Consider the following 57311-nt stretch of genomic DNA (forward strand, 5'->3'; position numbering starts at 1 on the left):
CGGAGACCGTCCTCAAGGAATGGACCGCGATGACCAATCTCCTCAACGCGGCGCAAGTGGCCATGAATGTCGGCTGCGCGGCGATCGGGCGCACGGGCGGCGAGATCGCGGCCTCCCTCGGTGCCTTTCCGTTGCCGCGTACGGGTTACGACCACCCGGCGGTCTGACGCCGGGAGAGAAGGAGCGGTGGCGGAATGCCGGAGCACCACGTCGGATTCGAGGAATTCGTTACTCCCGGCCGCGACCGGGCCCGGGCCCGCGTCGTCCACGAGGCGCTTCGGCACCTCGCCGACGGCAGCGGCGGTGAGGTCCTGCGGGAGATGGCCCAGGAGGTCCTCTCCGGCCGGATGCGCCTCCACGAGGCGGTTCGAGTGGGCGCGTACTCCGACGCGCTCACCGAGAGCGTGGAGACCGCCCAGGAGGCCTGGGAGCGCCTCTCACCGGAGCAGCGGGAGGAGCGGACGGCCGAGGCCCGCCGCTTCCTGGCGTCCCGTGCCGAGCCGCCGGCCGCACAGGGCTAGGAATTCCTTCCGGGGTGGTTTGAGGGCTTGACGGGCTCATACGGTGGGACGTCCCGGCCCGGCTGGTAGTGCGGCCCCTGCCGGATGTGCCGGATGATCACGACCAGGTCGACCACGGTCACGAGCATCACCACGCCGCACGCGATCGCCCACCCCGGTCGCCCCGCCAGCGCGAAGAGCGCCGTCCCGGCGGCCGTCCACACCAGCCCGAAGGACGCCAGCCCGCACCGCAGCCGCAGCGGGCTGCGCGCCGTCATGGGTTCGTTGCCCGTACGCATGGCGCACCATCTCCCGCTTCCAGCATCCCTCGGGAGCGGGGCTCAGAACAGCGGCTCCGGAAGGACCCCTTCCAGCGACAGCAGGACCCGCTTGGCCTCCAGGCCGGGGCCGAAGCCGCCCAGGCCGCCGTCGCTCCCGATGACGCGGTGGCAGGGCACCACGATGGGCAGCGGGTTGCTTCCCATGGCCGTGCCGACCGCGCGGGCCGCGCCGGGGTCGCCCAGGCGGGTGGCGAGGTCCTGATAGGCGACGACGGTGCCGTAGGGGACGTGGGCGAGGAGCTCGCGCAGGGTGCGGCGGTTGAAGCCGGAGGTGAGGGACCAGTCCAGGGGCACGGAGAAGACGCGGAGGCGGCCCGCGAAGTAGGCGCGGAGCTGGTCCGTGGCCTCGGCGAGGACGTCGTGGCAGGCGGAGGGCGCGGCCATGGGGGCGGCGCCCAGGTGCCGTTCCAGGTGGGACAGGGTCCGTCCGGTCGTGCCGGCGTCGGCGTGGAAGACGACGCTCAGCAGGCCGTCCGGGGTCGCGGCGAGGCCCAGGGGACCGACGGGCGAGTCGGTCGTCGACCACGCCCAGGCCCGGGGGCCGGGCGGCAGGGGGCGCTCGGAGTCCGTCACGCCCTCCAGCGTAGAGCGTGGCCGGGCGCCCCCGGCCGGGGCCCCGGGCCTCAGACGGCGTCGTCGAGGGGCTCGTCCTCGTCGGCGGGGTCGCCGGCCGGGTCCGGGCCGGGCCGGTCGTCGTTCAGGAGGGACGGGTCGTCCGCGTCGTCGTCCAGGGCGGCGGCGATGACGTGGGGGGCGTTGGTGATGATGCCGTCCACGCCCATCCGGGCGAGGCCCACCGCCTTGTCCTCGTCGTCGACGGTCCACGCGCAGACCTCGAGCCGCCGCCCGTGCGGGCCGTCGAGGGCGTGGGCGGCGGCGACCCAGTCGGCGGTGATCCGCGTGTGGTCCGGGTTGATCTGGTCGGCGAACTCGGCGTACGAGCGGAGGCCGGCGGCCTTCGGGGCGCCCAGGAAGCCCTTCTTGATGTCGGGGCGGAGCTTGTGCAGCGTCTTCAGGGACGGCGCGCTGAAGCTCTGGACGACCAGCCCCTCGTCGATGTGCTGCCGGTCCAGCCAGCCGGAGCGGCGCAGCTCGGCCACTACCTGCCGCTCGATCCCCGGGTAGAGCTCCGGGGCCTTCACCTCCAGCAGCAGCTTCTGGTGGTTGTGGTCGACCCGGCGCAGATAGCGGTCGAGCGTGGGGACCCGTTCGCCGGTGAAACGGCTGTCGTACCAGCTGCCGGCGTCCAGGTTCTCGATCTCGTCGAGCGTGAAGTCCGCGACCTTCCAGGGGGCGCGGCCGGGGTAGCGCCGCTTGGCGTCCGTGGTGCGCTCCAGGGTGGTGTCGTGCATGACGATCAGGGCGCCGTCCTTGGTGCGCTGGACGTCGTTCTCCACCCAGACGGTGCCCAGCCGGGCCGCTCTGTCGATCGAGGCCAGGGTGTTCTCCGGCGCCTCGACGGGCACCCCGCGGTGACCGATGACGACAGGTGTCGCCTCGGTAGCGGCGTGCGCGGGCGCCGCCGCGACTTCATGGGCGGGCACGGAGGCGAGCGTCGAGAGGGACAGACCGGCGAGCACACCGGTCACGGCGGGGGCGATGCGGATGCGCATGGGGGCTCCTCGCGGCGTCCGGGGCCGGGACGCCCGTCGCGCCGCCGGCCCTCGCGTACGGAACGTCGTACCTGGTGCACGGAAAGTGGTACAGCAAACGTGTACGCGATCGCGACCGCCGGGGCAGCCGGAGCCGGAGACCCTTTGCCGACATTTCGCCCGGCGTTCGCCTCGTGACCGGCGGAAGAACGGGGCGGAGGGCGGGAGACGAGGCCGTTGTCAGTGGTGGGCCGTACGGTGGTCTCATGCGGCCCGTATCCAAGATCGAACGCAAGGTGGCGCCCTTCGAGGTCGTCAGCCCCTTCCAGCCCAGCGGCGACCAGCCGACGGCCATCGCGGAGCTGGAGCGGCGCATTCGCGCGGGTGAGAAGGACGTCGTCCTCCTCGGCGCGACCGGCACCGGCAAGTCGGCCACCACCGCGTGGATGATCGAGAAGCTGCAGCGGCCCACCCTCGTCATGGCGCCCAACAAGACCCTCGCGGCCCAGCTCGCCAACGAGTTCCGCGAGCTGTTGCCCAACAACGCCGTCGAATACTTCGTGTCGTACTACGACTACTACCAGCCCGAGGCCTACGTCCCGCAGTCGGACACCTACATCGAGAAGGACTCCTCGATCAACGAGGAGGTGGAGCGGCTGCGCCACTCCGCCACCAACTCGCTGCTCACCCGGCGTGACGTAATCGTCGTGGCATCGGTCTCCTGCATCTACGGCCTGGGCACGCCGCAGGAGTACGTGGACCGCATGGTGCCGCTGAAGGTCGGCGAGGAGATCGACCGCGACACGCTGCTGCGCCGTTTTGTCGAGATCCAGTACACGCGCAACGACCTGGCCTTCACCCGGGGCACCTTCCGGGTGCGCGGCGACACCATCGAGATCTTCCCGGTCTACGAGGAACTGGCCGTCCGCATCGAGATGTTCGGCGACGAGATCGAGGCGCTCTCCACGCTCCACCCGCTCACCGGCGAGGTCATCTCCGACGACCAGGAGCTGTACGTCTTCCCCGCCAGCCACTACATCGCCGGCGCGGAGCGGATGGAGAAGGCCATCGCGGGCATCGAGCGCGAGCTGGAGGAGCGCCTCGCCAAGCTGGAGAAGCAGGGCAAGCTGCTGGAGGCCCAGCGGCTGCGCATGCGCACCACCTACGACATCGAGATGATGCGCCAGGTCGGCTCCTGCTCGGGCATCGAGAACTACTCGCTGCACATGGACGACCGCGAGCCCGGCTCCCCGCCCAACACCCTCATCGACTACTTCCCCGAGGACTTCCTCCTCGTCATCGACGAGTCGCACGTCACCGTCCCGCAGATCGGCGCGATGTACGAGGGCGACGCCTCCCGCAAGCGCACGCTCGTCGAGCACGGCTTCCGCCTGCCGTCCGCCATGGACAACCGCCCGCTGAAGTGGGAGGAGTTCACCGAGCGCATCGGCCAGACCGTCTACCTCTCCGCGACGCCCGGCCCCTACGAGCTCTCGCGCGGCGACGGCTTCGTCGAGCAGATCATCCGTCCCACCGGTCTCGTCGACCCCGAGGTCGTCATCAAGCCGACCGAGGGCCAGATCGACGACCTGGTCCACGAGATCCGCACCCGCACCGAGCGCGACGAGCGCGTCCTCGTGACCACCCTCACCAAGAAGATGGCCGAGGACCTCACCGACTACTTCCTGGAACTCGGCATCCAGGTGCGCTACCTCCACAGCGACGTCGACACGCTGCGCCGGGTCGAGCTGCTGCGCGAGCTGCGCGCCGGCGAGTTCGACGTCCTGGTCGGCATCAACCTGCTGCGCGAGGGCCTCGACCTGCCCGAGGTGTCGCTGGTGGCCATCCTCGACGCCGACAAGGAGGGCTTCCTGCGCTCCGGGACGTCCCTGATCCAGACCATCGGCCGCGCGGCGCGCAATGTCTCCGGACAGGTCCATATGTACGCGGACAAGATCACCCCCGCGATGGCGAAGGCCATCGACGAGACCAACCGCCGCCGCGAGAAGCAGATCGCCTACAACAAGGAGCGGGGCATCGACCCCCAGCCGCTCCGCAAGAAGATCGGCGACATCGTCGCCTCCCTCGCCCGCGAGGAGCTCGACACCGAGGAACTGCTGGGCACGGGCTACCGCAAGCCCGGCAAGGACCAGGCGAAGGCCCCCGTCCCGACGGCCCCGGCCGGCAAGGGGAAGGCCACCAAGGCCAAGGGCAAGGCCAAGGCCGCGGAAGCGGTGCTCACGGACCGTCCCGCCGCGGAACTGGCCCAGCTCATCGAGGACATGACCGACCGTATGCGCGCCGCCGCGGCGGAGCTCCAGTTCGAGGTCGCCGCACGGCTGCGTGACGAGGTGGGCGAGCTGAAGAAGGAACTGCGGCAGATGCGTGAGGCGGGGCAGGCCTGACGAGCGGCGCGGCAGCATATCCCAGCCTGTCCGACCTGGTACGGAGCATGTTGCAAGACCGCCACAAACCCTTCCCGGACGCGTACGCGACCGTCGCGTGTGCATAGGGTCGTAGGTGAAGACGGCCGCACGGAACACGTGCGGCCACGGGGGCACAGCCAACGAGAGAGGGACTGCGCGTGACGGTCAACTTGTCCAAGGGCCAGGGCATCAGCCTTCAGAAGGCCGACGGGGGCACCCTGACCGCGGTACGGATGGGGCTGGGCTGGCAGGCGGCCCCCCGCCGCGGGCTGTTCGGGACGCGGACGAAGGAGATCGACCTCGACGCCTCGGCGGTGCTCTTCGCCGACAAGCAGCCGGTCGACGTGGCCTTCTTCCAGCAGCTCGTCAGCAAGGACGGCTCGGTGCGCCACACCGGCGACAACCTGGTCGGCGGCGCGGGCCAGGGCGGTGACGACGAGTCGATCCTCGTCGACCTCCAGCGCGTCCCGGTGCACGTCAACCAGATCGTCTTCACGGTGAACTCGTTCACCGGCCAGACCTTCGCCGAGGTCCGCAACGCTTTCTGCCGCCTGGTCGACGAGACCACCGGCCAGGAGCTGGCCCGCTACACCCTGGACGGCGGCGGCCCGTACACCGCGCAGATCATGGCCAAGGTGCACCGCGTGGGCAACGGCTGGCAGATGACGGCCATCGGCACCCCGGCCAACGGCCGGACGTTCCAGGACCTGCTGGCGGAGATCCAGGCGATCGTGTAACCGCCCTTCGCGGACGAGGCGGCACGACACGACGAGCACGACATAGGGGGAAACGGCGATGACGGCCGAGCTGGTGCGGGGGCAGAACCACCCACTGCCCGGTAATCGACTGGAGATCCGGGTATCGGCGGGCCACCCGGTGGTGGCGGGCGCGACGCTCGGTGACGCGGACGGCAGGGTGACCGACGCCCAGTGGGTCGCGCACCCCGCCTCGCCGAGACTTCCCGGGCTGGAGGTGTCCGGGCAAGCTGCCGCGGAGCACCGGCTGGCGGTCGATCTGGACGCCGTCCCGGAGGCCGCACACCGGCTCACCGTGGTGCTCGCCCTCCCGTCCGCGGCGTCGGTCCCGGCGCGCTTCGGCGCCATCGCGGCTCCTTTCCTCGCCGTGACGGACACGGACGGCACCGAGATCGCCAGCTATACGGTCACCGGACTGGACGCCGAGTCGGCGGTCGTCGCCCTTGAGCTCTACCGCCGGCAGGGCGCCTGGAAGGTGCGCGCGGTCGGCCAGGGGTACACGGGAGGCCTGGCCGCGATGCTCCACGACCAGGGCCTGCCCGGGGCGGCCGAGCTGGCCGCCGGCATCGACGAGGCGGTCGCCCGGGGCATGGCCCGCGCGGTCGCGGCACCGCCTGTCCGCGTCGCCGAGCCTGCCCGCGTCGAGTCCGCTGAGGTCGAGTCGGCTCGCATCGAGTCCGCTCGCGTCGAGTCTGCCCATGTCGAACCTGCGCCCGGCGACGGCGCGCCCGCGGCGGCCGACGTGCCGGAGCGGGACGACGCGGCCGCGACCGGAGCCGGTGCCGCGCCCGGCCGGGCCGAGGGCGGGGCCACCGCCGTACCGGCCCTGGCCGTGCCCGAGTCCGCCGCCACGCAGGACCGGGCCGCGGTACGGGCCCAGGCGGACCCGGCCTCCGCCGGCCCCATCAGCTACCGGCACCCACGCCGTCAGAGCGGCCCGCAGGCCCCGACGGCGGGCCCGGAGCCGTCCGCGGCGCCGCGCGATCCGGCACCGGCACAGGCACCGGCGTCCCCGGCCACGGCCACGGGCCGGGACCCTGACCGGGCCCCGGCCGACGGGCCCGGAACGCCCGGGCCCGTCGCGGGCGACGCCACCGGCTGGTCCATGGACGAGCGGCTCTACAACCAGGTCTGGGGCATGTTCGAGGACCTGACCCGAACGGTCGCCGCCTACCGCAGCGCGGTCGACTTCGCGGAGTCCCGTCTGGAGCGGGAGCTGGACCGGGTCCTCTCCGACCCCGCCACCCGTGTCGGCCCGGCGGCGGACACGGCCCGCGAGGAGGCCCGCGCCCGCCACGCCGAGCTGGTCGACCAGGCGCGGTCCGTGCTCGACCGGGACCTCGCCCAGCTCGTCGCGGAGGCCGAGGTCGTCGAGCACGCCCTGCCGGCTGCCTACGCCCGCTGGGACAGCCCCGTCTGGCAGGGCTACCAGGTGCCACTGTCGGCCCCGATGGCGCTGCGGCTGGGCGATCTGCACCTGCCGGAGCGCCCCGGCCTGCGCATCCCCATGCTGGTGCGGTTGCCGCTGGAGCGCGGCCTGTGGATCGACGCCGGCCGGGCCGGCGGCCAGGACGCGGGCCTGCCGGACTCGGCCGAGCTGCGCAGGCTGGCCATGGACTGCGCGGTCGCGCACGCCGTGCGGCTGCTGGCCGTCCACCCCGTGGGGGACTACACGCTCCACGTCATCGACCCGGCCGGAGCCGCGGGCCCGGCCCTGGCGCCGCTGCTGGAGAGCGGGGCGCTGAAGGAGCCGCCGCCCACCGGGGCGCGCGGGGTGTCGGACGTGCTGGCGCGCCTGACGCGCCGGGTCGACCTGGTGCAGATGGCGGTGCGCAACCGCGCCCTGGACTCGCTGCCTCCGGACCTCGACACGGGCGAGCAACTGCTGATCGTCAACGACTTCCCGCACGGTTTCGACGACCGCGCCGTCACCCAGCTGCGCTATCTGGCGGACGAGGGGCCGTCCGTGGGCGTCCATCTGCTGATGGTGGCCGACCGGGACGACGCGCGGGCCTACGGGCCCGTCCTGGACCCGCTGTGGCGCTCGCTGCTGAGGATCACGCCGGTGCCGGACGATCACCTCGCCGACCCGTGGGTCGGGCACGCCTGGACGTACGAGCCGTCGCGGGTGCCCGCGGGGAGCGATGTCGTCGGGCAGGTGCTGCGGCAGGTCGGCCAGGCGCGGCGCGCCTATGGCATCTAACGCATCCAACCCACCCTGACCTGCTGTTTTGGGTTTCTCTTTACTTTTTCTTGGTTCTGCCTGTACTGTTCTGAGGACTGCCGTACGCCCGTACGACGTGCCGGAGGAACAGTGGACGTCTCCTTGACCCTGTGGGTGCTGACCGTCCTCGGTCTGTGCGCCCTCGTCGCCGCCGACTTCTTCATCGGAGGCCGTAAGCCTCATGAGGTCTCCCTCAAGGAGGCCGGGGTCTGGACGGCGGTCTGGATGGCCCTGGCCGGGCTCTTCGGGCTGGGGCTCCTCGTCTTCGGGGGCGGACAGCCCGCCGGTGAGTTCTTCGCGGGCTTCATCACCGAGAAGTCGCTGAGCGTCGACAACCTCTTCGTCTTCGTCCTGATCATGGCGAAGTTCTCGGTGCCGTCGATCTACCAGCAGCGCGTGCTCATGGTCGGCGTGCTCATCGCCCTGGTGCTGCGGGCCGTCTTCATCGGCGCCGGCGCCGCGATCATCGCCAACTTCTCCTGGATCTTCTATCTCTTCGGCGCCTTCCTGATCTGGACGGCCTGGAAGCTGATCCAGGAGGCGCGGGCCGACGAGGAGGAGGAAGAGTTCGAGGAGAACCGCTTCCTGAAGCTGGTCGAGCGCCGCTTCCCCTCCACCGACCGCTACCACGGCACCAAGCTGTTCATCGTGGAGAACGGCAAGCGGCTGATGACCCCGATGCTGATCGTCATGCTGGCGATTGGTACGACGGACGTGCTCTTCGCCCTCGACTCCATACCGGCGATCTTCGGCCTCACCCAGGACCCGTACATCGTCTTCACCGCCAACGCCTTCGCGCTCATGGGTCTGCGGCAGCTGTACTTCCTGATAGGCGGGCTGCTGAGGAAGCTGGTCCACCTCTCCTACGGCCTGTCGGTCATCCTCGGCTTCATCGGCGTCAAGCTGGTGCTGCACGCCCTGCACGAGAGCGGTGTCGCGGTCCCCGAGATCAGCATCCCGGTCTCGCTCGGCGTCATCTGCGCCGTGCTGATCGTCACCACGATCACCAGCCTGCGCGCCTCGGCCGGGCAGGCGCGGGCCGAGGCGCTGGCGGCCCGCTCCCCGGAGGAGGAGCGGGAGCAGGAGCACGAGCAGGACGGTCGGAACGTCCGCGTCTGACGGACTCAGGCGGGGGCGGGGTCGGTGGCCGCCCGGGAGGCGATCGCGGCGGGGTGGGTCTCGGGCAGCAGCAGGAAGCAGCCCAGGCTCAGCAGGGCGATGCCGGTGAGATAGGCGGCGACACCCCAGGGCGGCCCGCCCGACCCGGCCGTCGCCGTCGCCACCAGCGGGGTGACGGCTCCGCCGAGCACTCCGGCGAGGTTGTAGCCGACGGAGGCGCCGGTGCAGCGCACCCTGGCCTCGTAGAGCTCGGGCACATACGCGCCGACCACCCCGAAGGCGGTGATGAAGGCCAGCATCGCGACGACGAAGCCCAGCAGTATCAGCAGGGGGCGCCCGGTGCGCAGCAGGCCCATGAGGGGGAACATCCACAGGGCCACGGCGGTGCAGCCGGTCAGGCACAGGGTGCGGCGGCCGAAGCGGTCGCCGAGGAGGGCGACGACGGGGGTGGCCGCGCCGGAGACGGCGACCGCCACCATGACGCAGCCGAGCATGAGCGTGCGGTCGATGCCGAGGTACTCGGTGCCGTAGGCCAGGGACCAGGTGGTGACCGTGTAGAAGACGGAATAGCCGATGGAGAGCCCGCCGGCGGTGAGCAGGACGAGCCGCCAGTGACCGCGGACGACCTCGGTGAAGGGAAGCGTCGCGCGGTTCTCGTTCTCGGCGAGCGCCTGGAAGGCCGGGGTCTCGGCCAGCTGGGTGCGCAGCAGCAGGCCGGCCGCGGCCAGGACGCCCGCCGCCCAGAACGGCACGCGCCAGCCCCAGGACAGGAACAGGTCGTCGGGGAGGGTCGCCGAAAGGGTCAGGGTGATTCCGTTGGCCAGCAGGAATCCCACGGACGGGCCGGTCTGGGGGAAGCTCGACCACAGCACCCGGCGATGGGCGGGGGCGTGTTCGGTGGTGAGCAGTACGGCGCCGCCCCATTCGCCGCCGACTCCCAGGCCCTGGAGGAAGCGCAGTACGAGCAGCAGCAGCGGGGCGGCGACGCCGATCCGGTGGTAGGTGGGGACGAAGCCGACGGCGACGGTGGCGATGCCCGTCAGCAGCAGCGAGAAGACGAGTACGGGCCGGCGGCCCAGCCGGTCGCCGATGTGCCCGAAGAGCACCGAGCCCAGCGGGCGGGCGATGAAGCCGATGCCGAAGGTGCCGAACGCGGCGAGGGTGCCGACGAGGGGGGAGACGGTGGGGAAGAACAGCGGGCCCAGGACGAGGGCGGCCGCGGTGCCGTAGGCGAAGAAGTCGTAGAACTCGATGGTGGTTCCGACCATGGACGCCGCCGCGAGGCGGAGCATGGCCGGAGGTCGGTCACGATTCATGTACTGCCCAACTTCCCCCTGGGGCGGGGGAAACGGGGCGTGCGGGGGCGTTGCCGGGGGCGCGCCGGAAGAGCGCCGTCCGCCCGGTGTGCGGACGGCGCGCTACCGTCGGTGGCGGGCCGGGCCGCCGGGCCTCACCAGCCGCGCTCGCGCCACTCCGCGAGGTGCGGGCGCTCGGCGCCGAGGGTGGTGTCGTTGCCGTGGCCCGGGTAGACCCAGGTCTCGTCCGCGAGTTCGCCGAAGATCTTGGTCTCGACGTCGTGGATGAGGCTGGCGAAGGCCTTGGGGTCGTCGTGGGTGTTGCCCACGCCGCCCGGGAAGAGGCAGTCGCCGGTGAACACATGGGCGTGGCCGTGCGGGTCGTCGTAGACCAGCGCGATGCTGCCCGGGGTGTGGCCGACCAGGTGGCGGGCCGTCAGCTCCACCCGTCCGACGCGGATGACGTCGCCGTCGTCGACGAGCACGTCCGTCGGCACCGGGATGCCCTCGGCGTCCTCGCGGCCGGCGTAGGTGCGGGCGCCGGTGGCGTCCACGACCTCGCGCAGCGCGCCCCAGTGGTCGCCGTGCTGATGGGTGGTCACCACCGAGGCGATGCCACCGTCGCCGATCAGGGTGAGCAGGGTGTGCGGCTCGGCCGCGGCGTCGATCAGCAACTGCTCGTCCGTCGCGCGGCAGCGCAGCAGATAAGCGTTGTTGTTCATCGGGCCGACCGCGACCTTGGAGATCATCAGATCGGCCAACTCGTGTACGTCAGCAGGTCCGCCGACCTCTACCGCTCCGCTGTACATCATGGTCGACAGCCTATAGGGGAGGCAGAACGGGCAGCGGAGCGCCACCTGTTTCGAGTTCCGCGCCGTCCCTGCGACCCGCCAGCCAGCCCAGCAGCGCCGGGGCCGTGCCGGTCACGGCGAGGGGCTCGCCCTCCGCGCGGCCGGAGGTCCAGGTGTCGCCGTCGGTCGAGGCCAGCCGGAGGGCCGGGATGTCGGGGTGGCCGGAGAAGCGCTTCGCCAGGAAGTCGATCTCGCGGGCGGTGAAGCCGGCGGGCAGGTCCTCCAGGTCGTAGCCGATGCCGAGGTCGACGTGGTGGAGCTCGACCTCGATCAGCCGGCGGAAGGGGACGTTGGCGGCGGTGTCGGTCACGCCGTTGCGGAGGGTGACGGTGCGGTTCCAGTCGGCGGGGGCGGTCGTCGCGTCCAGGAAGTGGGCGGCCGCCGTGCGCAGGTCGTCGAGCTGGGTGGGCAGCGGGCGGGGCGCGCCGGTCTCGATATCGGCGTCGCGGGCCTCTGCGCTCGCGTACATGGGACGGCCCTCCAGCACGTTCACCAGGGCGTCCGCGTTGCGCGCGAGGTGGGCCAGGACGTGGCCCCGGGTCCAGCCGGGCAGCCGTGACGCCTGGGCCGCGGCCGCGTTGTCCAGGGTGCCGGCGGCGGTGAGCAGCCGGTCGGTCGCCTCACGTACAGCGTTCAAGTCGTGCACATGATCAGTCATGGCGCCGACGATAGCCCCGCCACTCCTTCGGGTGAAGGAGGTTGATCCGGCCCGTAAATCGAATGTGCGTGCTATAGGCTCGTGGGTGGCATCGCTGACGACTTTCGTTCGGCCCCTTGGTTGTCAGACCGTCCCCGTACTCTGGATCGGGGGCGAGGCCCAGCCTCCTTCAGCTCTCCAGAGCCGACTCTCAAGAAAGGTGCCGACTGGCGTGGCAGACCGTCTCATCGTCCGTGGCGCTCGCGAGCACAACCTCAAGAACGTCTCGCTCGACCTCCCGCGCGACTCCCTGATCGTCTTCACCGGACTCTCGGGGTCGGGTAAGTCCTCCCTCGCGTTCGACACGATCTTCGCCGAGGGCCAGCGCCGCTACGTGGAGTCGCTCTCCTCCTACGCCCGGCAGTTCCTCGGGCAGATGGACAAGCCCGATGTGGATTTCATCGAGGGCCTGTCCCCGGCGGTCTCCATCGATCAGAAGTCGACCTCGCGCAACCCGCGCTCGACGGTCGGCACCATCACCGAGGTCTACGACTACCTCCGGCTGCTCTTCGCCCGGATCGGCAAGCCCCACTGCCCCGAGTGCGCGCGTCCCATCTCCCGCCAGTCGCCCCAGGCGATCGTGGACCGGGTGCTGGAGCTGCCCGAGGGCAGCCGCTTCCAGGTGCTCTCGCCGCTGGTGCGCGAGCGCAAGGGCGAGTTCGTCGATCTCTTCTCCGACCTCCAGACCAAGGGCTACAGCAGGGCCCGGGTCGACGGCCAGACGATCCAGCTGACCGACCCGCCCAAGCTGAAGAAGCAGGAGAAGCACACCATCGAGGTGGTCGTCGACCGCCTCACCGTCAAGGACAGCGCCAAGCGCCGGCTGACCGACTCCGTCGAGACGGCACTGGGTCTCTCCGGCGGCATGGTCGTCCTCGACTTCGTCGACCTCGCCGAGGACGACCCCGAGCGTGAGCGGATGTTCTCCGAGCACCTCTACTGCCCGTACGACGATCTGTCCTTCGAGGAGATGGAGCCGCGCTCCTTCTCCTTCAACTCGCCCTTCGGCGCCTGCCCCGACTGCACCGGCATCGGTACGCGCATGGAGGTCGACCCCGAGCTGATCGTCCCCGACGAGGACAAGTCCCTCGACGAGGGCGCCATCAACCCCTGGTCGCACGGCCACACCAAGGAGTACTTCGGCCGTCTGGTTGGCGCGCTCGCCGACGCGCTCGGCTTCCGCACCGACATCCCCTGGGCCGGGCTGCCCCAGCGGGCCAGGAAGGCCCTGCTCCACGGCCACAAGACCCAGATCGAGGTGCGCTACCGCAACCGCTACGGACGTGAGCGCGCCTACACCACCGCTTTCGAGGGCGCGGTGCCGTTCGTCAAGCGGCGCCACTCGGAGGCGGAGAGCGACACCAGCCGTGAGCGCTTCGAGGGTTATATGCGCGAGGTGCCCTGCCCCACCTGTGAGGGCACGCGGCTCAAGCCCATCGTCCTCGCGGTCACCGTGCAGGGCCGGTCCATCGCGGAGGTCTCCGCGATGTCGATCAGCGAGTGCGCGGACTTCCTGCGCGACATGAAGCTCACCGGCCGTGAGAAGAAGATCGCCGAGCGGGTGCTCAAGGAGGTCAACGAGCGACTGAAGTTCCTCGTCGACGTCGGCCTGGACTACCTCTCGCTCAACCGCGCCGCCGGCACGCTCTCCGGCGGCGAGGCCCAGCGCATCCGGCTGGCCACCCAGATCGGCTCCGGCCTCGTCGGTGTGCTCTACGTCCTGGACGAGCCCTCCATCGGCCTCCACCAGCGCGACAACCACCGCCTGATCGAGACCCTCGTCCGCCTCCGCGACATGGGCAACACCCTGATCGTCGTCGAGCACGACGAGGACACGATCAAGGTCGCCGACTGGGTCGTCGACATCGGCCCCGGCGCCGGCGAGCACGGCGGCAAGGTCGTGCACAGCGGACCCCTCAAGGAGCTGCTGGCCACCGAGACGTCCATGACCGGTCAGTACCTGTCCGGCAAGAGGTCCATCGCCATCCCGGACCTCCGCCGCCCCGTGGACCCCGCACGCAGGCTCACCGTGCGCGGTGCCCGGGAGAACAACCTGCGCGACATCGACGTGTCGTTCCCCCTGGGCGTGCTCACGGCCGTCACCGGTGTCTCCGGCTCCGGCAAGTCCACGCTGGTCAACGACATCCTCTACACCCACCTGGCACGCGAGCTGAACGCCGCCCGGGCCGTCCCGGGCCGGCACACGCGCGTGGAGGGCGACGATCTCGTCGACAAGGTCGTCCACGTCGACCAGTCGCCCATCGGCCGTACGCCGCGCTCGAACCCCGCCACGTACACCGGCGTCTTCGACCACGTCCGCAAGCTCTTCGCGGAGACGATGGAGGCCAAGGTCCGCGGTTACCTGCCCGGGCGCTTCTCCTTCAACGTCAAGGGCGGTCGCTGCGAGAACTGCGCGGGCGACGGCACCATCAAGATCGAGATGAACTTCCTGCCGGACGTGTACGTGCCGTGCGAGGTCTGTCACGGCGCGCGCTACAACCGGGAGACCCTGGAGGTCCACTACAAGGGCAAGTCCATCGCCGAGGTGCTGGACATGCCGATCGAGGAGGCCCTCGAGTTCTTCGAGGCCGTGCCGACGATCGCGCGCCACCTGCGCACGCTCCACGAGGTGGGCCTGGGCTACGTCCGCCTGGGGCAGTCGGCGCCGACCCTCTCCGGCGGCGAGGCCCAGCGGGTCAAGCTCGCCAGCGAGCTCCAGAAGCGGTCGACCGGGCGGACGGTGTACGTCCTGGACGAGCCGACGACCGGTCTGCACTTCGAGGACATCAGCAAGCTGATCAGCGTGCTGTCCGGGCTGGTCGACAAGGGCAACACGGTCATCGTCATCGAGCACAACCTCGACGTGATCAAGACTGCCGACTGGGTCGTCGACATGGGCCCCGAGGGCGGCTCCGGCGGCGGCCTCGTCGTCGCGGAGGGCACGCCCGAGGAGGTGGCGGCCGTGCCGACCAGCCACACGGGCAAGTTCCTGCGCGACATGCTGGGCGATCGCGTCAGCGACGCGGCGGTGCCGGTGGCGCGCAAGGCGGCGAAGACCGCGAAGCGGGCGCCGGCGAAGAAGGCCGTCTCCGCGGCGAAGAAGACGGTGGCGGCGGCCGGTACGGCGAAGAAGACGGTCTCGGCGAAGACCGGTACTGGCGCTGCCGCGAAGAAGACCGTCGCGAAGAAGACGGCGGCGCGGGGCGCTGCCACCCGCAAGGGCTGAGGCGGTTCGGCACCGCCGGGCTCCGCCCCGGACCCCGGGGCGGAGCCCATCGCCCTGCCTGGGGGCGGGGGGCTCGCCGGTATTGTCGCTACGTCGCCACCCCCGCACCACCGCTGGAGCTCCCCATGACATCCCCCTCGGCTTCCTCCGCTTCCTCGGCGTCTCGCCGTACCGTGCTGCGCGGAGCCGCTCTGGCGGGTGTCGCCGGGGTCTGCACCGCCGCCTGCACCGGTGGTACGGGCGCCAAGGGGCCCGCCACCCCCACCGCGCCCGTGGACCTGGGGGCGGCCGGGGAGATCCCCGTCGGCGGCGCGCGTCTCTACCGTGAGCAGAAGCTCGTCGTCTCGCGGTCCGCCGAGGGGGAGTACAAGGCGTTCAGCGCCGTGTGCACCCACGCGGGCTGCGTCGTCACCAAGGTCGAGAACGGGAAGATCAGCTGCCCCTGCCACGGCAGCACGTTCGACGCCGCCACCGGCAAGGTCCTCCAGGGCCCGGCGGGCGCGCCCCTGCCCGCCGTTCCCGTCAAGGCCGACGGCGGCAAGCTGATCGCCGGCCCCTCCGCCTGAGTCACGGCGCCCCGGCGGCTACGACCAGTCCCAGGCGATCCCCACGATCCCCGGCCGGATCCCCTGCTCCACCAGGTGCACCTCCTGGTGCCGTCCCGCCAGCGTCAGCTCCTGCTGACCGCTGCGCGGCGCCCCCGCCGCGCTCTGGCTGAAGCGGCGGCACCGCACCGGCAGCGCGGCCTCGTCGAAGCGGACCCGCAGCACGTACTGCCCGCCCGCGAAGCTGAACCCCCGGACGTACTCGCCGCTCGGGCCGCCCGTGCCGTCGTCGAAGCCGTAGCCGAAGACATGGGTCTCCCCGGCGCGCAGCCGCGCGTCGAAGAGCAGCTCGGTGACGAGGACGCCCGCCGCCGCGTGCCACCGGACCCGGCCCACCCGGCAGTTCTCGCCGGCCCGTACGGTCATCCGGCCCGGGTCGCAGCCCTCGTCGCCGTGGTGGATGGCCACATAGCGGTCCACGCCGTCCCGGTGCGCCCGCACCACGTGGTGCGAGTCGCGGGCGCGCATCTCGCGCCCCGCGCCGATGGACACCCGCTCCAGATGGCAGACGGTGTGGAGGCCGCCGTCCTCCGGGGACTCCAGCTCCGCCAGCAGCCGCTCCAGGGCCCGGGACTCCTCCACCAGCGAGCGGTACGAACGCGCGGCCGGCCGGTCCGGGGTCGTGCCCAGTGGCGCCGGGTCGGTGAGTAACCGGGTCAGGGCCTGGGCCGGCAGGTCCAGCACGTCCTCCAGCATCCGTACGGCCCGCAGGGACTCGGGCCGTCTGGGTCTGCGGACGCCCTGCTGCCAGTAACTCAGGCTCGTCACCCCTACCTTCACCCCGCGCTGTGCCAGCCGGTGCTGCACCCGGTGCAGTGCCAGCCCGCGCACCGACAGCGCCGTGCGCAGCGCCAGGTGGAAGGGGCCCGATCGCAGTGCCCGGGCCAGTTCGGCCTCGGCAACGCCTGTGCTGGTGCGCGCCATTCCGCTCGCTCCTCTGTCCGTGCTCTCCCGCTGTGGAGCCCCCGTGCGGTTCCCGTGAAGCCCCTGTGCGCCTGTGAATATTCACGATCGACAGGTGTATTGGCCATGTCTCGGCGTGCCGCTTTCCTCTTGGACGGCCACGAGCCGTTCACATTCGGCGGGATTCGTTCACACTCGGGCTCCTGGCCGTATTGAAGCCGGTTGACCAGCCCCCGACAACATCCGATGCTCCTCACACGCGTCCGGACGCGCTCCTCCATCACCACCCCCCACCCACGGGAGGAACGCGAAATGTCCCGTGCTTCGGCATCGGCAACAACCACAGAAAAAGCCCGCATACGCGGCAGACGGCTGTCCCTGACGGCCCTTGTCGCCGCCGCCCTGTTCGCCGTCCCCACCACGGCGAGCGCGGCGACCGGCGAACAGCCCGCGCTGCGAGCGACGAACAGACTGAACATCGGCATGCAGGCGCAGCAGAAAACGAACTGGTGCTGGGCCGCCTCCGGCAACACCATCGCCACCTGGTTCGGCCGCAATTACAGCCAGAACCAGTTCTGCAACGCCGCCTTCAACCGTTCCCAGGGCAGTACCTGCCCCAACAACCAGGCCACGCTCGGCAATGTGCAGACCGCCCTCGACTGGGCCGGCATCAACGAGGGCCGGTACGTCAACGGCTGGCTGCGCTACTCGACCGTCAAGTCCGAGATCGACGCGGGCCGCCCGGTCGAGACCCGCATCCAGTGGCAGTCCGGCGGCGGCCATATGCACGTCCTCTACGGGTACGACGATGCGAACAGCATGGTCTACTGGGGCGACCCCTGGCCCTCCAGCAACCGCTACAACTGGGCGTCGCACAACTGGTACGTGAACAACAACCAGTTCTCCTGGACCCATTCGCTCTACGGGATCGGGGCGTGAGGGCCATGACCGACCGGTACATACCGAGGAACGCCGCCCGCGCTGCCGCAGCCGGCGCCCTGACCGCCGCGCTGCTGGGCCTCGCACCCCTCGCCCACGCCGCCCCGCCCCCGGCCGTCCCCGCGCCGCCGCCGGCAGCCGGGGTCGCCGAGGCCCACGACGCGGCCGCCTCACCCGGCACCCTGTCCACGCTCTCCCGCTTCTTCGCCCGGGACGGCGCGCTCGCGAAGACCGACGCGCGCCCCAGGATCGACGGCGCGACGGTCCCCGTCTACACGCTCGACCGGGACTTCGTGGCGGGCAAGGAGGGCGCCCCGATCGCCCGGCTGGACTTCCTCGCCAGCACCGCCGTCTCGGCCGACGGGCAGAAGGCGTCGGTGTGGACCGCGCGCACCGGGAACACCTGGAGCGTCGTCAACATCGCCACCGGCGACGACGAGACGCGCTACGCGGCCGCCGGCGCCCGAAAGCTCAGCGGCGGCACGGTCTTCCGTGAGCCGCAGATCAACGCCTGGTACGTCCAGCGCGGCGACCGCGTCCTGCCCCTCGACGAGGACGCCGTGCGGGCGGTCGGCGAGAAGGGCACCACGGTCGACGCCTACCGGGACCGGGTGCGCAAGGCCTACGGCGCCAGGCTGCCGGGCTCGGCCTACGACAAGAAGGGCGTGGCCGGCGGCTACGACGCGAAAGGCGCCGTGAACGGCGACGGGACGTCCGTCGCACCGGGGACCGATGCGGACCGGTCGGTGACCGCGGCACCGGAAGGTGACGGTGGCTCCCCGATCGCGGCCCCCGCCGCGATGGCCGGCGGGGCGGCGGCCCTGGCCCTCGGGCTGGGGGCCGTGGCGGTGCGCAGGCGCAGGCTGCGGCACCGCTGACGGCACCCCCACGGGGGCCGTCCCCCGCTCCCGCTCCGGCCCCGGCGGCCACCACCGCCGGGGCCGGAGTCGTGTCCGTTCACGGGCCGGGGAAGAGGCCCGGGAAAGGGCCGGGGAAGGGGGCCGGGACGGGCCGGAACGGGGGCGGCCGCCCCCGTCGGCGGACCGGCGGCCGGACGGTGGAGTTGTCAGTGCCCGCAAGTAGGGTGTGTGACATGGCCGACCCCAGCAGCTACCGACCCAAGCCGGGACAGATCCCCGACTCGCCGGGGGTGTACAAGTTCCGCGACGAGCACGGTCGGGTGATCTACGTCGGGAAGGCGAAGAGCCTCCGCCAGCGGCTCTCGTCGTACTTCCAGGACCTCGCCGGTCTCCACCCGCGCACCCGCACCATGGTCACCACGGCCGCCTCCGTGGAGTGGACCGTGGTCTCCACCGAGGTCGAGGCGCTCCAGCTGGAGTACTCCTGGATCAAGGAGTACGACCCCCGCTTCAATGTGAAGTACCGGGACGACAAGAGCTACCCCTCCCTCGCGGTCACGCTCAACGAGGAGTTCCCCCGCGTCCAGGTCATGCGCGGCCCCAAGAAGAAGGGCGTGCGCTACTTCGGCCCGTACGCCCACGCCTGGGCCATCCGGGAGACCGTCGACCTGATGCTGCGGGTCTTCCCCGTGCGGACGTGCTCCGCCGGGGTGTTCAAGCGCTCCCACCAGATCGGCCGCCCCTGCCTCCTCGGCTACATCGGCAAGTGCTCCGCCCCCTGCGTCGGCCGCGTCACCCCCGAGGAGCACCGCGAACTCGCCGAGGAATTCTGCGACTTCATGGCCGGACGTACCGGAGCGTACATCCGCCGTTTGGAACAGCGGATGCATGATGCGGCCGAGGAGATGGAGTACGAGAAGGCGGCCCGGCTGCGGGACGACATAGAGGCGCTCCGCCGTGCCATGGAGAAGAACGCCGTCGTCCTGGCCGACGCCACCGACGCCGATCTGATCGCGGTCGCCGAGGACGAGCTCGAAGCGGCCGTGCAGATCTTCCATGTGCGCGGCGGCCGGGTGCGCGGACAGCGCGGCTGGGTCACCGACAAGGTCGAGGCGGTCGACACGGCGGGCCTCGTCGAGCACGCCCTCCAGCAGCTCTACGGCGAGGAGAGCGGCGACGCCGTCCCCAAGGAGGTGCTCGTCCCCGCCCTGCCGGAGCCGGCCGGGCCCGTCGCCCAGTGGCTGGCCGAGCGGCGCGGCTCCCGGGTGGACCTGCGCATCCCGCAGCGCGGCGACAAGAGGGACCTGATGACGACCGTCCAGCGCAACGCCCAGCAGGCGCTCGTGCTGCACAAGACCAAGCGCGCCTCCGACCTCACCACCCGCTCCCGGGCCCTGGAGGAGATCGCCGAGGCCCTCGGCCTGGACTCGGCGCCGCTGCGTATCGAGTGCTTCGACATCTCCCACCTCCAGGGACAGGACGTCGTGGCGTCCATGGTCGTCTTCGAGGACGGCCTGGCCCGCAAGAGCGAGTACCGCCGCTTCCAGATCAAGAGCTTCGCCGGGCAGGACGACGTCCGGTCGATGCACGAGGTCGTGGGCCGCCGCTTCCGCCGCTACCTCCAGGAGAAGCTCAAGACGGGGGAGTGGGCCGAGGAGGCCCCGGGCGACGAGCCCGACGGCGAGGTCCCCGCGGAGAACGGCGACCGGCCCAAGCGCTTCGCCTACCCGCCCCAGCTCGTCGTGGTCGACGGCGGGCAGCCGCAGGTGGCCGCCGCCCAGCGGGCCCTGGACGAGCTCGGGGTCACCGACGTGGCCGTGTGCGGCCTCGCCAAGCGACTGGAGGAGGTCTGGCTGCCCGGCGAGGACGACCCGGTCGTCCTGCCCCGCACCAGCGAGGGCCTCTACCTCCTTCAGCGCGTCCGGGACGAGGCCCACCGCTTCGCGATCGCCTACCAGCGCGGCAAGCGCTCCAGAAGCATGAAGGCCGGACCGCTCGACGCGGTCCCCGGCCTGGGCGAGACCCGCAAACAGGCGCTGCTCAAGCACTTCGGCTCGGTCAAGCGGCTGCGCGCCGCGACCGTCGAGGAGATCTGCGCGACGCCCGGCATCGGCCGCAAGACGGCCGAGACCGTCGCCGCGGCACTGGCCGCGGCGGCCCCGCCCGCCCCGGCCGTCAACACGGCCACTGGCGAGATCATGGACGACGCGGAGGAATGATGGACCCGACCGCACAGGACGGCTGCGGCGGACCGCGCCCGGACCGGCGCGGTCCGTCGTCCGGGCCGCACGCCCGGGGAGGCCTCACTATGGAAGGGAAGACGACGCCGGTGGCGCCGTCGGCAGAACGGGGGAAGACAGCATGAACGCGACCGAGCGGGACGGAGCACAGGTGAGTACGGGCACGACGGCGGAGGCGACCGGTGAAGCGGCGGGTATCCCCGAGCTGGTGATCATTTCCGGCATGTCGGGGGCGGGCCGCAGTACCGCCGCCAAGTGTCTGGAGGACCTCGGCTGGTTCGTCGTGGACAACCTGCCACCCGCCCTGATCCCCACCATGGTGGACCTCGGCGCCCGCTCCCAGGGCAATGTGGCCCGGATCGCCGTCGTCGTGGACGTCCGCGGCCGGCGCTTCTTCGACAACCTCCGCGAGTCGCTCGCCGACCTGGAGGCCAAGAAGGTCAAGCGCCGGGTGATCTTCCTGGAGGCGTCCGACGACGCCCTGGTGCGCCGCTTCGAGTCCGTGCGCCGCCCCCACCCCCTCCAGGGCTCGGGCCGCATCGTCGACGGCATCGCCGCCGAGCGCGACCTGCTGCGCGAGCTGCGCGGCGACGCCGACCTCGTCATCGACACCTCCAGCCTCAACGTCCACGAGCTGCGCGCCAAGCTGGACGCCCAGTTCGCCGGCGAGGAGGAGCCGGAGCTGCGGGCCACCGTCATGTCCTTCGGCTACAAGTACGGCCTGCCCGTCGACGCCGACCTCGTCGTCGACTGCCGCTTCCTGCCCAACCCCCACTGGGTGCCCGAGCTGCGCCCCTTCACCGGCCTCAACGAGGAGGTGTCCGGCTATGTCTTCAACCAGCCGGGCGCCAAGGAGTTCCTCGACCGCTACACCGAGCTCCTCCAGCTGATCGCCGCCGGCTACCGCCGCGAGGGCAAGCGCTATGTGACGATCGCGGTCGGCTGCACCGGCGGCAAGCACCGCTCCGTCGCCATGTCCGAGAAGCTCGCCCACCGTCTCGTCTCGGAAGGCGTCGAGACCGTCGTCGTTCACCGGGACATGGGGCGCGAGTGACCGGCCGGACCTTCCGGATGCGTCGCGTCCGCAAGCTGGTGCCCGGCCGCTCGAGCGGCCGGGCCCAGGGCCGTGCGTACCGGGGCGCCCAGCCCAAGGTCGTCGCCCTCGGCGGCGGCCACGGCCTGTCGGCCTCCCTCGCCGCGCTGCGCCGGATCACCGGCGACCTGACCGCCGTCGTCACCGTCGCCGACGACGGCGGCTCCAGCGGCCGGCTCCGCGACGAGCTGGGCGTGCTGCCCCCCGGCGACCTCCGCAAGGCCCTCGCGGCGCTGTGCGGCGACGACGAATGGGGGCAGACCTGGGCCCGGGTGGTCAAGCACCGCTTCGAGAGCCAGGGCGAGCTGCACGGCCACGCCGTGGGCAATCTGCTGATCGTCGCCCTCTGGGAGCAGCTGGGCGACCATGTCCAGGCGCTGGACCTGGTCGGCAAGCTGCTGGGCGCGCACGGCCGGGTGCTGCCGATGTCGGCGGTCCCGCTGGAGCTCCAGGCGCTGGTCAAGGGCCACGATCCGGCCGCCCCCGACGAGATCACCACCGTGTGCGGCCAGGCCACCGTGGCGCTCACCCCGGGCGAGGTGCAGTCCGTGCACGTCGTCCCGGAGGACCCGCCGGCGGTGCCCGAGGCCGTGGCGGCCGTGCTGGACGCGGACTGGGTGGTGCTCGGCCCGGGCTCCTGGTTCTCCTCGGTCATCCCGCATCTGCTGGTGCCCGAGCTGCTGGAGGCGCTCCAGGAGACCAAGGCCCGCCGGGTGCTCTCGCTGAACCTCGCCCCGCAACCCGGGGAAACCGATGGCTTCTCCCCGCAGCGTCATTTGGAGGTTTTGGCCCGACACGCCCCTAAACTCGCCCTGGACGTGGTGCTGGCCGACGAGGCCGCCGTGCCCGACCGGGAAAGCCTCATCGATGCCGCGAAGCGGCTCGGGGCCACGGTCGAGCTGGCGCCGGTCGCCTCGCCCGACGGCTCCCCGACACACGACCCGGAGCTGTTGGCCGCCGCGTACGACCGTATTTTTCGGATGCATGGAAGGATCGGCCCATGGCGATGACGGCAGCGGTGAAGGACGAAATCTCCCGGCTCCCCGTCACCCGGACCTGCTGCCGGAAAGCGGAGGTCTCGGCGATCCTGCGGTTCGCGGGCGGGCTGCACCTGGTCAGCGGACGCATCGTGATCGAGGCGGAGCTGGACACCGGGATCGCGGCCAGGCGGCTGCGCAAGGACATCCTGGAGATCTTCGGGCACGCCTCCGACCTGGTGGTCATGGCCCCGGGCGGGCTCCGCAGGGGCAGCCGGTACGTGGTGCGGGTGGTGGCGGGCGGTGATCAGCTGGCGCGCCAGACCGGCCTGGTCGACGGCCGCGGCCGGCCGATCCGCGGGCTGCCCCCGCAGGTCGTCTCCGGGGCCACCTGCGACGCCGAGGCCGCCTGGCGGGGCGCCTTCCTGGCCCATGGCTCCCTCACCGAGCCCGGCCGGTCCTCCTCCCTGGAGGTGACCTGCCCCGGCCCGGAGGCGGCGCTGGCGCTGGTCGGGGCGGCCCGCCGGCTCCAGATCGCGGCCAAGGCCCGCGAGGTGCGCGGCGTGGATCGCGTCGTCGTCCGCGACGGCGACGCGATCGGCGCGCTGCTGACCAGGCTCGGCGCCCATGAGTCCGTGCTGGCCTGGGAGGAGCGGCGGATGCGCCGCGAGGTGCGGGCCACCGCCAACAGGCTGGCCAATTTCGACGACGCCAATCTGCGCCGCTCGGCGCGGGCGGCCGTCGCCGCGGGCGCCCGGGTGCAGCGGGCGCTGGAGATCCTCGGCGAGGAGGTCCCCGAGCACCTCGCGGCCGCCGGCCGGCTGCGGATGGAGCACAAGCAGGCCTCCCTGGAGGAGCTCGGCGCGCTCGCCGACCCGCCGCTGACCAAGGACGCCGTCGCCGGCCGGATCCGTCGTCTGCTGGCCATGGCCGACAAGCGCGCCCAGGACCTGGGCATCCCCGGCACCGAGTCGAACCTCTCGGATCTGTCGGACCTGTCCGAGGAGATGGCCGAGGGCATGGTCGGCTGACCGGCTCCACGCTGTCACCTCGACGCCGCCCCGCTCACCCGCAAGGGTGGCGGGGCGGTGTGCTGTCCAGGGCCGGACGGAAAGCGCACGGACGAAAGCGGACGGGCGGAAAATGCGTCGTTGACATGATCATGAGGACTCGGAACCCTGGCGTCCGTGTACCGACGTGACAGTCAATGGCAAGGGGGGCTCATGAGACGCAGGACGAGAACGGCCCTCGCGGCGGCCGCGCTGTTATGCGGCGGCGGCCTGGCGGCGGCACCCTTCGCCCAGGCGGCACCACCCGCGACCACGGCACCGCCCACGACCATGGCACCACCCGCGACCGCGGCACCACCCACCGGCCCCGACACCCTGACCGCGTGGACCGCCCAGGTCACCAGCGCCCAGGTCCCACTGCTGCTCCGGGTCGGCGTCGACGGCCACGAACTGGGCCGGCGCGTCGCCGACGGCCGGAAGAAGACGCCCGTCGAGGTCGTCCTCACCGGCAGGCAGGCCGAGGAACTGCGCCGCCAGGGCGTCGACATCACCGAAAAGCGCGTGCGCGACCATCAGGGACTGGGCGCCCGGGGCGACGGGGTCTTCCGCCCGTACAGCGGGAAGAACGGCCTCCAGCAGGAGATCACCGACACCGCCCGCACCCACCCCGGCCTCACCAAGGTCGTCAGCATCGGCAGGACCGTACGCGGCCAGGACATCCTCGCCCTCAAGGTCACCAAGGATGCCGCCGTACGCCACGACGGCGACCGGCCCGCCGTGCTTTACATGTCCAACCAGCACGCCCGCGAGTGGATCACCCCGGAGATGACCCGGCGGCTGATGCACCACTACCTCGACCGCTACGGCAAGGACGACCGGATCACCGGGATCGTGGACTCCACCGAACTGTGGTTCGTCCTCTCCGCCAACCCCGACGGCTACGACTACACCTTCCAGAGCCCCGCCACCCGGCTGTGGCGCAAGAACCTCCGCGACAACGACGGCGACGGAAAGATCACCGCGGCGGACGGCGTCGACCTCAACCGCAACTTCCCCTACAAGTGGGGCTACGACAACGAGGGTTCCTCCCCGCGCCCGTCCTCCGGGACCTACCGCGGGCCCGCCGCAGCCTCCGAACCGGAGACCAGGGCGCTGGACTCCTTCGAGAAGGACCACCGCTTCACCTACGCCGTCAACTACCACTCCGCCGCCGAACTCCTGCTCTACGGCGTCGGTTGGCAGGTGGCCACCCCCACCCCCGACGACGTCCTCTACAAGGCGCTCGCCGGCACCCCCGAGAAGTCCGCGATACCCGGCTACCGGCCCCAGCTCTCCTCGGAGCTCTACACCACCAACGGCGAGGCGGATGGCCACGCGGCCAACGTCAACGGCACCATGATGTTCACCCCGGAGATGTCGACCTGCGAGACCGCCTCCGCGGTCGACCCCAACGACCGCTGGGACCCGGCCGACTGCCGCTCCACCTTCATCTTTCCCGACGACGAGAAGCTGATCCAGCAGGAGTTCGCCAAGAACGTCCCCTTCGCCCTCTCCGTCGCCGAGTCCGCGCGCCACGCCGACCGTCCCTCCTCCTCGGTCGGCCTCGACGCCCCCGACCTCACCCCGCACGCCTTCAACGCGTCCCACGCCCGTGACGGCGAGCAGACCGTCGCCGTCACCGCCCGCAAGAGCCTCACCGAGCTCCGCGCCCACTACAGCGTCGACGGCGAGCCCGAGACCACCGTGCCCGTCAAGGCCTGGGACGGCGGCGACCGCTACGGCGGCGAGGACAACCTCCGCTTCGACCAGTACCGCGCCACGCTCCAGGGCGCCCACCCCGGTTCCACCGTTCGCGTCCGGTTCAGCGGCCTGACGCGCGACGCCCACCGGACCGCGAGCGAGCCGTTCACCTTCACCGTGGCCGACACCCCGCGCGCGGACACCCTGGTCGTCGCCGACGAAGGCCCCGGCGGCGCCTCCCGGCACGCCCCGACGTATGTCAATGCCCTCACCGACAACGGCCGCAAGGCCACCGTCTGGGACGTCGCCACCCAGGGCGCGCCGCCCGCGCTGGGCGTGCTCAGCCACTACGACACGGTCCTGTGGTACTCCGGGGACGCCCGCCCCGACGGCGCGACCCTGCTCGCCGTCCGCGACTTCGTCAACGAGGGCGGCAAGCTGATCGCCGCCGGCACCCGGGCGGGCGGCGACTCCCGGGTCGGCGAAGCCGACACGGACGACTTCGCCCAGTACTACCTGGGCGCGGACAGCCGCACCGGCCTGCCGGCGCCCGGGCGTTTCACCGGCGCCGGAGAGCTCACGGGGACCACGGCGGCCCTCGCCTCCGCCGGCGGTGCCGGCCCCCTGGCGACGGCCGGCGCGTACCGCCCGACCTCGGACGTGCTGTCGCCCGACACCTTCCCCCAGTTCCGCAGCGCGCCCGCCGGCGACTACACCGGAAAGGTCACCCTCCGTGACGGCCCGGACGGCTCTGCCCGCTACGCGGCGGCCGTCACCACCCGTGACACCGCGCTGCTCGGCTTCGGCCTGGAGAACGTCCCCGACGCCCGCGAGCGCGCCACGCTGACCGGCGCCGCGCTCCGCGCCGTCGGGGGCTGACGCCCAGGTCCCCGGCCCCCGGCCCCGTGGTCCCGCCCGCCTCGGGGGACCACGGGGCCCATTGCCGCCAATGTCACGTACCTTCCCTGTTAGAGGTAGGGTCGGTGGTGGTCGGGGACATCCCAATACAGCCGCCGGGCAGCCCGGCACACCAACGAGGAGATCGGTTCGTGACGATCCGCGTAGGCATCAACGGCTTTGGCCGTATCGGTCGTAACTACTTCCGTGCGCTCCTGGAGCAGGGTGCGGACATCGAGATCGTCGGTGTCAACGACCTGACCGACAATGCCACCCTTGTGCACCTGCTGAAGTACGACTCCATCCTGGGTCGTCTGAAGCAGGAGGTCAGCCACACCGACGACACGATCACTGTCGGCAACATGACCTTCAAGACGATGGCCGAGCGCGACCCGGCCGCCCTCCCCTGGGGCGAGCTCGGCGCCGACATCGTCATTGAGTCCACCGGCATCTTCACCAAGCGTGAGGACGCGGCCAAGCACCTGGCCGCCGGCGCGAAGAAGGTCCTCATCTCGGCTCCGGCCAAGAACGAGGACATCACCATCGTGATGGGCGTCAACCAGGACAAGTACGACGCGGCCAACCACCACGTCATCTCCAACGCCTCCTGCACCACCAACTGCGTGGCGCCGATGGCCAAGGTTCTCGACGAGAACTTCGGCATCGTCAAGGGCATGATGACCACGGTCCACGCGTACACCAACGACCAGCGCATCCTGGACTTCCCGCACTCCGACCTGCGCCGCGCCCGCGCCGCCGCGGAGAACATCATCCCGACCTCGACCGGTGCCGCCAAGGCCACCGCCCTGGTCCTTCCGCAGCTCAAGGGCAAGCTGGACGGCATCGCCATGCGCGTCCCGGTCCCGACCGGCTCGGTCACCGACCTGGTCCTCGAGCTCGACCGCGAGACCAGCAAGGAAGAGATCAACGCCGCCTTCCAGAAGGCCGCCGAGGGTCAGCTCAAGGGCATCCTCGAGTACACCGAGGACGCGATCGTCTCTTCCGACATCGTCAACTGGCCGGCCTCCTGCACCTTCGACTCCTCCCTGACCATGGTCCAGGGCAACCAGGTCAAGGTCGTCGGCTGGTACGACAACGAGTGGGGCTACTCCAACCGCCTGGTGGACCTGACCGTCTTCGTCGGCGGCCAGCTCTGATCCCTGTCCCGGAATCCCGGCAGCTCACCGCCGCGCCGCCGGAGTAGGGGCAGCGAGATGTGAGGGATGGGGCTCGTACGACGCGTCGGAGCGTCGTCCGGGCCCCGTCCCATGACCAATCCTTACGGACGTCACGGAGTCACTGCATGAAGACGATCGATGAACTGATCGAAGGCGGCATCGAGGGGAAGCGGGTCTTCGTCCGCGCCGACCTGAACGTGCCGCTCGACGGCAGCACCATCACCGACGACGGCCGCATCCGCGCCGTCGCCCCGACGATCGCCAAGCTCGCCGCCGCGGGCGCCAAGGTGATCGTCGCCTCCCACCTGGGCCGTCCCAAGGGCGCCCCGGAGTCCCGGTTCTCCCTCGCCCCGGCCGCGAAGCGGCTCGGCGAGATCCTGGGCAAGAACGTCTCGTTCGCCACCGACACGGTCGGCGACAGCGCGAAGGCCACCGTCGCCGCCCTGGCGAACGGCGAGGTCACGCTGCTGGAGAACCTCCGTTTCAACGCGGGCGAGACCAGCAAGGACGACGCCGAGCGCGGCGCCTTCGCCGACGCCCTCGCGTCGCTCGCCGACCTCTACGTCGGCGACGGCTTCGGCGCCGTGCACCGCAAGCACGCCTCGGTCTTCGACCTCCCCAAGCGGCTCCCGCACGCCGCCGGCGACCTGATCGCCACCGAGGTCGGCGTCCTGCGCAAGCTCACCGCCGACGTCCAGCGCCCCTATGTGGTCGTGCTGGGCGGCGCCAAGGTCTCCGACAAGCTGGGTGTCATCGACAACCTGCTGAAGAAGGCGGACCGCATCCTCATCGGCGGCGGCATGTCGTACACCTTCCTGGCCGCCAAGGGCCACGAGGTCGGCATCTCGCTGCTCCAGGCGGACCAGAAGGACAAGTGCCTGGAGTACCTGGCGGAGGCCGAGAAGCGGGGCGTGGAGTTCGTCCTGCCGGTCGACGTCCTGGTCTCGGCCGACTTCCCCGACCTGAAGACCAAGGCCCCGGCCTCCTACGAGGTCGTCGCCACGGACGCCATGCCCGCCGACAAGGAGGGCCTGGACATCGGCCCGAAGACGCGTGAGCTCTACGCGGCCAAGCTGGCCGACGCGGGCACCGTCTTCTGGAACGGTCCGATGGGCGTCTTCGAGCACCCCGACTACGCCAACGGCACCAAGGCCGTCGCCCAGGGCCTGCTGAACTCGGACGGCTTCACGGTCGTCGGCGGTGGCGACTCCGCCGCCGCCGTGCGCATCCTGGGCTTCGACGAGAACGCTTTCGGCCACATTTCGACCGGTGGCGGCGCCAGCCTCGAGTACCTCGAGGGCAAGACGCTCCCCGGCCTCGCCGCACTGGAGGACTGAACCACCGTGAGTGCACGCACCCCGCTGATGGCGGGCAACTGGAAGATGAACCTCAACCACCTCGAGGCCATCGCCCACGTCCAGAAGCTCGCCTTCACCCTCGCGGACAAGGACTACGACGCCGTAGACGTGGCCGTCCTGCCGCCCTTCACCGACCTGCGTTCGGTGCAGACCCTGGTCGACGGCGACAAGCTGAAGATCATGTACGGCGCCCAGGACATCTCGGCGTACGACTCCGGCGCCTACACCGGTGAGATCTCCGGTGGCATGCTCGCCAAGCTCAAGTGCTCCTTCGTCGCGGTGGGCCACTCCGAGCGCCGCCAGTACCACGGCGAGACGGACGAGCTCTGCAACGCCAAGGTGAAGGCCGCCTTCAGCCACGGCATCACCCCGATCCTCTGCGTCGGCGAGGGCCTGGAGGTCCGCAAGGCGGGCAACCACGTCGCCTACACCCTGGCGCAGCTCGAGGGCGGCCTCGCGGACGTCCCGGCCGAGCAGGCCGCGACGATCGTGATCGCCTACGAGCCCGTCTGGGCCATCGGCACCGGCGAGGTCGCCACGCCGGAGGACGCCCAGGAGGTCTGCGGTGCCATCCGCGTCCGCCTGGCGGAGCTGTACGACCAGGAGCTGGCCGACAAGGTCCGCATCCAGTACGGCGGCTCCGTGAAGTCCGGCAACATCGCGGCGATCATGGCGCAGCCCGATGTCGACGGCGCCCTGATCGGCGGGGCCTCGCTGGACGCGGACGAGTTCGTCAAGATCGTCCGCTTCGCAGACCAGTAGCAGCTATGACGACGGCCCCCCGCCGTCGTACCCTGTCGGGGCCGGGACCGGCGTAAACGCCGCTGCCCGGCCCCGTAGTGTTTTCCATCCAGTCAGTCCGAGAGAGTTGGTCCAGCCGTGGTCATCGGGTTCTCGATCGCCCTCATCGTCTTCAGCTTGCTGCTGATGATGCTGGTGCTCATGCACAAGGGGAAGGGCGGCGGCCTGTCCGACATGTTCGGCGGTGGTATGCAGTCCTCCGTCGGCGGTTCCTCGGTCGCCGAGCGAAACCTCGACCGGATCACCATCGTGATCGGTCTGCTCTGGTTCGCGTGCATCATCACGCTCGGCCTGCTGATGAAGCTCGACAGCTGACGCTCCGTCGCGGACGCGGCCTATGATTGAGGGCGCGTCCTCGCGGCCGGGCTGTAACTCCTGCCACTGGACGCGCGTTGGGCCTTACGTAGACTGAGGCGCCCGCAGCGGAGCGGACTGTCGACCCCGCGGCGCAGCCGCTGTTCGGCACAGTGCAGCACCATCACGCAGGGAGTTACGACCGTGGCAAGTGGCAACGCGATCCGAGGAAGCCGGGTCGGGGCGGGGCCCATGGGAGAGGCGGAGCGGGGCGAATCAGCACCCCGACTGCGGATCTCCTTCTGGTGTTCCAACGGGCACGAGACGCAGCCGAGCTTCGCCAGCGACGCCCAGGTGCCCGACACCTGGGACTGCCCCCGCTGCGGGTTCCCGGCCGGTCAGGACCGGGACAATCCACCGGACCCGCCGCGCACGGAGCCGTACAAGACCCATCTCGCCTATGTGCGCGAACGGCGCAGCGACGCCGACGGCGAGGCGATCCTCGCCGAGGCGCTCGCCAAGCTCCGTGGGGAGATCTAGAGCGACCGAGCGGCCCGGCCGGACACCTGGGAAGGTGTCCGGCCGGGCCGCTTCCGTTTGCACCGGGAATCGACGGCTGATCAATTAGGTTGGGGACAGCGGGGAAATCACGAGGAGAAGTGGACTGATGTCCGAGATGAACGCAGAGAGCCGCACCAGGCTGGACCGCACTCCCGAGTGGAACGCGCTCGCCAAGCACCGTGACGAGCTGGGGGAGGTGCATCTGCGGGAGCTCTTCGCCGACGACCCGAGCCGGGCCGACAAGTACACCGTCTCCGTCGGCGACCTCCACCTCGACTACTCGAAGCACCTGGTCACCGACGAGACCCTGCGGCTGCTGCGCGAGCTGGCGGCGTCGGCCGACGTCGCCGGGCTGCGGGACGCGATGTTCCGCGGCGAGCGGATCAACACCACCGAGGACCGCGCGGTGCTCCACACCGCCCTGCGCGCCCCGGAGTCGGCCGTTGTCGAGGTCGACGGCGAGAACGTCGTGCCCGCCGTCCACGCGGTCCTGCGGAAGATGCAGATCTTCACCGACCGGGTCCGTTCGGGTGAGTGGAAGGGCCACACCGGCAAGCGCATCAAGAACGTCGTCAACATCGGCATCGGTGGATCCGACCTCGGTCCGGCGATGGCGTTCGAGGCGCTGCGCGCCTACACCGCCCGCGACATGACGTTCCGTTTCGTCTCCAACGTGGACGGCGCCGACCTCCACGAGGCGGTCCACGACCTCGACGCCGCCGAGACGCTCTTCGTCGTGGCCTCCAAGACCTTCACCACGATCGAGACCATCACCAACGCCACCTCCGCGCGGAACTGGCTCCTCACCGAGCTGCGCGCCGACGAGAGCGCGGTCGCCAAGCACTTCGTCGCGCTGTCCACGAACGCGGAGAAGGTCGCCGACTTCGGCATCGACACCGCCAACATGTTCGAGTTCTGGGACTGGGTCGGCGGTCGTTACTCGTACGACTCCGCCATCGGCCTCTCCCTGATGATCGCCATCGGCGGCGACCGCTTCCGCGAGATGCTGGCCGGCTTCCACCTGGTCGACGAGCACTTCCGGTGCGCGCCGCCGGAGGAGAACGCGCCGCTGCTGCTGGGCCTGCTGGGCGTCTGGTACGGCAACTTCCACGGCGCGCAGTCGCACGCGGTGCTGCCCTACAGCCACTACCTGTCGAAGTTCGCGGCCTACCTCCAGCAGCTGGACATGGAGTCCAACGGCAAGTCGGTGGACCGTGACGGCCGGCCGGTGAGCTGGGAGACCGGCCCGGTGGTCTGGGGCACCCCGGGCACCAACGGCCAGCACGCGTATTACCAGTTGATCCACCAGGGCACGAAGCTCATCCCGGCGGACCTGATCGGCTTCGCCCGCCCGGTGGAGGACCTCCAGCCCGGACTGGTCGCCCAGCACGACCTGCTGATGGCCAACCTCTTCGCCCAGGGCCAGGCCCTCGCCTTCGGCAAGACCCCCGAGGAGGTCGCGGCGGAGGGCGTCCCGGCGGAGCTCGTCCCCCACAAGACGTTCAAGGGCAACCACCCGACGACGACGATCCTCGCGAGCGAGCTGACGCCGTCGGTGCTCGGTCAGCTGATCGCGCTGTACGAGCACAAGGTCTTCGTCCAGGGCGCGATCTGGAACATCGACTCCTTCGACCAGTGGGGCGTCGAGCTCGGCAAGGTCCTCGCCAAGCGGGTGGAGCCTGCACTGACGGAGGGCGCGGACGTACCGGGGCTCGACGCGTCGACGGCGGGACTCGTGGCGCGGTACCGCGAGCTTCGCGGGCGCTAGGCCCAACGGCGATGGCCCGCTCCCCTTCTCGGGGGAGCGGGCCATCGCCATATCCATGTGCGTACGTCAGGGCGACGCCGGCGGGTACAGGTCCCGCGGCAGTCGCGCCGCCGCGGCCTGGTCCAGCAGCCACAGCGTGCGACGCGTGCCGTACGCGCCCGCCGCCGGTGCCTGGACCTCGCCCGCGCCGCTCAGGGCCAGGGCCACCGCCCCGGCCTTGTCCTCGCCCGCCGCCAGCAGCCAGACCTCCCGGGCCGCCCGGATCGCCGGGAGGGTCAGGGAGACCCGCGTCGGCGGGGGCTTCGGCGCGCCGTGGACGCCGACGACCGCACGCTCCGTCTCCCGTACGCCCGGAAGCTCCGGGAAGAGGGAGGCGACGTGGGTGTCCGGGCCGACGCCCAGCAGCAGGACGTCGAAGGCCGGTACGGGGCCATGGTCCTCGGGACGGGCCGCGGCGGCCAGTTCGGCCGCGTAGGCCTCCGCCGCCGCGTCCGCGTCGTCGTACGTGCCGTCCGCCGCGGGCATGACGTGCACCCGCTTCGGGTCCAGCGGCACCGCGTCCAGCAGGGCCTCACGGGCCTGCGTGGCGTTGCGGTCGGGGTCGCCCTCCGGGAGGAAGCGCTCGTCGCCCCACCACAGGTCCAGCCGTGACCAGTCGACCGCGTCCCGGGCGGGCGCCGCGGCGAGGGCCGCGAGCAGCCCGTTGCCGTTGCGCCCGCCGGTGAGGACGACGGACGCGGAGCCGCGGGCGGCCTGGGCGTCCACGATCTTCGTGATCAGCCGGGCCGCCGCGGCCTGGGCCATCAGCTCCTTGTCCCGGTGCACGACGATCTGGGGCGTGCTCACTTCTTCGCCGCCTTCTTGGCCGGAGCCGGGGAAGGGGCGGGCTTCGCCGGGGCCGATTTCTCGGCGGGGGCCTCGGCCTCCGCCTTCGGCGCCGCCGGCGCCACGTTCAGCCGGTCCACGCCGTACTTGACCGAGGACGCGTAGATGTCGTCCGGGTCCAGCCGGCGCAGCTCCTCGGCGAGGAGCTCGGCCGTGTCGCGGCGCTTGAGTGCCACGGCCCGGTCGGGCTGGCCGCGCATGGAGAGCGTGGCCAGGGCGCCGTCGGGGCGGTCCAGGGTGATGACGCCGTTTTTGGTCTCCATGCGGACGGCCGTGAGGCCGGGGCCGCCCGAGACCGAACGCGTCACCGGCACCCCGAGGCGGTCGCCGAGCCACATGGCCAGCAGCTCACCGCTGGGGTTGTAGGGCTCGCCCTCCACCTCGGCCGAGGTGATCTCGATGCCGGGCTGCTGGTCCAGGGCGGCCGCGAGCATGGAGCGCCACGGCGTGATCCGGGTCCAGGCCAGGTCGGTGTCGCCGGGCGCGTAGTGCGCGGCGCGGGCCGACAGCTCGGCGACGGGCTCCTCGGCGGTGTAGGTGTCGGTGACGCGGCGCTGACCGAGTGCGCCGAGGGGGTCCTTGGCCGGGTCGCTCGGGGAGTTGACCGGCCACCAGACCACCACGGGGGCGTCCGGGAGCAGCAGCGGCAGCACGACCGACTGGGCGTGGTCTATGACGTCGCCGTAGAGCCGCAGCACCACCGTCTCGCCGGCGCCGGCGTCCGTGCCCACCCGCACCTCGGCGTCGAGGCGGGCCTGGGCGCGGTCGCGCGGCGAGCGGCTGACGCGCTTGATGACGACGAGCTTGCGCGAGGGGTGCTCGCGGGAGGCGTTGTTGGCCGCCTTGAGCGCGTCGTACGCGTGCTCCTCGTCGGTGACGATGACCAGGGTCAGCACCATGCCGATGGCGGGGGTGCCGATGGCCCGGCGGCCCTGGACCAGCGCGTTGTTGATCTTGCTGGCCGTGGTGTCCGTAAGGTCGATCTTCATGGCCGACGCCAGCTCCGTCCGTCTCGTGCGAGCATCTCGTCCGCCTCGACCGGACCCCAGGTGCCGGCCGGGTACTGCGCGGGCTTGCCGTGCTTGTCCCAGTACTCCTCGATCGGGTCGAGGATCTCCCAGGAGAGCTCGACCTCCTTCAGGCGCGGGAAGAGGTTCGACTCGCCGAGCAGGACGTCGAGGATGAGCCGCTCATACGCTTCGGGGCTGGACTCGGTGAAGGACTCGCCGTAGGCGAAGTCCATCGAGACGTCCCGGACCTCCATCGAGGTGCCCGGCACCTTGGAGCCGAAGCGCACGGTCACGCCCTCGTCCGGCTGCACCCGGATGACCAGGGCGTTCTGCCCCAGCTCCTCGGTGGCGGTCCGGTCGAAGGGGGAGTAGGGGGCGCGCTGGAAGACGACCGCGATCTCGGTGACGCGGCGGCCCAGCCGCTTGCCGGTGCGCAGGTAGAAGGGGACGCCCGCCCAGCGGCGGTTGTCGATCTCCAGCTTGATCGCGGCGTAGGTGTCCGTCTTCGACTTGGGGTCGGTGCCGTCCTCCTCGAGGTAGCCGACGACCTCCTCGCCACCCTGCCAGCCATGGGTGTACTGGCCGCGCACGGTCTCCTTGCCGAGGTCCTTCGGCAGCGAGACGGCGCCCAGCACCTTGGTCTTCTCCGCGGCCACCGCGTCGGCGTCGAAGGAGGCGGGCTCCTCCATCGCGGTCAGCGCCAGCAGCTGGAGCAGGTGGTTCTGGATGACGTCACGGGCGGCGCCGATGCCGTCGTAGTAGCCGGCGCGGCCGCCGATGCCGATGTCCTCGGCCATGGTGATCTGCACATGGTCGACGAACGACCGGTTCCAGATCGGCTCGAAGAGGGTGTTGGCGAACCGCAGCGCCAGGATGTTCTGGACCGTCTCCTTGCCGAGGTAGTGGTCGATGCGGAAGACCGCATCGGCCGGGAACACCTCGTGGACGATCCGGTTGAGCTCCTGGGCGCTCTTCAGGTCGTGACCGAAGGGCTTCTCGATGACGGCGCGCCGCCAGGAGCCCGCCTTCTGGTCGGCCAGGCCGTGCTTCTTCAGCTGCTGGACGACCTTGGGGAAGAACTTCGGCGGTACGGACAGGTAGAAGGCGAAGTTGCCGCCCGTGCCCTGCGCCTTGTCGAGCTCCTCGATGGTGGTGCGCAGCGTGTCGAAGGCGTCGTCGTCGTCGAAGTCGCCCGAGACGAACCGGCAGCCCTGGACCAGCTGCTGCCAGACCTCCTCGCGGAAGGGGGTGCGCGCGTGCTCCTTGACGGCGTCGTGCACCACCTGCGCGAAGTCCTCGTCCGCCCACTGCCGGCGGGCGAAGCCGATCAGGGAGAAGCCCGGCGGCAACAGGCCGCGGTTGGCCAGGTCGTACACCGCGGGCATCAGCTTTTTGCGGGACAAATCGCCCGTGACGCCAAAGATGACCAGGCCCGACGGCCCCGCGATACGCGGGAGCCGTCGGTCCAGAGCGTCACGCAGCGGATTGCTGCTGCTCAATTTCATGCCTCCGGAGCGAGGCGCTTGAGCTCCGCCTCAGTGGACTTCAGCAGGTCGTTCCACGACGCCTCGAACTTCTCGACGCCCTCGTCCTCCAGCAGCTGGACGACCTCGTCGTACGAGATGCCCAGCTTCGCGAGCGCGTCGAGCTCGGCCTTGGCCTGCTCGTACGTGCCGCGCACCGTGTCACCGGTGATCTGACCGTGGTCGGCGGTGGCCTCCAGGGTGGCCTCCGGCATGGTGTTCACCGTGTTCGGCGCCACCAGGTCGTCCACGTACAGCGTGTCCTTGTAGGCCGGGTCCTTGACGCCGGTCGAGGCCCACAGGGCGCGCTGCTTGTTGGCGCCGGACTTCTCCAGGGCCAGCCAGCGGTCCGAGGAGAAGACCTCCTCGTAGGCCTGGTAGGCCAGGCGGGCGTTGGCCAGGGCGGCCTTGCCGCGCAGCTCCTTGGCCTCGGCGGTGCCCAGCGCGTCCAGCCGCTTGTCGATCTCGGTGTCCACGCGGGACACGAAGAAGGAGGCGACCGAGTGGATCAGGGACAGGTCCTGGCCCTGGGCCTTGGCCTTCTCCAGACCGGTCAGGTAGGCGTCCATGACCGCGCGGTAGCGCTCGAGGGAGAAGATCAGCGTGACATTGACGCTGATGCCCTTGCCGATCACCTCGGCGATGGCCGGCAGGCCCGCCTTGGTGGCCGGGATCTTGATCAGGGTGTTGGGGCGGTCCACCAGCCAGGCCAGCTGCTTGGCCTCGGCGACCGTGGCGACCGTGTTGTGGGCCAGACGGGGGTCGACCTCGATGGAGACCCGGCCGTCCTGGCCGTGGGTGGCGTCGAAGACCGGGCGCAGGATGTCGGCGGCGTCGCGGACGTCCGCCGTCGTGATCATGCGGATGGCCTCGTCGACGGTGACCTTGCGGGCGGCGAGGTCGGTGAGCTGCTGCTCGTAGCCCTCGCCACCGGAGATCGCCTTCTGGAAGATCGACGGGTTGGTCGTCACACCCACCACATGGCTCTGGTCGATGAGCTCGGCCAGGTTGCCGGACGTGATGCGCTTGCGGGACAGGTCGTCCAGCCAGATCGCGACGCCTTCGTCGGAGAGGCGCTTGAGTGCGTCTGTCATGGGTTCTGCATCTCCTACAGGTTGTATGCGGGCGCCGTCAGCGACGGGCGGCGTCGGCGATCGACTCGCGGGCGGCCTCGACCACGGCGTCCGAGGTCAGGCCGAACTCGCGGTAGAGCACCTTGTAGTCGGCGGAGGCGCCGAAGTGCTCCAGCGAGACGATCCGGCCGGCCTCGCCGACGTAGCGGTACCAGGTCAGGCCGATACCGGCCTCGACGGCCACCCGGGCCTTGACGTCCGGCAGCAGCACGCCGTCGCGGTACGCCTGGTCCTGCTCCTCGAACCACTCGACGGACGGCATCGAGACCACGCGGGTCGGGACGCCGTCGGCCTGGAGCGCCTCGCGGGCCTCGACGGCCAGCTGGACCTCGGAACCGGTGGCGATCAGGATCACCTGCGGGCGGCCGCCCTCGGCGTCGAACAGGACGTAGCCGCCCTTGGCCGCGCCCTCGTTGGCCTCGTACGTCGGGACGTTCTGGCGGGTGAGGGCCAGACCGTGCGGCGCGGGCTTGGCGGTGTGCCGCTTGACGATCTCGCGCCAGGCGATGGCCGTCTCGTTGGCGTCGGCCGGACGGACCATGTTCAGGCCCGGGATGGCGCGCAGCGCGGCCATGTGCTCGACCGGCTGGTGGGTCGGGCCGTCCTCGCCGAGACCGATGGAGTCGTGTGTCCAGACGTAGGTGACCGGCAGCTTCATCAGCGCGGCCAGGCGCACGGCCGGGCGCATGTAGTCGGAGAACACCAGGAAGGTGCCGCCGTAGACGCGGGTGTTGCCGTGCAGCGCGATGCCGTTCATCGTCGAGCCCATGGCGTGCTCGCGGATCCCGAAGTGGATCGTGCGGCCGTACGGGTTCGCCTCCGGGAGGGGGTTGCCCTCGGGGAGGAAGGACGACGACGGGTCGATCGTGGTGTTGTTCGAGCCGGCGAGGTCGGCGGAGCCGCCCCACAGCTCGGGGATCACGCCGCCCAGCGCCTTGAGGACCTCGCCGGACGCCTTGCGGGTCGCGACGTCCTTGCCGGCCGGGAAGACCGGGAGGGCCTTCTCCCAGCCGTCGGGCAGCTCGCCCGCGGTGATGCGGTCGAGGTCGGCGGCGCGCTCCGGGTTGGCCTCGCGCCAGACCTGGACCTGCTTGTCCCAGGCGGCACGGGCCGCGCGGCCGCGGTCGACGACCTGGCGGGCGTGCGCCAGGACCTCGTCATCGACCTGGAAGTGCTGCTCCGGGTCGAAGCCCATGACCTTCTTGGTCGCGACGATCTCGGCCTCGCCGAGCGCCGAGCCGTGCGAGGCCTCGGTGTTCTGGGCGTTCGGGGCGGGCCAGGCGATGATCGTGCGGGCCGCGATGATCGACGGACGCTCGGTCTCGGCCTTGGCGGCCTGGAACGCCGCGTACAGCGCCTTGACGTCGAAGTCGCCGTTGGGGGCCTGCTCGATGCGCTGGACGTGCCAGCCGTAGGCCTCGTAGCGCTTGAGGACGTCCTCGGAGAAGGCGGTCTCGGTGTCGCCCTCGATCGAGATGTGGTTGTCGTCGTACAGGGCGACGAGGTTGCCCAGCTTCTGGTGACCGGCCAGCGAGGACGCCTCGGCGGAGATGCCCTCCTCCAGGTCGCCGTCGGAGACGATCGCCCAGACGGTGTGGTCGAAGGGGGACTCGCCCTTCGGGGCCTCCGGGTCGAACAGGCCGCGCTCGTAGCGGGCGGCCATGGCCATGCCCACCGCGTTGGCGATGCCCTGGCCCAGCGGGCCGGTGGTGGTCTCCACACCGACGGTGTGGCCGTGCTCCGGGTGACCCGGGGTCTTGCTGTCCCAGGTACGGAAGGCCTTGAGGTCCGCCAGCTCCAGCCCGTAACCCGCCAGGAACAGCTGGGTGTACAGGGTCAGGCTGGTGTGGCCCGGGGAGAGGACGAATCGGTCCCGGCCGACCCAGTCGGCGTCACTCGGGTCGTGCCGCATCAGCTTCTGGAAAAGCAGATAGGCGGCGGGAGCCAGGCTCATGGCCGTGCCGGGATGGCCGTTGCCGACCTTCTGCACGGAGTCCATGGCCAGGACGCGGGCGGTATCGACGGCCCTCTGGTCCAGTTCGGTCCATTCGAGGTCTGTGGTGGTCGGCTTGGTGCTCACCCTCGGATCAGGGCTCCTCTCCACATATGCGATCTGCCGGGGGCGGTATGTTCCGCCACGACGCGGCGCTGACGAGCCTACCCCCGCCTGGACGGGCGTTTTTTCGACTCACAGTCGGGCCGTGCGGCTCTCATTTGATCGTCGAGTTCGCGTCGAGCGATCCTCGATCATCTGATCGCCGACCCGGGCAACCGCACCCGGAGGGGAATCATTCCCTCCCCGGTGCGGGGGCCTCCACTCCAGCCTGCCGGGCCCGGCGCCCGCCCGCCTCCCGGAGGGGACCGTTCTGCCGGGGTTCGGCCCCGTTCGGCCCGGTGGACCCGGCGCCTCAACACGAGCCCACCCCGGCGGAGGCCCCGCTGTCCCCTGCGTCTAGAGTGGCGTAGTACGCGCAAGCCTTTACCCGGGATTTCACGCCCGGACGAGCTTGCTGGCCTTATCTCTCTCAGGGGTGTGCGTGACGGCCGTCGAATCCCGTCCTGCGGGGGTGCTCGTCGAGAGCCCTGGTCACCGGCCGTTCGGGGCCCGGGTCAAGGGTTTCGTGGCACTGACGAAGCCGCGCGTCATCGAGCTGCTGCTGATGACGACGGTGCCGGTGATGTTCCTCGCGGCCCAGGGCGTCCCGGACCTGTGGCTGGTGCTGGCCACCTGCGTCGGCGGCTACCTGTCCGCCGGTGGCGCGGGTGCGTTCAACATGTACTACGACCGCGACATCGACGCGATGATGGACCGTACGTCCCAGCGTCCGCTGGTCACGGGCATGGTCTCGCCCCGCGAGTGCCTGGTCTTCGCCTCCGCGCTGACCGTCGGCTCCACAGTGTGGTTCTGGTTCCTGGTCAACCCCCTGTCGGCGATGCTCTCGCTCGGCGCCAACGCGTTCTACGTCGTCGTCTACACGATGATCCTCAAGCGGCGTACCGCGCAGAACATCGTCTGGGGCGGCATCGCGGGCTGCCTGCCGGTCATCATCGGCTGGTCCGCGGTGAAGAACGAGGTCTCCTGGGCCTCCCTGATCCTCTTCCTCGTCATCTTCTTCTGGACGCCGCCGCACTACTGGCCGCTGTCGATGAAGGTGAAGGACGACTACGAGCGCGTCGGCGTGCCGATGCTGCCGGTCATCGCGGGCAACAAGGCCGTGGCCAAGCAGATCGTCCTCTACAGCTGGGTGATGGTCGGCGTGTCGCTGCTCCTCCAGCCGCTGGGCTACACCGGCTGGTTCTACACGGCCGTCGCCGTGCTGTGCGGCGCCTTCTGGCTGAAGGAGGCCCACGCCCTCCAGTCCCGCGCCAAGGCGGGCGTCACGGGCGCGAAGCTCAAGGAGATGCGGCTGTTCCACTGGTCGATCACCTATGTGTCGCTGCTGTTCACTGCGGTCGCGATCGACCCGTTCCTGCGCTAGGACCGCGGACCGTCCGGTGGGCGGCGCGGGTGGCCAAAGCCACCCGCGCCGCCCATCGCCGTTTGTGCTACCCGTCGGTAGCATCCTGGCCATGGCAGACACCAAGCAGGCAGCCGACAAGCAGGCTGCGAACAAGCAGGCTGCGAAACTGGCGAAGCAGATCACCGCTTTCGCCAAGAGCCACGGCGGTGGCGCGGAGGGCCAGCTCGCGCACATCGCCCGCGGCACCACCCGGATCGCCCTCGTCGGCGCCAACGGCGAATGGGGCAACCTCGTCGCCCGCGACTTCGAGACCGCGCGGCAGGCGGCCGAGCTCGCCGGGATCACCCTCCACGACGACTTCGACGGGGAGATGGCCGCCAAGGTGCGTACGGGCCCCTACGAGTGGTCCCGTATGGCCGGCATCCAGATCGGCGGGCCGAGGAACCCCGGCGATAACTGACGGCCCCCTCGTCCGTTAGACCCACCGGGAGCGGCGCCCCGGCGCCGCGCGGTGGGGACCGGCGAGGAGGGGGCGCGATGGACGGCAGGATGGACGGCGGCATACCGCCGCTCGTCGACCAGTACAGCCACGGCGCCGTCCACACGGATCTGGGGCTCGGGGAGTTCGAGACCCATCTGGCCGAGGCCGCCGGGTCCACCGGGCCCGCGCCGCCCGGCACCACCTTCTTCGACAGCCGCGCGGGCCTGGCCGTACGCCGCTGGTGCCCGCCCCTGCTGGGGCTGGAGCCGCACTGCGCGCCCGTGAGCTATCTGGCCCGCCGCCGCGAACTGGGCGCCTACCGCGCCGGCCGTCTGCTGCTGCGCGGCGCGGGCATCGGGACGTTCCTGCTGGAGGCGGGCGCCACCGGCGCCCTCACCTCGCCGGACGAGCTGGCCAGCGCCGCCGAGGGCCGCGCCCACGAGGTCGTCCGGCTCGAACCGCTGGCCGCGCGGATCGCCGACACGACCGGAGGTTTGGACGCCTTCCTCGCGTATACGGCCGAAGCCCTCTACGCGGCCTCCGGAAGCGCCACCGCCTTCGCCACCGGCGTCACCTTCTGCGACGACAGCCCACCGGACGCGGCCGAGGTGCGCGAGGCCGCCGGACGGTGGCTGCGCACGCGCCGCACCGGAGACACGCCGGACGACCCCGTGCTGATCCGTCATCTGCTGTGGAGCGCGGTCGCCACGGGCCTGCCCGTCCAGCTGCACTGCGCGCGGCCGCAGCGGCTCACCGGCTTCCTGCGGGCCACCGCGAGCCGGGGCGTGGACCTGGTGCTGCTCGCGGACCCCTGGCACCGGCGGCAGGCGGCCCAGCTGGCCGCCGCCTTCCCGCACGTCTACGCGGACGTCGGGACCCGGCCGGAGGAGACGCTGCGCGAGGCGCCGTTCGGCAAGCTGCTGTTCTCGACCGGGGCACGGGCCCTGGCGGAGCTGTACGTGGTGGCCGCCCGGCTGTTCACCCGCGCCATGGAGCGGCTGATGCGCGACTGGGTGGCCGACGGATGGTGCCGGGCGGCGGAGGCGGCACGGATCGCCTCCCTCGTCGCGGCCGGCACCGCGCGCAGGGTCTACCGGCTGGACGCGGCGGCCGTCTGAAGCGCCTCGTGCTCACCGGCGGGAGCGGGCAGCACCGGCGCCTCGCCGCGCTCGCGCAGCGACAGGAAGACCCGCAGCACGGCGACCCACATCAGGCAGGAGCCGAGCATATGGGTGCCGACGATCACCTCGGGCGAGTCGTTGAAGTACTGCACATAGCCGATCGTGCCCTGGAGCATGATCACGACGAACAGCTCGACGACCCTGCGGCGCGGCCCCCCGGGGGACTTCACGGCCCGCAGCGCGAACCACAGCGCCACGGTGAGGCCGATGACGATGTAGACGAAGTCGACGTGCAGCTGGGTGACCTCGTGCCAGTCCAGAGGGATGCGGTGGACGTCCTTGGAGGCGTCGCCCGCGTGCCTGCCCGAGCCGGTGACCACCGTGCCCGCCACGATCAGCAGGGCGCTCGCGACGACCAGCACCCAGCCGAGCTGGCGCACCGGACGGGCCACCACGTCGCGCGGCTCGTCGTCGCCCTCACGGGTCCGCAGCCACATGATCGTGGCCACCGTCAGCAGCGAGGTCGCCGCCAGGAAGTGCGCGGCGACGATGTACGGGTTGAGGCCCGTCAGCACGGTGATGCCGCCGATGATGCCGTTGCTCGCGACGATCCAGAACTGGGCCCAGCCGAGCTTCGTCAGGCTGCGGCGGCGCGGGGCACGCGCGCGTGCCGCCACGATCGCCACACTGACCACCGCGCACAGCACATAGGTCAGCATGCGGTTGGTGAACTCGATGACGCCGTTGATGCCCATCGCGGGCGTGGGCGTCAGGCTGTCCTCGGTACAGGTCGGCCAGGTGGGGCAGCCGAGCCCGGACTGGGTGAGCCGCACCGCGCCGCCCGTCACGACGATGATCACGGACATGACCACACAGGCGAGCGCGGCCCGCTCGACGAAGCGGGCGGAGGGCTGCCAGCGGTCGGCGACGAGCTGGAGGGGGTTCAGCGTTTTCGGCACGGAAGTCATCGTAAGGGGACGCTTGTGCACGGATTCACGAGGGTCCCGATGTGCCCCGGGCGCGTCCTACTCCCAGCGGAAGAACCGCGCGGCCGCGCCCAGGCCCAGGACGGCCCAGACGGTGAGGATGCCGAGGTCGGCCCAGGGCATGCCCGCGCCGTCGCGCAGCACGTCGCGCAGGCCGCCGGAGAGCGCGGAGATGGGCAGCGCCTCCAGCGCCGTGCGGACGGCGCCCGGGAACTTCTCCAGCGGGACGATCACGCCGCCGCCGACCAGCAGGAGCAGGAAGACCAGGTTGGCCGCCGCGAGCGTCGCCTCGGCCTTGAGCGTCCCGGCCATCAGCAGGCCCAGCCCGGAGAACGCGGCCGTTCCCAGGACGAGCAGCAGGACGACGGCCAGCGGGTTGCCGTGCGGCGACCAGCCGAGCGCGAACGCGATGACCGTCAGCAGCGTGATCTGAAGGACCTCGGTGACCAGCACCGAGGCCGTCTTCGCGGTCATCAGCCCCCAGCGCGGCAGCGGGGACGCGCCGAGCCGCTTGAGCACGCCGTAGCGGCGCTCGAAGCCCGTCGCGATGGCCTGCCCGGTGAAGGCCGTGGACATCACGGCGAGCGCCAGGACGCCCGGTGTCAGGAAGTCGACGGCCTTGCCGGGGCCGGTGTCGACGATGTCGACAGCGCTGAAGAGCACCAGCAGCAGGGTCGGGATGACGACGGTGAGCAGCAGCTGCTCACCGTTGCGCAGCAGCATCCGGGTCTCCAGCGCGGCCTGCGCGCGGATCATCCGCGACAGTGGCGCGGCCCCGGGCCGGGGGGCGAAGGTGCCGGTGGCGGTCATGCGCGCAGCTCCCTACCGGTGAGTTCGAGGAAGACGTCCTCGAGCGTGTGCCGCTCGACCGTTATGCGGTCCGGCATGACCCCGTGCTGGGCGCACCACGACGTCACCGTCGCGAGCAGCTGCGGGTCGACCGTGCCGTTGACGCGGTACGACCCGGGGGCCGGCTCGGCGGCGGCGGAGTCGGCGGGCAGCGCCTTGAGGAGCGAGGCGAGGTCCAGGCCGGGCCGGCCGCTGAAGCGCAGGGTGTTCTCGGCGCCGCCCTTGCAGAGCTCCTCCGGGCTGCCCTGGGCGATGACCTTGCCGCCGTCGATGATGGCGACGTCGTCGGCGAGCTGTTCCGCCTCGTCCATGTAGTGCGTGGTCAGGACGACCGTGACGCCGTCGGCGCGCAGCTCGCGCACCAGGTTCCAGGTGGCGCGGCGGGCCTGCGGGTCGAGGCCGGCCGTCGGCTCGTCGAGGAAGACCAGCTCGGGGCGGCCGACGACGGCCATGGCGAGCGAGAGGCGCTGCTGCTGGCCGCCGGAGAGCCTGCGGTACGTCGTACGGCCGCAGTCGCCCAGCCCGAGCCGCTCGATCAGCATGCCCACGTCCAGGGGGTGGGCGTGGAGGGACGCGGTGTGGCGCAGCATCTCCGCGGCGCGCGCGCCCGCGTAGACGCCGCCGCTCTGGAGCATCACTCCGACGCGTGGGCGCAGGCCGGCGGCGTCGGCGAGGGGGTCCAGGCCGAGGACGCGGACGGTGCCGGCGTCGGGCCGCCGGTAGCCCTCGCAGGTCTCGATGGTGGTGGTCTTTCCGGCGCCGTTGGGGCCGAGGACGGCGGTCACGCCGCCGCGCGCGACGGTCAGGTCGAGACCGTTCACCGCGGTTTTCGTCCCGTACCGCTTGACCAGGCCGTGGACCTCGACCGCGGGCTCTTCATGCATGCGGGGAAGTGTACGGAGGGCGGGGCGGAACGGACCCCGGCGGGGGGCTCGGTTAGGTGACCCTAAGTGATCAAAGCCACCGTTCCGTGACCCGGTGGAGCTTGTCGCCCTTCGGGCAATTACGCAACAATGGTGTTGTGAAATACGCGGGCGAGGCTTCACACAGCCCCGTGGCCGAGGCGGCCGCCGGGTCGCGCCCGGCCCTGCCCGCACCGTCGCGGGAAGCGCCGGCTCCCGAGCTGCGCGCTCATGACGAGCAGCACGGCACCCGCAATCGCGTCGCCCGGTCCATCCTCGACCACGGGCCTTCCACCGCCGCCGAGCTGGCCGTGCGGCTGGAGCTGACCTCCGCCGCCGTCCGCCGGCACCTCGACACCCTCGTGGCCGACGGCGTCGTCGAGGCCCGTGAGAAGCGCGTCTACGGCGCGCGCGGCCGCGGCCGGCCCGCCAAGGTCTTCGCCCTCACCGACTGCGGCCGGGACGCCTTCGACCAGGCCTACGACAAGCTCGCCCAGGACGCCCTGCGCTGGATCGCCCAGTCCGCCGGGGGCGGCGAGATGGGCGAGGCCGCCGTCGCAGCGTTCGCCCGCGCCCGGATGGCCGCACAGGCCGAGGGGTATCGCGAGGCCCTGGAGGCCGTCGCCCCCGAGCGCCGTACAGAGGCTCTCGCCCGGGCATTGACCGCGGACGGGTACGCTGCTACGGCGCGTAGCGCACCGGTCGGCGAACAGCTTTGCCAGCACCACTGCCCGGTCGCCCATGTCGCCGAGCAGTTCCCGCAGCTGTGCGAGGCGGAGACCGAGGTCTTCTCCCGCCTGCTCGGGACACATGTGCAGCGTCTTGCCACCATCGCCCACGGCGACGGAGTGTGCACGACGTTCATCCCCAAAACCACCACCGCATCCACCAGCACGGCCGGGAGGAACCCCGCATGACTCTCCCCACGGAGACTGCCCACCCTGAGCTCGAGGGCCTGGGCACGTACGAATACGGCTGGGCCGACTCCGACGAGGCCGGTGCCGCGGCCAAGCGCGGCCTCTCCGAGGAGGTCGTCCGCGATATCTCGGCGAAGAAGTCCGAGCCCGAGTGGATGCTCAAGCTCCGCCTGAAGGGCCTGCGGCTCTTCGACAAGAAGCCCATGCCGACCTGGGGCTCGGACCTGACCGGTATCGACTTCGACAACATCAAGTACTTCGTGCGCTCGACCGAGAAGCAGGCCGCTTCCTGGGAGGACCTGCCGGAGGACATCAAGAACACCTACGACAAGCTGGGTATCCCCGAGGCGGAGAAGCAGCGCCTGGTCGCCGGTGTCGCCGCGCAGTACGAGTCCGAGGTCGTCTACCACCAGATCCGTGAGGACCTGGAGGAGCAGGGCGTCATCTTCCTGGACACCGACACCGCGCTGAAGGAGCACCCGGAGCTCTTCCAGGAGTACTTCGGCACGGTGATCCCGGTGGGTGACAACAAGTTCGCCTCGCTGAACACCGCCGTGTGGTCGGGTGGCTCGTTCATCTACGTCCCCAAGGGTGTCCACGTCGACATCCCGCTCCAGGCCTACTTCCGGATCAACACGGAGAACATGGGCCAGTTCGAGCGGACGCTGATCATCGTCGACGAGGACGCCTACGTCCACTACGTCGAGGGCTGCACCGCGCCGATCTACTCCTCGGACTCGCTGCACAGCGCGGTGGTGGAGATCATCGTGAAGAAGGGCGGCCGCTGCCGCTACACGACGATCCAGAACTGGTCGAACAACGTCTACAACCTGGTCACCAAGCGCGCCGTGGCGTATGAGGGCGCGACCATGGAGTGGGTCGATGGCAACATCGGCTCGAAGGTGACGATGAAGTACCCGGCCGTCTACCTGATGGGCGAGCACGCCAAGGGCGAGACCCTCTCCATCGCGTTCTCCGGCGAGGGGCAGCACCAGGACGCCGGGGCGAAGATGGTCCACATGGCGCCGAACACCTCCTCCAACATCGTCTCCAAGTCGGTGGCGCGAGGCGGCGGCCGCACCTCCTACCGTGGCCTGATCGAGATCGGCGAGGGCGCGCACGGCTCGAAGTCGAACGTGCTCTGTGACGCTCTCCTCGTGGACACGATCTCCCGGTCGGACACCTACCCGTATGTCGACGTCCGTGAGGACGACGTCTCCATGGGTCACGAGGCGACCGTCTCCAAGGTCAGCGACGACCAGCTCTTCTACCTGATGAGCCGTGGTCTGTCCGAGGACGAGGCCATGGCGATGATCGTGCGTGGCTTCGTCGAGCCGATCGCCCGCGAGCTGCCCATGGAGTACGCGCTGGAGCTCAACCGGCTGATCGAGCTGCAGATGGAAGGCTCCGTCGGCTAGCCGCCGCCACCGCCCCATCGCAGCGAACCCTTTGTGACAGGAAGAGAGCACGACGACAGCCATGGCTGACAACACTCCCGCCGGCAGCACGACCGACGGCGCCATCCAGGTGGGCGGCCCCCGGCAGCCCATCGACGCGCGAGTGAGCGCGCCCGCCTCGTACGACGTCGCCGATTTCCCCGTGCCCCACGGCCGCGAGGAGGAGTGGCGGTTCACCCCGCTCCAGCGCCTGCGCGGTCTGCACGACGGCACGGCGGTGGCGAACGGCGCCGGCGTCAAGGTCGAGGTCGAGGCCCCCGAGGGCGTGACCGTGGAGACCGTCGGCCGGGACGACGCCCGGCTGGGCCGGTCCGGCAAGCCGGTCGACCGGGTCGCCGCCCAGGCGTACAGCTCCTTCGAGAAGGCCTCGGTCGTCTCGATCCCCAAGGACACCGTGCTCTCCGAGCCCGTGCGGATCTCCGTGCGCGGCCAGGGCGGCGTGGCCTTCGGTCACGCGGTCGTCGAGATCGGCGCCTTCGCCGAGGCCGTCGTCGTCATCGACCACACCGGTGACGCCACCCTCGCCGCCAACGTCGAGTACCTCATCGGCGACGGCGCCAAGCTCACCGTCGTCTCCGTCCAGGACTGGGACGACACCGCCGTCCACGCCGCCCAGCACACCGCGCTGGTCGGCCGTGACGCCTCCTTCAAGTCCGTGATCGTCACCTTCGGCGGCGACCTGGTCCGCCTCCACCCCCGGGTCGTCTACGGCGCCCCCGGCGGCGAGGCCGAGCTCTACGGTCTGTACTTCACCGACAACGGTCAGCACCAGGAGCACCGTCTCTTCGTCGACCACGACACTCCGCACTGCCGCAGCAACGTCGTCTACAAGGGCGCGCTGCAGGGCAAGGACGCTCACGCGGTGTGGATCGGCGACGTCCTCATCCGTGCGGAGGCGGAGGGCACCGACACCTACGAGCTCAACCGCAACCTCGTCCTCACCGACGGCGCCCGCGTCGACTCGGTCCCCAACCTGGAGATCGAGACCGGTGAGATCGTCGGCGCCGGCCACGCCTCGGCGACCGGCCGCTTCGACGACGAGCAGCTCTTCTACCTGATGGCCCGAGGCATCCCGGAGCACGAGGCCCGCCGCCTGGTCGTCCGCGGCTTCTTCGCCGAGCTCGTCCAGCAGATCGGCATCCCCGAGCTGGAGGAGCGCCTCATCGCCAAGATCGAGGAAGAGCTGAAGGCGGCGGTCGCATGAGCGAATTCGTGAAGGTGGCCTCCCTCGGCGAGCTCGAGGAGGACACGCCCAAGCGCGTCGAGGTCGACGGCACCCCGGTGTCCATCGTCCGCACCGAGGGCGAGGTGTTCGCGATCAACGACATCTGCTCGCACGCGAACGTCTCCCTCTCCGAGGGCGAGGTGGAGAACTGCCACATCGAGTGCTGGCTGCACGGCTCCAGCTTCGACCTGCGCACCGGCAAGCCCGACTGCCTCCCCGCGACGCAGCCCGTCCCCGTTTACCCCGTCAAGATCGAAGGGGACGATGTGCTCGTCTCCGTCACCCAGGAGTCCTGAGTTCCCCATGGCTACGCTTGAGATTCACGACCTGCACGTTTCCGTCGAGGCCGAGAACGGCTCCCGGGAGATCCTCAAGGGCGTCGACCTGACCGTGAAGCAGGGCGAGACCCACGCCATCATGGGCCCCAACGGCTCCGGCAAGTCCACCCTGGCCTACTCCCTGGCCGGTCACCCCAAGTACACGATCACCGGCGGCACCGTCACCCTCGACGGCGAGAACGTCCTGGAGATGTCCGTCGACGAGCGCGCCCGCGCCGGTGTCTTCCTCGCCATGCAGTACCCGGTCGAGGTCCCCGGCGTCTCCGTCTCCAACTTCCTGCGCACCTCCGCCACCGCCGTGCGCGGCGAGGCCCCCAAGCTGCGTACCTGGGTGAAGGAGGTCAAGGCGGCGATGGAGCAGCTGCAGATGGACCCGGCCTTCGCCGAGCGCAACGTCAACGAGGGCTTCTCCGGTGGTGAGAAGAAGCGCCACGAGATCCTTCAGCTGGAGCTCCTCAAGCCGAAGATCGCCATCCTCGACGAGACCGACTCCGGCCTGGACGTCGACGCCCTGCGCATCGTCTCCGAGGGCGTCAACCGCGTCCGTTCCACCGGCGAGGTCGGCACGCTGCTGATCACGCACTACACGCGGATCCTGCGCTACATCAAGCCCGACTTCGTGCACGTCTTCGCGAACGGCCGCGTCGTGGAGTCCGGTGGCGCCGAGCTCGCGGACAAGCTGGAGAACGAGGGCTACGAGGCGTACGTGAAGGGTGGCGTAACGGCGTGACGATACTGCTGCCGGGCCTGCTGGACACCGACGCGATCCGTAAGGACTTCCCGATCCTGGACCGTGTGGTCCACGGCGACAAGAAGCTCATCTACCTGGACAACGCGGCGACCTCGCAGAAGCCGCGCCAGGTCCTGGACGTGATCAACGCCCACTACGAGCGGCACAACGCCAATGTCCACCGCGGCGTGCACGTGCTCGCCGAGGAGGCCACCGCCCTCTACGAAGGCGCCCGCGACAAGGTCGCCGCGTTCATCAACGCGCCGTCCCGCGATGAGGTGATCTTCACCAAGAACGCCTCCGAGTCCCTCAACCTCGTGGCGAACATGCTCGGCTGGGCGGACGAGCCCTACCGGGTGGACCACGACACCGAGATCGTCATCACGGAGATGGAACACCACTCCAACATCGTCCCCTGGCAGCTGCTCTCGCAGCGCACGGGTGCGAAGCTGAAGTGGTTCGGCCTCACCGACGACGGCCGCCTGGACCTGTCGAACATCGACCAGGTCATCACGGAGAAGACGAAGGTCGTGTCCTTCGTCCTGGTCTCCAACATCCTGGGCACCCTCAACCCGGTCGAGGCGATCGTCCGCCGCGCCCAGGAGGTCGGCGCGCTCGTCGTCATCGACGCCTCCCAGGCCGCGCCGCACATGCCCCTGGACGTCCAGGCCCTCCAGGCCGACTTCGTGGCCTTCACCGGCCACAAGATGTGCGCCCCGGACGGCATCGGCGTGCTGTGGGGCCGCCAGGAGCTGCTGGAGGACCTCCCGCCGTTCCTCGGCGGCGGCGAGATGATCGAGACCGTCTCGATGCACTCCTCCACCTATGCCCCCGCGCCGCACAAGTTCGAGGCCGGTACGCCCCCGATCGCCCAGGCCGTGGGCCTGGGTGCCGCGGTGGACTACCTCACCTCCATCGGCATGGAGAACATCGCCCGTCACGAGCACGTGATCACGGAGTATGCGATCCGGCGCCTCCAGGAGGTCCCGGACCTGCGGATCATCGGCCCCACCACGGCCGAGGACCGCGGCGCCGCCGTCTCCTTCACCCTCGGCGACATCCACCCGCACGACGTGGGCCAGGTCCTCGACGAGCAGGGCATCGCGGTCCGGGTCGGACACCACTGCGCACGCCCCGTCTGCCTGCGCTACGGAATTCCGGCGACCACGCGAGCGTCGTTCTACCTGTACTCCACGCCCGGCGAGGTCGACGCGCTGATCGAGGGCCTGGAGCACGTACGGAACTTCTTCGGGTGACAAGGGCTGACTGTGAAGCTTGATTCGATGTACCAGGACGTGATCCTGGACCACTACAAGAATCCCCACGGGCGCGGCCTGCGGGACGGCGACGCCGAGGTCCACCACGTCAACCCCACCTGCGGCGACGAGATCACGCTGCGCGTGCGGATGTCCGGTGAGACGATCGAGGACGTCTCCTACGAGGGTCAGGGCTGCTCCATCAGCCAGGCGAGCGCCTCGGTGCTCAACGAGCTGCTGGTCGGCAAGGACCTCGACGAGGCCCGCCGGATCCAGGAGACCTTCCTGGAGCTGATGCAGTCCAAGGGCCGGATCGAGCCGGACGACGCGATGGAGGAGGTGCTGGAGGACGCCGTCGCGTTCGCCGGCGTCTCCAAGTACCCCGCACGCGTCAAGTGCGCTCTGCTGAGCTGGATGGCATGGAAGGACGCGACCGCCCAGGCGCTGGGCGAGGGCGCTGAGAGGAAGACCGCATGAGCGACAACGCAGACGCCACCACAGAGGCGGCCGGCGAGGTGACCACCAAGCCGGCCACCGAGGAGGAGGTCCGCGAGGCCCTCTACGACGTGGTCGACCCCGAGCTGGGCATCGACGTGGTCAACCTCGGCCTGATCTACGGCATCCACATCGACGACGCCAACATCGCCACCCTCGACATGACCCTGACGTCCGCGGCCTGCCCGCTGACCGACGTCATCGAGGACCAGGCGAAGTCGGTGACCGACGGCATCGTCAACGAGCTCCGGATCAACTGGGTCTGGATGCCGCCGTGGGGCCCCGACAAGATCACCGACGAGGGCCGCGAGCAGCTCCGCGCGCTGGGCTTCAACGTCTGAGCGACACGCCTTCGACAGCGGCCGGCCCGCCTCCTGAACCGTCAGGAGGCGGGCCGCTGCTGTGTGGCGCAGTGGATGCCGCCGCCGCCCTCGGCGAGCGTGGGGATGGCGACGGTGCGCACCTCGCGGCCCGGGTGGAGGGAGCCGATGATGGAGGCCGCCTCCTCGTCGGCGCCGCGGTCGCCGAAGCGCGGGACGACCACGGCGCCGTTCGCCACGTAGTAGTTGACGTAGGAGCCCAGGAAGTCCTCGCCCCGCTCGCCCAGGGCGGCCGGGTCGGGCTCCGGGAGCTCGATGATCTCCAGGGCGCGGCCCCGGGCGTCGGTGGCCGACTCCAGGGCCGCGCGGGCCTCTTCGTACACCCGCGTCCACACATCGGGCGCCGTGCCCGCGGGCGGGCGGCTGAGGAGCACGGTGGCGGGCCCGGCGAAGCGCGCGAGGGCGTCGACGTGGCAGTCGGTGATGTCCTCGCCGCGCACACCCGGAAGCCAGATGACCTTCCGGACGCCGAGCAGCCGGACGAGATCCCGCTCGATGTCGTCGCGGGTCCGGCCCGGGTTGCGGTTGTCGTTGACCAGCGAGCTCTCCGTGACGAGCAACGTGCCGTCGCCGTCGGTCTCCAGGGAGCCGCCCTCGGCCACCAGGGGCGCCTCGATCCGCGGGACGCCGAGCAACTCCAGCAGACGGCGGGCCACCAGGCCGTCCCGGGAGTGCCCCTGCTTGCCGCCCCAGCCGTTGAAGCCGAGATCGACGCCGGAGACCGTCCCGTCCTCGCCGGTGACGAACACCGGCCCGGAGTCGCGCAGCCAGAGGTCGTCCACCGGCATCCGTATGATCCTCGCCGCGCCGCCGCACGCCCGGTGGGCGTCCGCGTCATCGCCCGGGGAAGCGAGCATCATGACCGGCTCGTAGTCGGCGATCGTACGGGCGATGCCGACGATGTCCTCGCGCACGGCGGCCGTCCACTCGCCCCAGACCGGGCCGGCCGGTGGCCAGCCCATGAAGGTCGCCGCGTGCGGCCGTGCCTCGGACGGCAGATGATTCATCGTTGGATTCCCTGGCGCCGGCGGCATGGATTCCCACGATTGTCCGTCAGAGGCTGCCCGTGTACAGCAGCCGGTTCGGCGTGCCCGGCTTCACATCCGTCACCACGTCCTTGGTGGACTGCGAGATGAGCCAGTTGACGACCGTCGCCGAGCTCGCGGCGGGGTTCTGCGCCTTGTACAGGGCCGCGGCGCCCGTGACGAACGGGGTGGCCTGCGAGGTGCCGCTCTTGGTGGTGGTGCCGCCACCCACCCGCAGCGAGAGGATCTCCTCGCCCGGGGCGAGGATCCGCGCGCACGGCCCGTAGCTGGTGAAGTCCGTCATCTGGTCCATGCGGTTGGTCGCGCCCACGGCCAGGGCCTGGAGGGCGGCGGCGGGGGAGTGGTTGCAGGCGCTGTCGTTGGAATTGCCGGCCGCGACCAGCGCCGGCGTCCCCTTGGCGGCGACGCTGTTGGCGGCGTTGTCCATGGCCTGCGACACCGGGCCGACGAGGGACGCGTTGAGGACCGAGGCGGGCGGCGCGCTCGTGGCCACGTACTCGAAGCCCGACACGATGGCCGACGTCGTACCCCGCCCGGCGCAGTCCAGCACCCGCACACTGACCAGGGACGCCCGGCGCGCCACGCCGTATGTCGCGCTGCCCACCACCCCCGCCACATGCGTGCCGTGGCCGCTGCCGGTCGCGCAGTCACGGCCGTCGCCGCCCGAGGTGACCTCGTCGACGCCCTTGCGGGCGCGGCCGCCGAAGTCGGGATGGGAGTAGTCGATGCCGGTGTCCATGATGTAGGCGGTGACGCCCTCACCGGTGCCGTTGACGGTGAACCGGCCGTCCAGGGGGAGACTGCGCTGGTCCACGCGGTCCAGGCCCCAGGAGTCCGTCGCCGCCCGGGAACGTATGGACGGGGGGCCCTCGGCCGCCTGGGCGTAGACCGCGTCCTCCTCGACGGCCTCGACCTCCGGGGAGCTGCGCACGGCCTCCAGCTGCTGCGGGGTGAGCCGGGCGGCGAAGCCGGTCAGGGTGTGGGTGTAGATGCGGTCCGGGACGACGCCCAGCACGCTCGTCAGCGTGCGCGGGCTGGCGCCCTTGCGCAGGGTGACGATGTAGTGCGCGGGCACCGGCTCGCCGGCCGTCCTGCGCAGCGGCGCCCGGTGCCCCGGGCGCCCGGGGCCGTGGTCGGCCGCCGCGAACGGGGCGGCGGTGAGCGGGAGGGCCAGGACCAGGGCCGTGGTCAGGCAGCGTCGGAGCTGTCTCATGCGGCATCCGTTCACGACGGGACAGTGGAGCGGGCGGGAGCGCCCACTCCACTGGATATGCCGGTTCATCCGCGCGGGCGACGCGAGCGCGGCCGACCGGCTGGCGGGGCTGCGCCATCCGTGTGAGCGGAGCGCCGAGGGGCCGGTAAGGGGTGGGGAGGGGCGGCCGGTTCGCCTTGGACGGGCCGGTCCGGTTAGGTTTCCGGACATGACCGATGCTGTTGCCACCGCTTCCCGTACCACCGGCGCCGTCGCCGCCGGCCTCGCCACCCTCGCCGAGGACGGTACCGTCCTCGACACCTGGTTCCCGGCCCCCGAGCTGACCGACGCTCCCGGCCCGGCCGGCACCGAGCGGCTGACCGCCGAGCGGGCCGCGGAGCTGCTCGGCGAGGGCGCCCTCAAGGCCGTGGGCCCGGACCCGCGCCGCGGGGTCGAGGTCGTCGCCGTCCGCACGGTCATCGCCTCGCTCGACGACAAGCCGGCCGACGCGCACGACGCCTACCTGCGACTGCACCTGCTCTCCCACCGTCTGGTCAAGCCGCACGGCCAGAGCCTCGACGGCGTCTTCGGCCTGCTCGCCAACGTCGCCTGGACCTCGCTGGGCCCGGTCCCCGTCGACCGGGTCGAGGCCGCGCGCCTCGCCGCCCGCGCCGAGGGCCTCCACCTCCAGGTCACCAGCGTCGACAAGTTCCCGCGCATGACCGACTACGTGGTCCCCTCCGGCGTCCGCATCGCCGACGCCGACCGGGTCCGCCTGGGCGCCCACCTGGGCTCCGGCACCACCGTCATGCACGAGGGCTTCGTCAACTTCAACGCCGGTACGCTCGGCACCTCCATGGTCGAGGGCCGGATCAGCGCGGGCGTCGTCGTCGGCGACGGCACCGACATCGGTGGCGGCGCCTCCACCATGGGCACCCTGTCCGGTGGCGGCAAGCAGATCATCTCCATCGGCGAGCGCTGCCTGCTCGGCGCCGAGTCGGGCATCGGTATCGCGCTGGGCGACGAGTGCGTCGTCGAGGCGGGCCTCTACGTCACCGCCGGCACCCGGGTCACGATGCCGGACGGCGAGATCGTCAAGGCCCTGACGCTCTCCGGCGCCGACAACATCCTCTTCCGCCGCAACTCCACCACGGGCGCCGTCGAGGCCCGCCCGTACAAGAGCACGTGGGGCGGGCTCAACGAGATCCTCCACAGCAACGACTGAGGCGGCCGGGGCGGGGCTCGCACCCCGCCCCACCCGCCCCACCCGCCCCTTCCCGGACGCCCGGGCGGGCAGGATTACCGCCCGCCCACGCCGATCGCTTCCTTGTACGCCTCCAGCAGCGCCTCGGTGCGCTCCTTCGACGCCGCACGCAGCGGCGCCCGCACCGCCCCGCCCGGGAGGCCCAGCGCTCCCAGCAGCGCCTTCGCCGTGACCGTGCCGGGGAGGCCCGCGGCCATCATCTGTTCCGCCAGGGGCAGGACGCGCTGGTGGAGCCGGGTCGCCTCCGCGTTCTCGCCGCGGTCGAACGCGTCCAGCACGGCGGCCAGCGCCGGGCCCGCGACGTTGGCCACGGTGCTGACATAGCCCGTTCCTCCCACCGCACGCAGCGGAAGGTTGAGTTCCTCGCAGCCGGAGTAGTAGGCGAGGCCCGTTGCCGCGATCACCTTCGAGCTGCCGAGCAGGTCGTACGCGCAGTCCTTGACCCCGGCGATGCGCGGGTGCTCGGCCAGTCGCAGCATGGTGTCGGGCTCGATGCGGGTGCCCGTGCGGCCCGGGATGTCGTAGAGCATCACCGGGATGCCCACCGCGTCGGCCACCGTGCGGAAGTGCTCCGCGATGTCCTCCTGCGGCGGCCTGCTGTAGTACGGGGTGACGACCAGGACGCCGTGCGCGCCGGCCCGTTCGGCGGCCCGGGCCAGTCCGGCGGTGTGCCGGGTGTCGGCCGACCCCACCCCGGCCGTGATCCGGGCGCGGTCGCCCACGGCCTCGACGACGGCCGTGACGAGGGCGCTCTTCTCCGTGTCGGTGGTGGTCGGCGACTCGCCGGTGGTGCCGCTGAGGACGAGGCCGTCGCAGCCGCCCTCCGTGACGAGGCGGTCGGCGAGCCGCTGCGCGCCGTCGAGGTCGAGTGCGCCGTCGGCGGTGAACGGGGTCACCATCGCACAGACGGTACGGCCGAAGGGCTTGGTGGGTGGCATGGCGTCACGCTCCGGGTTCGGGTGCCTCCCCCGGATTCTGGGCCCTTCGACCGTACAGGTCCATTTAAATGTTCTGACCAAATCACATAAGAACTGCTACGGCTTCCAGCGCAGCACCTGCGGGTCGTGGTCGCTCGCCTGGTCGGCGAACTCGGCGTTGATGTGGACGATGTCGTAGTCCACGCGGCTCACATGACGGCTGGTGAGGATGTGGTCCAGCACCTGGGAGTTGCCCTGGAAGACATAGCCGTACCGTTCCTTCGCGGGGAGCCGGGTGACCTGGTCCGTCAGGGCGCCGCCGGCGGTGAGGGCGCCCAGGGCGGGGGAGAACTGGTAGTCGTTGAGGTCGCCCGCGACGATCACATTGGCGTTCCGGTCGGCGGCGAGGAGCTGCTTGACGAAGCCGTTGACAAGCTTCGCCTGCTGGAGCCGCTGGGTCTCGGACGTCCGGGCCGGGGACTGGAAACGGCTGTCGAGACCCTGGTCGCCGCCCTTGGAGTTGAAGTGGTTGGCGACGACGAAGACGTCCTTGCCCCGGAAGGAGAACTGGCCGGCCAGCGGCTTGCGGCTGTTGGTCCAGGCGGCGTCGCCCGGCTGGATACGACCGGGGGAGGCGGAGAGGCCGGCCTTGCCGCCCTCCCGGACAACCCGCACGGCCGTGGTGGAGTCGCCGCCGGGGATGTCCTTGAAGGAGACCCGGGCCGGGTTGAAGAGGAAGGCGGTACGGATGTTGCCGCCAGGCTGGCCGCCGTCCTTGCCGTCGACGGGGTCGATCTGCCGCCACTGGTAGGCGGGACCGCCCGCGGCGGCGATGGCGTCCGTGAGCTTCTTCAGCGTCTGCGTGGCATCCACGACACCGCCGTTCGTCGTGCCGTCGTTGTCCTGGACCTCCTCCAGGGCCACGACGTCGGGCGAGGCGAGGTTGGTCACCAGGGCCCCGGCGAGGCGGTCGAACTTCGCCTGCGGGGTCTTGGGGGAGAGGTTCTCCACGTTGTACGTGGCGACGGCCAGCTCGTCGCCGCGCTGCTTGCGCGTGGTCTCGCGCTGGAGCTTGTGGTCGGCGAGCGCGCCCAGTTGGGTGGCCTGGATGGTGTAGCCGCCGTGGTTGTCGTAGTCGAGCGGGCCCGCCGTGACCCCGGAGAGCTCGTCACCGACGTTCGCGACCGGGAAGGGGTGCTGGGCGTAGGGGAGCAGGGAGGCGACCTTCACCCGGCCGGCGTTGGGGTCGGCGTAGGAGCCGTAGAGGGTGCCGCCGCGCCCGGTGCGGTTGTGGCGGGGCGCCGCGGTGACCCACAGGTCCTTGTACTCGCTGGTGGCACCGACGACGGGGGCGTCGACGACCTCGACCCGCATGCCCTCCAGGGACTCCAGCCGGTCCAGCGCGTAGCGGCGGGGCTTCAGCGGCAGCTTCTCGATCGAACCGCCGTGCGCGTCGGGCGCGTAGCGGGACGGAAGGGCGGCGGCGTTCAGCC

General features: G+C 71.0%; 51 protein-coding genes and 1 pseudogene (2 of these 52 cut by a window edge). 33 read left to right on the top strand and 19 right to left on the bottom strand.

Annotated features, from left to right (window positions below):
• Together RM609_RS22300 and RM609_RS22305 are read left to right on the top strand one after the other, a co-directional pair.
• Positions 1-167, top strand: the 3' portion of a protein-coding gene (locus RM609_RS22300) for a WXG100 family type VII secretion target (RefSeq protein ID WP_311613277.1). 568 nt of this gene lie to the left of the window's left edge; only the last 167 of its 735 coding nucleotides appear in the window; its start codon lies beyond the left edge, outside the window; its stop codon occupies positions 165-167.
• A gap of 27 nt (positions 168-194) precedes the next feature.
• The gene (locus tag RM609_RS22305; protein ID WP_311613278.1) at positions 195-521 is read left to right on the top strand and encodes a hypothetical protein; all 327 of its coding nucleotides are present in this window, start codon (positions 195-197) and stop codon (positions 519-521) included.
• Here RM609_RS22305 and RM609_RS22310 read toward each other — a convergent pair.
• The 3 genes from RM609_RS22310 to RM609_RS22320 are packed head-to-tail and all read right to left on the bottom strand — an operon-like array spanning position 518 to position 2454.
• Positions 518-799 (bottom strand): DUF6343 family protein, encoded by a 282-nt coding sequence (locus RM609_RS22310; RefSeq protein WP_311613279.1) that lies wholly within the window; start codon positions 797-799, stop codon positions 518-520. The genes RM609_RS22305 and RM609_RS22310 overlap by 4 nt on opposite strands.
• A 42-nt stretch (positions 800-841) precedes the next feature.
• Entirely contained in the window at positions 842-1414 is a 573-nt protein-coding gene (locus tag RM609_RS22315; protein ID WP_438828502.1) for a methylated-DNA--[protein]-cysteine S-methyltransferase, read from the bottom strand.
• Positions 1415-1464: 50 nt separating this feature from the next.
• The gene (locus RM609_RS22320) at positions 1465-2454 is read right to left on the bottom strand and encodes a glycerophosphodiester phosphodiesterase (RefSeq protein ID WP_311613280.1); all 990 of its coding nucleotides are present in this window, start codon (positions 2452-2454) and stop codon (positions 1465-1467) included.
• A gap of 245 nt (positions 2455-2699) precedes the next feature.
• Between RM609_RS22320 and uvrB the strand changes: the two genes are divergently transcribed.
• From uvrB to RM609_RS22340, 4 genes are all read left to right on the top strand, one after another.
• Positions 2700-4838, top strand: coding sequence for an excinuclease ABC subunit UvrB (gene uvrB / locus RM609_RS22325; protein WP_311613281.1), 2139 nt, complete (start codon positions 2700-2702; stop codon positions 4836-4838).
• 179 nt (positions 4839-5017) lie between these two features.
• Positions 5018-5596, top strand: a complete 579-nt coding sequence (locus RM609_RS22330; protein ID WP_311613282.1) for a TerD family protein — start codon at positions 5018-5020, stop codon at positions 5594-5596.
• A gap of 58 nt (positions 5597-5654) precedes the next feature.
• Positions 5655-7817: a TerD family protein gene (locus RM609_RS22335; protein ID WP_311613283.1), complete on the top strand. Its 2163-nt coding sequence runs from the start codon at positions 5655-5657 to the stop codon at positions 7815-7817.
• A 111-nt stretch (positions 7818-7928) separates the two neighbouring features.
• Positions 7929-8957, top strand: a complete 1029-nt coding sequence (locus RM609_RS22340) for a TerC family protein (protein WP_311613284.1) — start codon at positions 7929-7931, stop codon at positions 8955-8957.
• A 5-nt stretch (positions 8958-8962) separates the two neighbouring features.
• On the opposite strand, the gene RM609_RS22345 is transcribed toward RM609_RS22340, so the two are convergent.
• The 3 genes from RM609_RS22345 to RM609_RS22355 all read right to left on the bottom strand — a co-directional run bounded on the left by RM609_RS22345 (position 8963) and on the right by RM609_RS22355 (position 11761).
• Positions 8963-10249, bottom strand: a complete 1287-nt coding sequence (locus tag RM609_RS22345) for an MFS transporter (protein ID WP_311613330.1) — start codon at positions 10247-10249, stop codon at positions 8963-8965.
• Between the two features lie 158 nt (positions 10250-10407).
• Positions 10408-11064: an MBL fold metallo-hydrolase gene (locus RM609_RS22350; RefSeq protein ID WP_311613285.1), complete on the bottom strand. Its 657-nt coding sequence runs from the start codon at positions 11062-11064 to the stop codon at positions 10408-10410.
• 10 nt (positions 11065-11074) lie between these two features.
• Positions 11075-11761, bottom strand: a complete 687-nt coding sequence (locus RM609_RS22355; protein ID WP_311613286.1) for a maleylpyruvate isomerase family mycothiol-dependent enzyme — start codon at positions 11759-11761, stop codon at positions 11075-11077.
• A 211-nt stretch (positions 11762-11972) separates the two neighbouring features.
• Between RM609_RS22355 and uvrA the strand changes: the two genes are divergently transcribed.
• Together uvrA and RM609_RS22365 are read left to right on the top strand one after the other, a co-directional pair.
• Positions 11973-15026: an excinuclease ABC subunit UvrA gene (gene uvrA, locus RM609_RS22360; protein ID WP_311613287.1), complete on the top strand. Its 3054-nt coding sequence runs from the start codon at positions 11973-11975 to the stop codon at positions 15024-15026.
• 125 nt (positions 15027-15151) lie between these two features.
• Positions 15152-15592, top strand: coding sequence for a Rieske (2Fe-2S) protein (locus RM609_RS22365; protein ID WP_311613288.1), 441 nt, complete (start codon positions 15152-15154; stop codon positions 15590-15592).
• An 18-nt stretch (positions 15593-15610) separates the two neighbouring features.
• On the opposite strand, the gene RM609_RS22370 is transcribed toward RM609_RS22365, so the two are convergent.
• The gene (locus tag RM609_RS22370; protein WP_311613289.1) at positions 15611-16555 is read right to left on the bottom strand and encodes a hypothetical protein; all 945 of its coding nucleotides are present in this window, start codon (positions 16553-16555) and stop codon (positions 15611-15613) included.
• 291 nt (positions 16556-16846) lie between these two features.
• Here RM609_RS22370 and RM609_RS22375 point away from each other — a divergent pair, with 291 nt between their 5' ends.
• The 13 genes and pseudogenes from RM609_RS22375 to pgi all read left to right on the top strand — a co-directional run bounded on the left by RM609_RS22375 (position 16847) and on the right by pgi (position 32250).
• Positions 16847-17473, top strand: coding sequence for a papain-like cysteine protease family protein (locus RM609_RS22375; protein WP_311613290.1), 627 nt, complete (start codon positions 16847-16849; stop codon positions 17471-17473).
• Between the two features lie 5 nt (positions 17474-17478).
• Positions 17479-18351, top strand: coding sequence for a hypothetical protein (locus RM609_RS22380; RefSeq protein WP_311613291.1), 873 nt, complete (start codon positions 17479-17481; stop codon positions 18349-18351).
• 215 nt (positions 18352-18566) lie between these two features.
• Positions 18567-20552 carry an excinuclease ABC subunit UvrC gene (uvrC, locus tag RM609_RS22385; protein ID WP_311613292.1) on the top strand — a complete coding sequence of 662 codons (1986 nt, stop codon included), beginning with the start codon at positions 18567-18569 and terminating at the stop codon, positions 20550-20552.
• Positions 20553-20694: 142 nt separating this feature from the next.
• Entirely contained in the window at positions 20695-21627 is a 933-nt protein-coding gene (rapZ, locus tag RM609_RS22390; protein WP_311613293.1) for an RNase adapter RapZ, read from the top strand.
• Positions 21624-22676, top strand: a complete 1053-nt coding sequence (locus tag RM609_RS22395) for a gluconeogenesis factor YvcK family protein (protein ID WP_311613294.1) — start codon at positions 21624-21626, stop codon at positions 22674-22676. The genes rapZ and RM609_RS22395 overlap by 4 nt, the downstream gene beginning before the upstream one ends.
• Entirely contained in the window at positions 22667-23674 is a 1008-nt protein-coding gene (whiA, locus tag RM609_RS22400; protein WP_071964484.1) for a DNA-binding protein WhiA, read from the top strand. Before RM609_RS22395 ends, whiA begins: the two co-directional genes overlap by 10 nt.
• Positions 23675-23866: 192 nt before the next feature.
• Positions 23867-26179, top strand: a pseudogene (locus tag RM609_RS22405) (M14 family metallopeptidase); the annotation flags it as partial.
• A 263-nt stretch (positions 26180-26442) separates the two neighbouring features.
• Positions 26443-27447, top strand: a complete 1005-nt coding sequence (gap, locus tag RM609_RS22410; protein ID WP_311613295.1) for a type I glyceraldehyde-3-phosphate dehydrogenase — start codon at positions 26443-26445, stop codon at positions 27445-27447.
• Positions 27448-27593: 146 nt separating this feature from the next.
• Positions 27594-28805: a phosphoglycerate kinase gene (locus RM609_RS22415; RefSeq protein ID WP_311613296.1), complete on the top strand. Its 1212-nt coding sequence runs from the start codon at positions 27594-27596 to the stop codon at positions 28803-28805.
• Positions 28806-28811: 6 nt separating this feature from the next.
• Entirely contained in the window at positions 28812-29588 is a 777-nt protein-coding gene (tpiA, locus tag RM609_RS22420; RefSeq protein WP_311613297.1) for a triose-phosphate isomerase, read from the top strand.
• A 117-nt stretch (positions 29589-29705) separates the two neighbouring features.
• Complete coding sequence (gene secG / locus RM609_RS22425) at positions 29706-29942, top strand: preprotein translocase subunit SecG (RefSeq protein ID WP_311613298.1); 237 nt, start codon at positions 29706-29708, stop codon at positions 29940-29942.
• A gap of 183 nt (positions 29943-30125) precedes the next feature.
• Entirely contained in the window at positions 30126-30461 is a 336-nt protein-coding gene (locus RM609_RS22430; protein ID WP_003957010.1) for an RNA polymerase-binding protein RbpA, read from the top strand.
• 136 nt (positions 30462-30597) lie between these two features.
• Positions 30598-32250 (top strand): glucose-6-phosphate isomerase, encoded by a 1653-nt coding sequence (gene pgi, locus RM609_RS22435; RefSeq protein ID WP_311613331.1) that lies wholly within the window; start codon positions 30598-30600, stop codon positions 32248-32250.
• A gap of 66 nt (positions 32251-32316) precedes the next feature.
• On the opposite strand, the gene pgl is transcribed toward pgi, so the two are convergent.
• Genes pgl through tkt form a run of 5 tightly spaced genes read right to left on the bottom strand, consistent with a single transcriptional unit; the run spans position 32317 to position 38881 of the window.
• A complete protein-coding gene (pgl, locus tag RM609_RS22440; RefSeq protein ID WP_311613299.1) occupies positions 32317-33096 on the bottom strand; it encodes a 6-phosphogluconolactonase in 780 nt (259 codons plus the stop codon).
• The gene (gene opcA, locus RM609_RS22445) at positions 33093-34124 is read right to left on the bottom strand and encodes a glucose-6-phosphate dehydrogenase assembly protein OpcA (RefSeq protein WP_311613300.1); all 1032 of its coding nucleotides are present in this window, start codon (positions 34122-34124) and stop codon (positions 33093-33095) included. Before opcA ends, pgl begins: the two co-directional genes overlap by 4 nt.
• A complete protein-coding gene (gene zwf, locus RM609_RS22450) occupies positions 34121-35644 on the bottom strand; it encodes a glucose-6-phosphate dehydrogenase (protein WP_311613301.1) in 1524 nt (507 codons plus the stop codon). Before zwf ends, opcA begins: the two co-directional genes overlap by 4 nt.
• Positions 35645-35646: 2 nt before the next feature.
• Complete coding sequence (tal, locus tag RM609_RS22455) at positions 35647-36762, bottom strand: transaldolase (RefSeq protein WP_311613302.1); 1116 nt, start codon at positions 36760-36762, stop codon at positions 35647-35649.
• A 37-nt stretch (positions 36763-36799) separates the two neighbouring features.
• Positions 36800-38881 (bottom strand): transketolase, encoded by a 2082-nt coding sequence (gene tkt, locus RM609_RS22460; RefSeq protein WP_311613303.1) that lies wholly within the window; start codon positions 38879-38881, stop codon positions 36800-36802.
• A 457-nt stretch (positions 38882-39338) separates the two neighbouring features.
• Between tkt and RM609_RS22465 the strand changes: the two genes are divergently transcribed.
• The 3 genes from RM609_RS22465 (at position 39339) to RM609_RS22475 (ending at position 41861) form a co-directional block, all read left to right on the top strand.
• Entirely contained in the window at positions 39339-40280 is a 942-nt protein-coding gene (locus tag RM609_RS22465; RefSeq protein WP_311613304.1) for a heme o synthase, read from the top strand.
• Positions 40281-40371: 91 nt separating this feature from the next.
• Positions 40372-40722, top strand: coding sequence for a hypothetical protein (locus RM609_RS22470; RefSeq protein WP_311613305.1), 351 nt, complete (start codon positions 40372-40374; stop codon positions 40720-40722).
• A 77-nt stretch (positions 40723-40799) separates the two neighbouring features.
• A complete protein-coding gene (locus RM609_RS22475) occupies positions 40800-41861 on the top strand; it encodes an amidohydrolase (RefSeq protein WP_311613306.1) in 1062 nt (353 codons plus the stop codon).
• Here the strand turns inward: RM609_RS22475 and RM609_RS22480 are convergent.
• The 3 genes from RM609_RS22480 to RM609_RS22490 form a co-directional block, all read right to left on the bottom strand.
• The gene (locus RM609_RS22480) at positions 41834-42823 is read right to left on the bottom strand and encodes a COX15/CtaA family protein (RefSeq protein WP_311613307.1); all 990 of its coding nucleotides are present in this window, start codon (positions 42821-42823) and stop codon (positions 41834-41836) included. The genes RM609_RS22475 and RM609_RS22480 overlap by 28 nt on opposite strands.
• Positions 42824-42889: 66 nt before the next feature.
• A complete protein-coding gene (locus RM609_RS22485) occupies positions 42890-43660 on the bottom strand; it encodes an ABC transporter permease (protein ID WP_311613308.1) in 771 nt (256 codons plus the stop codon).
• Complete coding sequence (locus tag RM609_RS22490) at positions 43657-44583, bottom strand: ABC transporter ATP-binding protein (protein WP_311613309.1); 927 nt, start codon at positions 44581-44583, stop codon at positions 43657-43659. Before RM609_RS22490 ends, RM609_RS22485 begins: the two co-directional genes overlap by 4 nt.
• 137 nt (positions 44584-44720) lie before the next feature.
• Here RM609_RS22490 and RM609_RS22495 point away from each other — a divergent pair, with 137 nt between their 5' ends.
• The 8 genes from RM609_RS22495 (at position 44721) to RM609_RS22530 (ending at position 51360) form a co-directional block, all read left to right on the top strand.
• Complete coding sequence (locus tag RM609_RS22495; protein ID WP_311613310.1) at positions 44721-45518, top strand: helix-turn-helix transcriptional regulator; 798 nt, start codon at positions 44721-44723, stop codon at positions 45516-45518.
• On the top strand, positions 45515-46936 hold the full coding sequence (gene sufB / locus RM609_RS22500) for a Fe-S cluster assembly protein SufB (protein ID WP_311613311.1): 1422 nt from the start codon (positions 45515-45517) through the stop codon (positions 46934-46936). The genes RM609_RS22495 and sufB overlap by 4 nt, the downstream gene beginning before the upstream one ends.
• Positions 46937-46997: 61 nt before the next feature.
• Complete coding sequence (gene sufD / locus RM609_RS22505; RefSeq protein ID WP_311613312.1) at positions 46998-48179, top strand: Fe-S cluster assembly protein SufD; 1182 nt, start codon at positions 46998-47000, stop codon at positions 48177-48179.
• Positions 48176-48496 carry a non-heme iron oxygenase ferredoxin subunit gene (locus RM609_RS22510; RefSeq protein ID WP_189454976.1) on the top strand — a complete coding sequence of 107 codons (321 nt, stop codon included), beginning with the start codon at positions 48176-48178 and terminating at the stop codon, positions 48494-48496. The genes sufD and RM609_RS22510 overlap by 4 nt, the downstream gene beginning before the upstream one ends.
• A 7-nt stretch (positions 48497-48503) precedes the next feature.
• Positions 48504-49268, top strand: coding sequence for a Fe-S cluster assembly ATPase SufC (gene sufC, locus RM609_RS22515; RefSeq protein ID WP_311613313.1), 765 nt, complete (start codon positions 48504-48506; stop codon positions 49266-49268).
• Between the two features lie 2 nt (positions 49269-49270).
• A complete protein-coding gene (locus RM609_RS22520) occupies positions 49271-50524 on the top strand; it encodes a cysteine desulfurase (protein WP_311613332.1) in 1254 nt (417 codons plus the stop codon).
• A 12-nt stretch (positions 50525-50536) separates the two neighbouring features.
• Entirely contained in the window at positions 50537-51001 is a 465-nt protein-coding gene (gene sufU, locus RM609_RS22525) for a Fe-S cluster assembly sulfur transfer protein SufU (protein ID WP_311613314.1), read from the top strand.
• On the top strand, positions 50998-51360 hold the full coding sequence (locus tag RM609_RS22530; RefSeq protein WP_311613315.1) for a metal-sulfur cluster assembly factor: 363 nt from the start codon (positions 50998-51000) through the stop codon (positions 51358-51360). Before sufU ends, RM609_RS22530 begins: the two co-directional genes overlap by 4 nt.
• Positions 51361-51401: 41 nt before the next feature.
• Here RM609_RS22530 and RM609_RS22535 read toward each other — a convergent pair whose 3' ends face one another.
• A complete protein-coding gene (locus RM609_RS22535; protein WP_311613316.1) occupies positions 51402-52406 on the bottom strand; it encodes an agmatine deiminase family protein in 1005 nt (334 codons plus the stop codon).
• 46 nt (positions 52407-52452) lie between these two features.
• Positions 52453-53658 (bottom strand): S8 family peptidase, encoded by a 1206-nt coding sequence (locus RM609_RS22540; RefSeq protein ID WP_311613317.1) that lies wholly within the window; start codon positions 53656-53658, stop codon positions 52453-52455.
• 208 nt (positions 53659-53866) lie between these two features.
• On the opposite strand from RM609_RS22540, the gene dapD reads away from it, so the two are divergent.
• On the top strand, positions 53867-54862 hold the full coding sequence (dapD, locus tag RM609_RS22545) for a 2,3,4,5-tetrahydropyridine-2,6-dicarboxylate N-succinyltransferase (RefSeq protein ID WP_311613318.1): 996 nt from the start codon (positions 53867-53869) through the stop codon (positions 54860-54862).
• 74 nt (positions 54863-54936) lie between these two features.
• On the opposite strand, the gene dapA is transcribed toward dapD, so the two are convergent.
• Together dapA and RM609_RS22555 are read right to left on the bottom strand one after the other, a co-directional pair.
• A complete protein-coding gene (dapA, locus tag RM609_RS22550) occupies positions 54937-55839 on the bottom strand; it encodes a 4-hydroxy-tetrahydrodipicolinate synthase (RefSeq protein WP_311613319.1) in 903 nt (300 codons plus the stop codon).
• A gap of 96 nt (positions 55840-55935) precedes the next feature.
• Positions 55936-57311, bottom strand: the 3' portion of a protein-coding gene (locus tag RM609_RS22555; RefSeq protein WP_311613320.1) for a DUF8508 domain-containing protein. Its footprint extends 454 nt past the window's final position; the window shows 1376 of its 1830 coding nt (coding positions 455-1830); its start codon lies off the right edge, out of view; it ends in the stop codon at positions 55936-55938.

The organism is Streptomyces hesseae, from assembly GCF_031845785.1.
In the GTDB taxonomy this organism is placed as follows: Bacteria; Actinomycetota; Actinomycetes; order Streptomycetales; family Streptomycetaceae; genus Streptomyces; species Streptomyces hesseae.

Excerpts from the sequence above, each read along its gene's own strand:
- dapA (WP_311613319.1), bottom strand. The coding sequence starts at position 55,839 with ATGCCACCCACCAAGCCCTTCGGCCGTACCGTCTGTGCGATGGTGACC.
- RM609_RS22485 (WP_311613308.1), bottom strand. The coding sequence starts at position 43,660 with ATGACCGCCACCGGCACCTTCGCCCCCCGGCCCGGGGCCGCGCCACTG.
- RM609_RS22380 (WP_311613291.1), top strand. The coding sequence starts at position 17,479 with ATGACCGACCGGTACATACCGAGGAACGCCGCCCGCGCTGCCGCAGCC.
- RM609_RS22415 (WP_311613296.1), top strand. The coding sequence starts at position 27,594 with ATGAAGACGATCGATGAACTGATCGAAGGCGGCATCGAGGGGAAGCGG.
- rapZ (WP_311613293.1), top strand. The coding sequence starts at position 20,695 with ATGAACGCGACCGAGCGGGACGGAGCACAGGTGAGTACGGGCACGACG.
- whiA (WP_071964484.1), top strand. The coding sequence starts at position 22,667 with ATGGCGATGACGGCAGCGGTGAAGGACGAAATCTCCCGGCTCCCCGTC.
- tal (WP_311613302.1), bottom strand. The coding sequence starts at position 36,762 with ATGACAGACGCACTCAAGCGCCTCTCCGACGAAGGCGTCGCGATCTGG.
- RM609_RS22475 (WP_311613306.1), top strand. The coding sequence starts at position 40,800 with ATGGACGGCAGGATGGACGGCGGCATACCGCCGCTCGTCGACCAGTAC.
- dapD (WP_311613318.1), top strand. The coding sequence starts at position 53,867 with ATGACCGATGCTGTTGCCACCGCTTCCCGTACCACCGGCGCCGTCGCC.
- sufD (WP_311613312.1), top strand. The coding sequence starts at position 46,998 with ATGGCTGACAACACTCCCGCCGGCAGCACGACCGACGGCGCCATCCAG.
- RM609_RS22335 (WP_311613283.1), top strand. The coding sequence starts at position 5,655 with ATGACGGCCGAGCTGGTGCGGGGGCAGAACCACCCACTGCCCGGTAAT.
- uvrC (WP_311613292.1), top strand. The coding sequence starts at position 18,567 with ATGGCCGACCCCAGCAGCTACCGACCCAAGCCGGGACAGATCCCCGAC.
- RM609_RS22305 (WP_311613278.1), top strand. The coding sequence starts at position 195 with ATGCCGGAGCACCACGTCGGATTCGAGGAATTCGTTACTCCCGGCCGC.
- opcA (WP_311613300.1), bottom strand. The coding sequence starts at position 34,124 with ATGAAGATCGACCTTACGGACACCACGGCCAGCAAGATCAACAACGCG.
- RM609_RS22530 (WP_311613315.1), top strand. The coding sequence starts at position 50,998 with ATGAGCGACAACGCAGACGCCACCACAGAGGCGGCCGGCGAGGTGACC.
- sufC (WP_311613313.1), top strand. The coding sequence starts at position 48,504 with ATGGCTACGCTTGAGATTCACGACCTGCACGTTTCCGTCGAGGCCGAG.
- RM609_RS22535 (WP_311613316.1), bottom strand. The coding sequence starts at position 52,406 with ATGAATCATCTGCCGTCCGAGGCACGGCCGCACGCGGCGACCTTCATG.
- pgi (WP_311613331.1), top strand. The coding sequence starts at position 30,598 with ATGAACGCAGAGAGCCGCACCAGGCTGGACCGCACTCCCGAGTGGAAC.
- RM609_RS22355 (WP_311613286.1), bottom strand. The coding sequence starts at position 11,761 with ATGACTGATCATGTGCACGACTTGAACGCTGTACGTGAGGCGACCGAC.
- RM609_RS22370 (WP_311613289.1), bottom strand. The coding sequence starts at position 16,555 with ATGGCGCGCACCAGCACAGGCGTTGCCGAGGCCGAACTGGCCCGGGCA.
- RM609_RS22470 (WP_311613305.1), top strand. The coding sequence starts at position 40,372 with ATGGCAGACACCAAGCAGGCAGCCGACAAGCAGGCTGCGAACAAGCAG.
- RM609_RS22540 (WP_311613317.1), bottom strand. The coding sequence starts at position 53,658 with ATGAGACAGCTCCGACGCTGCCTGACCACGGCCCTGGTCCTGGCCCTC.
- uvrB (WP_311613281.1), top strand. The coding sequence starts at position 2,700 with ATGCGGCCCGTATCCAAGATCGAACGCAAGGTGGCGCCCTTCGAGGTC.
- RM609_RS22345 (WP_311613330.1), bottom strand. The coding sequence starts at position 10,249 with ATGCTCCGCCTCGCGGCGGCGTCCATGGTCGGAACCACCATCGAGTTC.
- sufB (WP_311613311.1), top strand. The coding sequence starts at position 45,515 with ATGACTCTCCCCACGGAGACTGCCCACCCTGAGCTCGAGGGCCTGGGC.
- RM609_RS22510 (WP_189454976.1), top strand. The coding sequence starts at position 48,176 with ATGAGCGAATTCGTGAAGGTGGCCTCCCTCGGCGAGCTCGAGGAGGAC.
- RM609_RS22365 (WP_311613288.1), top strand. The coding sequence starts at position 15,152 with ATGACATCCCCCTCGGCTTCCTCCGCTTCCTCGGCGTCTCGCCGTACC.
- RM609_RS22310 (WP_311613279.1), bottom strand. The coding sequence starts at position 799 with ATGCGTACGGGCAACGAACCCATGACGGCGCGCAGCCCGCTGCGGCTG.
- RM609_RS22350 (WP_311613285.1), bottom strand. The coding sequence starts at position 11,064 with ATGATGTACAGCGGAGCGGTAGAGGTCGGCGGACCTGCTGACGTACAC.
- RM609_RS22320 (WP_311613280.1), bottom strand. The coding sequence starts at position 2,454 with ATGCGCATCCGCATCGCCCCCGCCGTGACCGGTGTGCTCGCCGGTCTG.
- RM609_RS22375 (WP_311613290.1), top strand. The coding sequence starts at position 16,847 with ATGTCCCGTGCTTCGGCATCGGCAACAACCACAGAAAAAGCCCGCATA.
- RM609_RS22490 (WP_311613309.1), bottom strand. The coding sequence starts at position 44,583 with ATGCATGAAGAGCCCGCGGTCGAGGTCCACGGCCTGGTCAAGCGGTAC.